The 44,754-nt window shown below is 64.8% G+C and carries 32 protein-coding genes and 1 tRNA gene; 10 read left to right on the forward strand and 23 right to left on the reverse strand.

The window, feature by feature from the left end; translation table 11 throughout:
• Window positions 1-227: 227 nt before the first annotated feature.
• Together F6S87_RS08330 and F6S87_RS08335 are read right to left on the reverse strand one after the other, a co-directional pair.
• Window positions 228-1,274, reverse strand: coding sequence for an ABC transporter substrate-binding protein (locus F6S87_RS08330; RefSeq protein ID WP_163228207.1), 1,047 nt, complete (start codon window positions 1,272-1,274; stop codon window positions 228-230).
• An 18-nt stretch (window positions 1,275-1,292) separates the two neighbouring features.
• Entirely contained in the window at window positions 1,293-2,039 is a 747-nt protein-coding gene (locus tag F6S87_RS08335; RefSeq protein WP_163228208.1) for an ABC transporter permease, read from the reverse strand.
• A gap of 412 nt (window positions 2,040-2,451) precedes the next feature.
• On the opposite strand from F6S87_RS08335, the gene F6S87_RS08340 reads away from it, so the two are divergent.
• Window positions 2,452-2,916: an RrF2 family transcriptional regulator gene (locus F6S87_RS08340; protein WP_163228209.1), complete on the forward strand. Its 465-nt coding sequence runs from the start codon at window positions 2,452-2,454 to the stop codon at window positions 2,914-2,916.
• Here the strand turns inward: F6S87_RS08340 and F6S87_RS08345 are convergent, their stop codons facing one another.
• The 6 genes from F6S87_RS08345 to F6S87_RS08370 form a co-directional block, all read right to left on the reverse strand.
• Window positions 2,917-3,708: an isoprenyl transferase gene (locus tag F6S87_RS08345; protein WP_163228210.1), complete on the reverse strand. Its 792-nt coding sequence runs from the start codon at window positions 3,706-3,708 to the stop codon at window positions 2,917-2,919. It lies immediately after the preceding gene.
• 436 nt (window positions 3,709-4,144) lie between these two features.
• Window positions 4,145-4,993, reverse strand: a complete 849-nt coding sequence (recO, locus tag F6S87_RS08350; protein WP_163228211.1) for a DNA repair protein RecO — start codon at window positions 4,991-4,993, stop codon at window positions 4,145-4,147.
• 207 nt (window positions 4,994-5,200) lie between these two features.
• Window positions 5,201-6,826 (reverse strand): alpha/beta hydrolase family protein, encoded by a 1,626-nt coding sequence (locus F6S87_RS08355; RefSeq protein WP_163228231.1) that lies wholly within the window; start codon window positions 6,824-6,826, stop codon window positions 5,201-5,203.
• Between the two features lie 193 nt (window positions 6,827-7,019).
• Window positions 7,020-8,213, reverse strand: coding sequence for a flavodoxin-dependent (E)-4-hydroxy-3-methylbut-2-enyl-diphosphate synthase (ispG, locus tag F6S87_RS08360; protein WP_163228212.1), 1,194 nt, complete (start codon window positions 8,211-8,213; stop codon window positions 7,020-7,022).
• A gap of 214 nt (window positions 8,214-8,427) precedes the next feature.
• Window positions 8,428-9,612: a 1-deoxy-D-xylulose-5-phosphate reductoisomerase gene (gene dxr / locus F6S87_RS08365; RefSeq protein WP_331270785.1), complete on the reverse strand. Its 1,185-nt coding sequence runs from the start codon at window positions 9,610-9,612 to the stop codon at window positions 8,428-8,430.
• Window positions 9,609-11,756: a DivIVA domain-containing protein gene (locus F6S87_RS08370; protein ID WP_163228213.1), complete on the reverse strand. Its 2,148-nt coding sequence runs from the start codon at window positions 11,754-11,756 to the stop codon at window positions 9,609-9,611. Before F6S87_RS08370 ends, dxr begins: the two co-directional genes overlap by 4 nt.
• Before the next feature lie 167 nt (window positions 11,757-11,923).
• On the opposite strand from F6S87_RS08370, the gene F6S87_RS08375 reads away from it, so the two are divergent.
• Window positions 11,924-11,997 (forward strand) — tRNA-Val (locus F6S87_RS08375).
• Between the two features lie 83 nt (window positions 11,998-12,080).
• Here F6S87_RS08375 and F6S87_RS08380 read toward each other — a convergent pair.
• Entirely contained in the window at window positions 12,081-12,503 is a 423-nt protein-coding gene (locus F6S87_RS08380; protein ID WP_163228214.1) for a DUF3052 domain-containing protein, read from the reverse strand.
• Window positions 12,504-12,645: 142 nt separating this feature from the next.
• Complete coding sequence (locus F6S87_RS08385; RefSeq protein ID WP_163228215.1) at window positions 12,646-14,217, reverse strand: zinc-dependent metalloprotease; 1,572 nt, start codon at window positions 14,215-14,217, stop codon at window positions 12,646-12,648.
• Window positions 14,218-14,281: 64 nt separating this feature from the next.
• Here F6S87_RS08385 and F6S87_RS08390 point away from each other — a divergent pair, with 64 nt between their 5' ends.
• Complete coding sequence (locus F6S87_RS08390) at window positions 14,282-15,208, forward strand: YlbL family protein (protein WP_231129464.1); 927 nt, start codon at window positions 14,282-14,284, stop codon at window positions 15,206-15,208.
• Between the two features lie 221 nt (window positions 15,209-15,429).
• Here the strand turns inward: F6S87_RS08390 and F6S87_RS08395 are convergent, their stop codons facing one another.
• A complete protein-coding gene (locus F6S87_RS08395; protein ID WP_163228216.1) occupies window positions 15,430-19,863 on the reverse strand; it encodes a PA14 domain-containing protein in 4,434 nt (1,477 codons plus the stop codon).
• A 362-nt stretch (window positions 19,864-20,225) separates the two neighbouring features.
• Here F6S87_RS08395 and F6S87_RS08400 point away from each other — a divergent pair, with 362 nt between their 5' ends.
• A complete protein-coding gene (locus F6S87_RS08400; protein ID WP_196779184.1) occupies window positions 20,226-21,119 on the forward strand; it encodes a PHP domain-containing protein in 894 nt (297 codons plus the stop codon).
• Between the two features lie 137 nt (window positions 21,120-21,256).
• Here the strand turns inward: F6S87_RS08400 and F6S87_RS08405 are convergent, their stop codons facing one another.
• From F6S87_RS08405 to F6S87_RS08420, 3 genes are all read right to left on the reverse strand, one after another.
• Window positions 21,257-21,484, reverse strand: coding sequence for a DUF3107 domain-containing protein (locus F6S87_RS08405; protein WP_163228218.1), 228 nt, complete (start codon window positions 21,482-21,484; stop codon window positions 21,257-21,259).
• Window positions 21,485-21,570: 86 nt separating this feature from the next.
• Complete coding sequence (locus F6S87_RS08410) at window positions 21,571-23,958, reverse strand: phosphotransferase (RefSeq protein ID WP_231129468.1); 2,388 nt, start codon at window positions 23,956-23,958, stop codon at window positions 21,571-21,573.
• A 130-nt stretch (window positions 23,959-24,088) separates the two neighbouring features.
• A complete protein-coding gene (locus F6S87_RS08420; RefSeq protein WP_231129465.1) occupies window positions 24,089-25,810 on the reverse strand; it encodes an ATP-dependent helicase in 1,722 nt (573 codons plus the stop codon).
• A gap of 229 nt (window positions 25,811-26,039) precedes the next feature.
• On the opposite strand from F6S87_RS08420, the gene F6S87_RS08425 reads away from it, so the two are divergent.
• Entirely contained in the window at window positions 26,040-26,657 is a 618-nt protein-coding gene (locus tag F6S87_RS08425; protein ID WP_163228234.1) for a vitamin K epoxide reductase family protein, read from the forward strand.
• On the opposite strand, the gene F6S87_RS08430 is transcribed toward F6S87_RS08425, so the two are convergent.
• On the reverse strand, window positions 26,654-27,754 hold the full coding sequence (locus F6S87_RS08430) for a diaminopimelate epimerase (protein ID WP_163228220.1): 1,101 nt from the start codon (window positions 27,752-27,754) through the stop codon (window positions 26,654-26,656). The two genes, F6S87_RS08425 and F6S87_RS08430, sit on opposite strands and share 4 nt — an antisense overlap.
• Window positions 27,755-27,897: 143 nt before the next feature.
• On the opposite strand from F6S87_RS08430, the gene murI reads away from it, so the two are divergent.
• Together murI and F6S87_RS08440 are read left to right on the forward strand one after the other, a co-directional pair.
• On the forward strand, window positions 27,898-28,692 hold the full coding sequence (gene murI, locus F6S87_RS08435; protein ID WP_163228221.1) for a glutamate racemase: 795 nt from the start codon (window positions 27,898-27,900) through the stop codon (window positions 28,690-28,692).
• 213 nt (window positions 28,693-28,905) lie between these two features.
• Window positions 28,906-29,790, forward strand: coding sequence for a patatin-like phospholipase family protein (locus tag F6S87_RS08440; RefSeq protein ID WP_163228222.1), 885 nt, complete (start codon window positions 28,906-28,908; stop codon window positions 29,788-29,790).
• Window positions 29,791-29,933: 143 nt separating this feature from the next.
• Here F6S87_RS08440 and F6S87_RS08445 read toward each other — a convergent pair whose 3' ends face one another.
• From F6S87_RS08445 to F6S87_RS08460, 4 genes are all read right to left on the reverse strand, one after another.
• Window positions 29,934-30,827 carry a cysteine ABC transporter substrate-binding protein gene (locus F6S87_RS08445; protein ID WP_163228223.1) on the reverse strand — a complete coding sequence of 298 codons (894 nt, stop codon included), beginning with the start codon at window positions 30,825-30,827 and terminating at the stop codon, window positions 29,934-29,936.
• 126 nt (window positions 30,828-30,953) lie between these two features.
• Window positions 30,954-31,793, reverse strand: coding sequence for an amino acid ABC transporter ATP-binding protein (locus F6S87_RS08450; RefSeq protein WP_163228224.1), 840 nt, complete (start codon window positions 31,791-31,793; stop codon window positions 30,954-30,956).
• Window positions 31,794-31,819: 26 nt separating this feature from the next.
• On the reverse strand, window positions 31,820-32,494 hold the full coding sequence (locus F6S87_RS08455) for an amino acid ABC transporter permease (RefSeq protein WP_163228225.1): 675 nt from the start codon (window positions 32,492-32,494) through the stop codon (window positions 31,820-31,822).
• Window positions 32,481-33,137, reverse strand: a complete 657-nt coding sequence (locus F6S87_RS08460; RefSeq protein WP_163228235.1) for an amino acid ABC transporter permease — start codon at window positions 33,135-33,137, stop codon at window positions 32,481-32,483. Before F6S87_RS08460 ends, F6S87_RS08455 begins: the two co-directional genes overlap by 14 nt.
• Window positions 33,138-33,827: 690 nt before the next feature.
• Between F6S87_RS08460 and F6S87_RS08465 the strand changes: the two genes are divergently transcribed.
• A complete protein-coding gene (locus F6S87_RS08465; RefSeq protein ID WP_163228226.1) occupies window positions 33,828-35,294 on the forward strand; it encodes an aldehyde dehydrogenase in 1,467 nt (488 codons plus the stop codon).
• A 258-nt stretch (window positions 35,295-35,552) separates the two neighbouring features.
• On the opposite strand, the gene F6S87_RS08470 is transcribed toward F6S87_RS08465, so the two are convergent.
• A complete protein-coding gene (locus F6S87_RS08470; RefSeq protein WP_231129466.1) occupies window positions 35,553-37,358 on the reverse strand; it encodes an APC family permease in 1,806 nt (601 codons plus the stop codon).
• A gap of 329 nt (window positions 37,359-37,687) precedes the next feature.
• Here F6S87_RS08470 and F6S87_RS08475 point away from each other — a divergent pair, with 329 nt between their 5' ends.
• Both F6S87_RS08475 and F6S87_RS08480 read left to right on the forward strand, forming a co-directional pair.
• Complete coding sequence (locus tag F6S87_RS08475) at window positions 37,688-38,338, forward strand: GNAT family N-acetyltransferase (protein WP_231129467.1); 651 nt, start codon at window positions 37,688-37,690, stop codon at window positions 38,336-38,338.
• A 450-nt stretch (window positions 38,339-38,788) separates the two neighbouring features.
• On the forward strand, window positions 38,789-39,376 hold the full coding sequence (locus tag F6S87_RS08480) for a 3'-5' exonuclease (RefSeq protein WP_163228228.1): 588 nt from the start codon (window positions 38,789-38,791) through the stop codon (window positions 39,374-39,376).
• 232 nt (window positions 39,377-39,608) lie between these two features.
• Here the strand turns inward: F6S87_RS08480 and F6S87_RS08485 are convergent, their stop codons facing one another.
• The 3 genes from F6S87_RS08485 to hdcA form a co-directional block, all read right to left on the reverse strand.
• Window positions 39,609-41,249 (reverse strand): basic amino acid/polyamine antiporter, encoded by a 1,641-nt coding sequence (locus F6S87_RS08485; protein ID WP_331270787.1) that lies wholly within the window; start codon window positions 41,247-41,249, stop codon window positions 39,609-39,611.
• A gap of 294 nt (window positions 41,250-41,543) precedes the next feature.
• Entirely contained in the window at window positions 41,544-43,166 is a 1,623-nt protein-coding gene (locus F6S87_RS08490) for a basic amino acid/polyamine antiporter (protein ID WP_163228229.1), read from the reverse strand.
• 93 nt (window positions 43,167-43,259) lie between these two features.
• Complete coding sequence (gene hdcA / locus F6S87_RS08495; protein WP_163228230.1) at window positions 43,260-44,216, reverse strand: histidine decarboxylase, pyruvoyl type; 957 nt, start codon at window positions 44,214-44,216, stop codon at window positions 43,260-43,262.
• Window positions 44,217-44,754: the final 538 nt, after the last annotated feature.

The raw sequence follows: 44,754 nt of genomic DNA on the forward strand, positions 1-44,754 counted from the left end.
CCGGCCCGGCGCCCCCCGCCGCCGGCCCCCCCCGCCCCCCCCGCGCCCCCCCCCCCCCCCCGCCGCGGCCCCCCCCCCCCCCCCCCGGCCGCCCCCCCCCGCCGCCCGCCCCCCCCCCCCCCCCCGCGGGCCCCCCCCCCCCCCCCCCCCCCCCCCCCCCACTCCTGCTTCCGTCGGCGCGGCCGCCAGACCGCGAGTAATTCGCGGGCGGCCGCGAAATACTCGCGCTACTTCACGAACTCGTTCGTGCTCATGTCGGTTGACTGCGGCGCCGTCGTCAGCACGGTGCCGTTGGCGTCTTCGTAGGCGCCGGCGGCGGCGAGGAAGTCGAAGTATTCCTGCGTGCTCTTGGTGTCGACGGTGCCGAGCGTGAACGAGCCGTCCTTGACCGCCGAAACGTCACCCCAGTAGTTGCCGTCGACGATGACCTGCATGCTCTTCTTGACGAGGTCGATGTCGAGGTCGGCTTCCGGCGCGGCCTTGACGAGCAGCTCGGCGGCCTCGTCGGGGTGTTCGTAGGCGTACATGTAGCCTTTCTGCGTCGCCGTCACGAACTTCTGCACGAGTTCGGGGTCGTTCTGCACGGTGGAGTCGGCGGTGATGATGCCGATCGAGTCGGCGTTGCCGGGCACGCCGTAGTCCTGCTCGGCGAAGCAGTTGAGCGTCGGGCCGTAGAGGTCGGCCTCGACGCCTTCCCACGTCGAGTAGAAGCCGCCGAAGTCGGCGCGGCCGCTCGTCAGCGCCTGGAACGTCGACGTGCCGACGGTCACCTTGTCGTAGTCGCCGGTGCCGCCGTCGGTCTGGATCATCTTCTTGACGACGGCGTCGCTTTCGGACGACCCGAACGTCGCGAACGTCTTGCCGTCGAAGTCCTTCGGCCGCGTGATCGACGTGTTCGACGCGAGCGCGCACCAGATCGCGCTCGGCTCCTGCTGGACCTGCATGACCATCTCGAGGTCGCCGCCCTGCGCGTCGAACATGCTGACGTTGGTCAGCGTCGACAGCGCGAAGTCGGCGACGCCGGTGCTGACGGCCTGCTCGCCGCCGGCGGTCGAGACGGCGACGATGTCGACGTCGAGCCCCTCGTCCCGGTAATAGCCAAGCTGGTCGGCAACATAGACGCCGATATGGTTGGTGTCCGGCGTCCAGTAATTCATGAAGGTCACCTTCGTGAGCCCGTCGTCGCTACTACTGGACGATCCGCACGCCGTCAGTCCGAGTCCGAGACCGACTGCCGCGACCGCCGCGACGGCCGTCTTGATGAAACGATTCATGCGAGTATTTCCCTTCTCTCAGAACTGGTCGGCATCCGGATCGTCGTTCTCTCCGGGGCGCCCCAACAGCACCCGCTCGCACAGCTGCACGAGTCCGAGCAGCACGGCCGTCATCAGCACGATCATCACCGTCGCCGCGAAGATCAGCGGCGTGCGGAACGAGTTGTATGCGGCCTGCAGCCAGATGCCCAACCCCTTGCGGGCCCCCAGATATTCCGCCGTCGCGGCCGTCGCGAACACGTACGCCGCGGAGACGCGGATGCCGCCGAAGATCTCGCGACCGGCGACGCGCAATTTCACGTGCCACAGCGTCCACGCCCGGCTTGCGCCGCAGGTCAGAGCGACGTCGGCGTAGTACTGCGGGACAGCCTTGAGTCCACGCACCGTCTGCACGACGATCGGGAAGATCGCGAAGATCGCGACGATGACGACCTTGCCGGCCGGCTCGAAGCCGAACCAGATGAGGAACAGCGGCGCCACGGTGATGAGCGGCAATGTCTGCGCGGCGGCAACCAGCGGGTAGACGGCGGCGTTGGCCGTGCGGGACGAATAGAGCCACACCCCGCACAGCACGCCGAGCACGACGGCGACGAGGAATCCGAAAAAGCCCTCGACCAGCGTCGTCCACGTCGCCGGTCCGAGCGACGGCCACGTGCGCACGATCGCCGCGACGACATCGGTCGGCGACGCCAGTACCGTCGACGGCAGGTGTCCCCACATGACGGCCAGCTGCCAGACCACGAGGATGACGACGACGGTCACCATCGTCGGCCAATGACCGCTCCACCAGGACTGGCGCCTCTTTTGGGTGTCATGAATCCGGTCTGTCGGTTCGGGTTTGCGACATCCAAAAGAAGAGGCCGGGCCGGAAGATGTGCGGGAATCGTCGGAACCGCGGGAATCGTTCGAAACAATCTGTGGAGAGTGGGCGACGCCCGCCATCGCACACCTTACTTTCTGCGCGGACGGCCGCGCCGACGGGCCGTGCGCGAAACCAGCAAGGTGAGGAGTCTGTGCGCCGCGACCAGAAACTGTCTTCAATTACGGAAGGTCATCCTACCCCGACCCGGCAACCGCACAAGAATCCCCCGGAAGGAGATCGGGGAGACAAGCGAAGCGACGTCGACTCGAGAGGTCGACGTCGTCGCCAACCAGCTTGTCGAGGTGATGCGTGCCATTGAAAGCGAACACCAGCATTGAGCAGGCCATCTGCGCCGTCATCATGATCGCGCTGCAGGAGGGCCACCGGCCGGTGTCCGGCACGACTCTCGCCGGCTGGCTCGAAATCTCCGAATCGTACCTGATGAAGACGATGCGCAAGCTCGCCGTCGCCGGGATCGTGGACAGCCATGTCCAGCGCGGCGGCGGCTACACGCTTGCGCGGCCGCTCGACGAGATCGGCGTCGGCGACGTCGTCGCGGCCGTCGGCGGCGAGCCAACCGTCACGACGACCGGCCTGCCGGAGCGGATCTTTCCCGACGGCGAGCATACGGCCAGCGTCGTCGGACTATTGAACGATTCGTTCGCCGCGGCCGGTCGCGACTATCTCGAGGCGCTGAACCGTCTCAGCCTGGCCGACCTGGTCCGCTCCGACGCTGTCGCCGACGGTGCCGTCGACTGGGCGAGCCGGCTGGACACATGACTACTTCTTCACGCCGCCGAATCGCCTGTCGCGGTGAATGTAGTCGTCGATCGCGCGCCACAGGACGTTGCGGCCGCAGTCGGGGAAAAGTTCGGGAACGAAGTCGAGCTCGGCGTAGGCGGCTTCCCACGGCAGGAAGTTGCTGGTGCGCTGTTCGCCGGACGTGCGGATGACGAGGTCGCAGTCGGGGATGTCCGGGTTGTAGAGATGGTCGGCGATCATCTTCTCGGTGACGCGGTCGCCGGAAATCTTGCCGTCGCGCACTTCCTTCGCGATGGCGGCGCAGGCGTCGGCGATCTCGGCGCGGCCGCCGTAGTTGATGCAGAACACGACGTCGATCGTCTTGTTGTGCTTTGTCTTCTCCATCGCGACCTCGAGCTCGTCGATGACCGACTTCCACAGCTTCGGACGGCGACCCGACCAGCGTACGCGCACGCCCCACTCGTTCATCTGGTCCACGCGGCGGTGGATGATGTCGCGGCTGAAGCCCATCAGGAAGCGCACTTCCTGCGGCGAGCGCTTCCAGTTCTCGGTGGAGAATGTGTACAGGCTCAGGTAGCGCACGCCGGCTTCGATCGCGCCGGCGATCGTGTCGAAGACGACCGGTTCGGCGGCCTTGTGTCCCTCGGTGCGGATCAGGCCGCGCTGCTGCGCCCAGCGGCCGTTGCCGTCCATGATGACGCCGACGTGCTTCGGGACGGCGTTCTTCGGAAAGTCGGGAATGATGGACGGGTCGGAAAACGGCGCCGCCGGGACGTCGAGCGACGTCGTATCCACATTGTCAAAAGCCATGATTCCCAATGTATCAGCGGGCTGGAATCTTGGGGACGATTCATCCCGGGAAGAGCAGGCCGCTTCTTCCAGTTTCCCTTTCCAACTGGAAACAAGATCATGTCCCCGGCAACCTTCCCGGCACTTTTCTTCCAGTTCGAGAACGCAACTGGAAGGAACATCACGAAATGAGAACCGAACACGTGACCTTATCTCCAGCTCGGCGGCCCAACTGGAAGAAAGGTCACGTTTCCTGCCCTGCGCGCGACACCTTCCTTCCAGCCCGGTCGGCCAACTGGAAGAAAGGTCACGTTTCCAAACCCGCGAGCGATACCTTCCTTCCAGTTCATACGGCAAATTGGAAGGAGCAACACGTCTTCGGGCCTCTTGACGATACTTTCCTTCCAGTTTCCGCTACGAACTGGAAGCCGAATGCGGGCGAGAAATAATCAAGGGGCTAGCCGAGGACGCGCATGGAGCGCAGGGGACGCTCGAGGACGGCTTCGGCCCAGTCCTCGACGATGGTGACGGTTTGCGGGTCGAGGGTGCTGACGGGAGCGGCAATGCCATTACCGCCGGCTAACTCGGGGCTGGTGGCCGCAGGGCTAGTGGCCGCGGTGGTGATGACCGCGGAGCCGGTCGCCGCGGAAGCGTCGGTGGGAATGGCGGCTCCGCCCAGGCGGTCGAGCAGGTCCCAGTCGCCTTCGAGCAGCGCGCGCAGTTCGCGCAGGACTTCGGCGGAGACGTGGCGAGCATCGGGCGTGTGGTCGGCGAAGCACATCGCGCCGCCGGATCGCGCCGAGAAGAAATCGAGCCGCTCCGCTCCCCCACACACCACGCACCGGTCGATCAGCGGCGTCCAGCCGGCGGCCGCGAGCGCCCGCATGACATAGGACAGCGCGATCGCGCGCGAATCGTGCCGATGTTTCGCCAGCGCGTTGAGCGCGCCGATGACGAGCCGGTACTGTGCCGGCGCGGGTTCCTTTTCCGCGGCGACGAGGTCATTCGCCGTCTCGACGACGGTGCTGGCGGCGGTGAACGCGTCGTAGTCGGCGGTGATCGGGCCGCCGTACTGCGCGATCGTGACGGCCTGGCTGACCGTCTCGAACGTGCGGCCCTCGGCGAGCAGCAGGTCGGCGCGCATGAACGGCTCGAGCCGTCCGCCGAACCGCGACTTCGTGCGCCGCACGCCCTTCGCGACGGCGCGCACCTTGCCGTGGCGTTGCGTGAGGATGGTGACGATTCGGTCCGCCTCGCCGAGCTTGACGGTCTTGAGGACGATTCCCTCGTCGCGATATACAGCCATGCCTGCCAGCGTACTCCGTCGGTTTGCTTGCGTTCCAGCGGGGGACTCCCACCGAGTCGCGGCTACGCCGCTCCTCGACTCCCTCTGAAGAGGGAGTTCGGCTTCCGCCGCTTCGCGCTCGCGCTCAGCGACCCCCTGAAGAGGGAGTTTGGCTTCCACTGCTTCGCGCTCCGCGCTCGGCGACTCCCTCTCGGGAGGGAGTTCGGACTAGTACACGAACAATCCCCAGAAGGCGAAGAAGAGCAGGATCATGAACATCGCGGCGACAGTGATCCAGAAGACGACGCGGCCGAAGCGGCGGGTGGCGAGGACGGGCCGGCGACCGGTGACGATTTCCTCGACGGCGCCCTTGCGCACCGGCCACTGGACGAGGCCGCGCATCGACGCCGCCTCGATCATCCGCGAGAACGTCAGCGACCACGCCCAGACGACGAGGACGCAGGCGACCTGGATGACCGGCCAGCTCCAGTACATGACGCCGGGGCTGTCGGTCGGCGCGTCGCCCCATGCGAGCTTGACGACGCCCATGATGACGTCGCCGAGGCCGGCGCAGAACAGCACGAACGCCGCCATCGTGATGACCGACAGCGTGAACAGCGCCTTGCCGAAGCCGTTCCGGTAGCCGAGTGGCGAGCCGCGGCGGCGGCAGCGGTTGACGATCATCCACACGAGCGCGACCAGCCAGACGACGATCGCGGCGACGAGCGTCAGCACCATCAGCGCGAGGATGACGACGAGGACGACTGTCATCGCCGGGTGCGACGACAGGTCGGTCGGCACGGCGATCGACTGGTAGAGGTTGGTGCCGGCGATCTTCGGGCTTGTCTGCGTCAGTCCCTTCGTCGTGCCGCCGATCCACGAGATGACGTCGTTGACGTAGTCGTCGGCGAACGGCGTGCCTTCGTTCGCCTCGTCGCCGAGGCGCAGCACGTGGTTGGCGACCGGATAGCTGCGGATCGTCACGTCGTAGTTGCCGGCTTCGTGGGCGTTCTTCAGGATTTCCTTGGCGCCCTGCACCTGCGCCGTCATGACGTCCTTGGATCCGTAGGCGACGAGCGTCGGCACCGAGTAGGCGGTCGGGTTGAGCGTGTCGAGGTCGATGTTCGTCAGGCCGAACATCGCCGTGTCGAGCGAGAAGATGCGGCGGACGATCGACTGGTAGCCGTCGTGGGCGCCGACGAGCGCGAAGTCCTGCGCGGCGAGGAAACCGAGCGCCACGCGCGGCGAGAAGACCATCGGGCTCAGCAGCACCTGGAACGCGATGTCGGGATCCTGCTCGAGCAGGTAGGACGCGATCCACGTGCTCTCCGACGTCGCGTAGATGCCGACGTCCGAATCGTCGACGTTGTCCATGTCGCGCAACATGTCGATGACCTCGTCATAGGCGGTCGCCGATCCGGGATAGTCGCGGGTGGCGTCATTCGTCGACCAGACCGGCTTGTCGAGGACGGCGGTGACGAAGCCGGCGGAGGCCATGTCGTAGGCCATGTCGCCGAACGAGTTATCGCACGTGCCGTAGCCGGCGCCGTGCATGAAGACGATGCCGGGCAGGTTGTTGCCGGCGCCGACGGGTTCGCGGATCAGCACGTTGATGTCCTGGACGTCGCCGGTGGACGGCTCGACGGCGTGCAGCACCTCGTAGTGCTGCTCGACCTGGTATTCGCCCTTCGTGCCGAGCTCGTCGCCGCCCGTCGTGTCGAACGTGACGGCGGTATTGGCGGACAGCGTCTCCATCGTCTGGCCGGTCGGCTCGTAGTTCCACGCGGTTCTCGTGTTCGCGGACACCGAGATCAGGATCGCCATCAGGATGATGAAGATCGGCAGCCCGACCATGATCCGCTTGACGCGGCTCCACGGCACCGCCGGCGTCTGCCCGCCCGCCTCGGGGGCTCCCTCGTCATTCTTCTTCCGGCGTAGATTCACGGGAAAATATTGTAACGATTCGCACGAACAAAGGCCTTCCCGATGTCACAAACCCGGGCCGGAAGCCCGGGTTTGTGACATCGGGAAGGCCAACGGGAAGAGGCTACTTGCCTTCCGTCACCGGGATCACGACGGGACCGGTGGCCAGGGCTGTGGCGGACGAATCGTTCGACGTGTCCATCGTGGCGGCGATCTCGTTGGCGTAGCGGAGCAGCGTCTCGACGATCTGGTCTTCCTTCACGGTCTCGACGACCTTGCCCTTGATGAAGATCTGGCCCTTGCCGTTGCCGGAGGCGACGCCGAGGTCGGCTTCGCGCGCCTCGCCCGGGCCGTTGACAATGCAGCCCATGACGGCGACGCGGATCGGCGCCGTAATGCCCTTGAGACCGTCGGTGACGGCGTTGGCAAGCTGGATGACGTCGACCTGCGAGCGGCCACAGCTCGGGCACGAGATGATGTCGAACTTGCGTTCGCGCAGGCCGAGGTACTCGAGGATCTTGCAGCCGACCTTGACTTCCTCGACCGGCGGCGCCGACAGCGAGACGCGGATCGTGTCGCCGATGCCCTCGGCGAGCAGCGCGCCGAACGCGACGCACGACTTGATCGTGCCCTGCCACGCCGGACCGGCCTCGGTGACGCCAAGATGCAGCGGCCAGTCGCCCTTCGACGCGAGCAGCCGGTACGTCTCGACCATCGTGACCGGATCGTGGTGCTTGACCGAGATCTTGAAGTCGCGGAACCCGACGTCCTCGAACATCCTCGCTTCCTTCAGCGCGGAAGCGACGAGGGCTTCCGGCGTCGGGCCGCCGTACTGTTCGTAGAGTTCCTTGTCGAGCGAACCGGCGTTGACGCCGATGCGCAGCGAGATCCCGGCGTCCTCGGCGGCGCGGCAGATCGACGGGCCGACTTCGGAGAACTTGCGGATGTTGCCGGGGTTGACGCGCACGGCCGCACAGCCGGCGTCGATCGCCTGGAAGACGTACTTGCTCTGGAAATGGATGTCGGCGATGACCGGGATCGGCGACTTCGCGACGATCTGCGGCAGCGCGTCGGCGTCCTCCTGGTTCGGCACGGCCACGCGCACGATGTCGCAGCCGGCCGCCGTCAGCTCGGCGATCTGCTGCAGCGTGGCGCCGACGTCGGCCGTCTTCGTGTTCGTCATCGACTGGACGGAAATCGGCGCGCCGCCGCCGACCGGCACCGGCCCGACCATGATGCGTCGCGATACTCGCCGCGGATGCAGCGGCGTCTCGGAAATGGCGGCCTCTCCGGTCTTGCGGAACGGCTTGTCAGTCATGGTAAACGATTCTTCCTTCTCGGTGTCTAATCCAAACAAAAACAATCCCCTCCCTGGAGGGGATCGAAAATGCGCAGCATTTTCGAGGGGAGTTCGCAAGTCGGCTGGCAGGTTCCGTTATCCGTAACAGGTAACGTCCCAGCCCGGTACGGAACTCCCACCGAAAACGCTTCGCGTTTTCGACTCCCTCCAGGGAGGGAGTCTGTAATGACGCTTACTTCTTCGCGATGAGCTCGTCGGCGCGGCGGCGGGCTTCGGTCTCGACGTCGGTCACTTCGGCGACATTCTCGAATTCGGGACGGTCGCGCAGTTCGGCATCCATTTCCTCGAGGACCTCGGCGACGGTGTCGACGATGCCGAGGTACGACAGCTTGCCGTCGAGGAATGCGTGGACGGCCTGCTCGTTGGCCGCGTTGAGGACGGCCGTGTGCTTCTCGGACGCCTTGAGGCACTGGCGCGCGAGGTCGACGGCCGGGAACGCCTCGTTGTCGAGCGGCTCGAACGTCCATTCGGTGGCGTGGCTCCAGTCGCACCCCATCGCGACGTCGGCCATGCGGTCCGGCGAGGACAGGCCGAGCGCGATCGGCAGCCGCATGTCGGGCGGCGACGCCTGGCAGATCGTCGCGCCGTCGCGGAACTCGACCATCGAGTGGACGATCGACTGCGGATGGACGGTGACGACGATGCGGTCCGGCTCGATGTCGAACAGGCGGCTCGCCTCGATGACCTCAAGGCCCTTGTTCATCATCGTCGACGAGTTGATCGTGACGACCGGGCCCATGCTCCACGTCGGATGGTTGAGCGCCTGCTCGGTCGTGATGTCGACAAGTTCGGCGCGCTTGCGACCGCGGAACGGGCCGCCGGACGCCGTGACGACAAGCCGGGAGACTTCGCGGTGGCGGCCGGCGCGCAGCGACTGCCAGATCGCCGAGTGTTCGGAGTCGACGGGGTTGATCTGCGCGTCGCGCACCTGCGCGCTGAACAGCAGGTGGCCGCCGGCGACGACGGACTCCTTGTTGGCGAGGGCCAGCTGGGAGCCGGCCTTCAGCGCGGCGATCGACGGTTCGAGGCCGATCGAGCCGGTGATGCCGTTGAGCACCACCGAGGCGCCCGATGCGGCCAGCGCGCAGACTTCGTCGTGGCCGGCACGGACCTGCGTGTTCGTGGCCCCGGCGGCCTGCAGCGCGGCGCGCAGCGGCTCGACGGCGGACGGATCGTTCACGACGACGACCGGCACGGCGAACCTGGCGGCCTGCCGGGCGAGCAGCTCGACATGCGCGCCGCCGGCGGCAAGGCCGGTGACGGCGAAGCGGCGCGGATGACGGCCGATGACGTCGAGCGCCTGCGTGCCGATCGAGCCGGTGGAACCGAGGATGACGACGGAGGAATGGTTGATCACAACGTCGCCTTTCCGTTCGCGGAGTTCGAGCCGTCCGCGGACTGGTCGTCGTCATCGTCGCCGAACGACGGGAACGAGAGATCGGGAATGTCGACGTCGAGGCGGTGGCTCTTCACCGACGCGAATGACGTCGCCGAGTCGGCGTCGCCGGACTTGACGGCGGCGTGGCGGCCGGTCGTGACGGCCGACGGCGCGTCGGTCATGTCGTCGGTGCGGCGGAACGGCGGCAGGTCGGGAATCGAGACACTGTCGAGCGACGGCAGCGGCGGCAGCTGGTAGTTCGACGTCGTTTCGTAGGCCGACGACGTCGGCGACGGCGTCTTGCCGATCGATTCGGCCATGCTGGCCAGCGCGGCCAAGTGGCTGTTCTGCTGCGACGATCCTTCCGGCTTGGCGGCCGGCGCGAAGCTCGGCGGCACGTCGGACGATCCGGCCGACGAGGCGCTGTCCGAAGCCGGCGACGTGGTCGGCGTCGGGGAAGCCGACGAGGAGGCCGAGGCGGACGGGAACGTCGAGAACGGCGAAACCGACGGGGTTGACGACGATGCCGAGGACGTGAACGTCGGGGACGACGCGGACGTCGATGGCACGGACGACGTGGATGACGCTGACGATGCCGAAGCCGACGGGAACGTCGAGAACGGCGAGACCGACGGCGTCGTGGAGGCCGTCGACAATGTCGAGGCGGTCGACGAAGCCGGCGCGAACGACGGCGCGGGGGCGGCCGAAGACGAGGAGGAAGCGGATGGCGAGGCCGAGTCGGTGTGCGATGCGCCGGTGTGCTGGACGGCGGCGTTCGTCGCGGCCGTGCCGCTCGGATAGATCGTGCGCGGAGCCGGCGTGATGTGCGGAATGTCGGCGATGCCGGGCTTGTGCGGTTCGTCCGGCGACGGCGCGGAGGCGGCGGCCGGGATGCCGTCGACGTCGGCGCCGAGCAGCGAGCTGGCGGACGACGAAGACGTCGCCGGCGAGGACGTCGCCGGGGAGTTCGAAACCGTGGACGACGGGGCGGCGTGCGAGGCGCCGGAGGCCGGCGCGAAGCTCGGCGGCACGTCGGCGCCGAACGGGTTGTAGGCGGCGGTCTGCGCGTCGGGGCCAGCATGGTCCGGTTCGTCGGACACGGCGGAGGCCGCGGTCGTCGCGGCCAGGCCGGCGAGGCCGGCATAGCCGGTTTCGGCCGAATCGCCGGACAGCGCGGCAGCGTCGGCGGTGCCGGTGGCAGTCGTGCCGTAGGCCTGCGTGGCCGGGGTCGCGGACTGGTCGAAGATGGCCTGTTCGGCGCGCGAGACATCGTCGAACGAATCGTTGCCGTTCGCGCCGGCGTAGGCCTGCGTCGCCTGCAGCGACGCCGAATCGTACGAGCTCGGTGAGCCGGCGGCGAGGCCGGACTGGCCGGCGACGACGTTGGCCGCGTCGAACAGCGGCTGCGTGGCCGGCGACTGCGAGACGGCCGGATTCGCGACCATCGGCGCGGCGACGGTCGTCTCGGCGCCTTCGTAGTCGGCGATGCGGTCGTACGATTCGAGGCGGCTCAGCAGCGCCACGCAGGCGTTGAGGAAGTAGTCGACCTGCCGCTCGTCGTAGCCCTTCTTGCCCTTGCGCTGCGTGAAGACGGTGTTTGCGACGGCCGAGCTCGTGACGTCCTCGAGCGCCTCGGCATCGTCCGGATCGACGTCGATGCCGGCGGCGATCTTCAGGTCCAGGCCGGCCTTCTCGATGATGTTGTCGACGACGGTGTCCACCTGCTTGCGGTCGTACGACGGCGCCTTGCCCTCCCCCGGGGCGAAGCGCTCGCGTTCGGCGCGGTTGGCGTGCGCGGCGAGCTCGCGGTAGAGCTGGTCGGCCTGCGCCTTCCATGCCACGCGGCCGGAACGCTGGATGTCGCGGGCCGTCTGCTTGTCGACGACGGCGCGCTCGAGCCGCTCGAGCGTGGCGTCGACCTGGGAGATGACGTAGCCGCCCTTGCGCAGGTCGAACGAGACGTTCTGGATGACGCCCTGCGTGAGGTCCGGATCGTCGTTGTCGTAGCGGGCGTGCGTCTGCTCGAGGAACTCGTCCACCTGCCTGGGATCATAGCCCCACTTGCGCTTCTTCTCCCGCGCAATGCGGGATGCGCCGTTGTCGGATTGCTGACCCTGCGCCATAAGCTACCATCCTCCCTAAGGCTTCGCGTATACGCTCCAGATTACGTGATTCATACGACTCTGGGAAATCATTTGAGTACCGACACGCATGATAACGCCGATTTTTTGGCGACGGCACAAGAGCGCCCCGAAAACGTCCAACAATCATGTAAAGTGGTGCGGTGCACGGGCGATTAGCTCAGTTGGTTAGAGCGCCACCTTTACACGGTGGATGTCAGGGGTTCGAGTCCCTTATCGCCCACCCTACTTGTTCATGACATGACAAGGGAAGACAAAACGCCCCGGCAATGGTCATTGCCGGGGCGAATCGTTTCAAGAATCCAATCAGTCGGCGCGACCCTTGCCAAAGGCGCGCAGGTGGATGCCGTTCCAGTCAGCGCTCACGGTGAACGGCGTCGAGGCGTTCATGCCGGCCGTCTTCGCGGCGGACTGGATCGTCGTCGAGCTGGCGGCCCCCTCGCGGCCCGGCTTCGGCGTCAGCACCCAAAGCGGTCCGTCCTGGCCGAGCACGGCATACGCGTCGACGATCGTGTCGGACAGGCCGTCTTCGTCGTCGCCGTCGCGCCACCAGATGATGACGCCGTCGACGGCGCCGTCATAGTCTTCGTCGACGAGCTCTTCGCCCGTCAGGTTCTCGATCTTCTCCCGGATAGAATCGTCCACGTCGTCGTCCCACAGCCACTCCTGGACAATGTCGCCTGCGTGGAAGCCGAACTCTTCGGCCTTGTTAGATGCTGTCTGATTCACAATTCCCGAATATACCAAGAAACCTAAACAGGGACAGTCCGGTTTCGAATTTCGTCAATTCATCTCAGAAAAGCCCGATGTCACGAACCCGGGCTCCCGGCCCGGGTTCGTGACATCCGAAAACAGCGGGGAGAAAAACGGGCTAGGCCTCGTCGGCGGAACCATCGGTGCCGCCATCGCCAGCCTGTTCGGACGAGTCGTCGCCGTCCGCGGCATCGCCGCCGTCGGACGAATCGTCATCATCGAACGAATCGTCGCCGGTTTCACCGGCGAGCAGCTTGCTGAACTCGTCGTCCCAGTCGATCGTCGTGGACGATTCGTCCGTCCCGGCCGCCGCGTCCGCAGCCGAGCCGGTACCCTCGCCGTCCGCAGCCGCGCCGTCAGCCGCCGGCAGGGCCTCGCCTTCCGGCAGGACCGGCAACATGTCCGGGTGGCCCCACATCGCGTCGCGCGCGACGGTGCCATCGTCCAGCGTGATCCTCTCCCACAGCGCGGCCGCCTCGCGCATCCGCTTCGGCCGCAGCTCGAGGCCCATCAGCGCCTCGAACGTGCGCTCGGCCGGACCGCCGACGGCGCGCTCGCGGCGCGTCATCTCGCGCAGCTGCTCGATGTGCGGGATGTGCGCCATGCCGGCGCGCCAGACCACGCAGTCCACCCAGCCCTCGACGAGCGCGAGCAGCGTCTCGATCGAGCGCATCGCCTCCTTCTGCTCCGGCGTGTCCGCAATGCCGACGTTCGTCAGGTTGACGGCGCCGGACAGCGCCTCCGGATCGAGCGCGCCGGCCTCGCGCAGCTGTTCCTCCATCGCGTCGAGGTCGATCGTGATGCCGCGCGCGTACTTGCCGATCAGCGCCTCGAAGCGCGGCATCAGCCACGGCACCGCCGCATACAGCCTCGCGTAGGCGGCCTCGTGCAGCGCGAGGAACTCGGTGACCTCGGCGACGTCGATGTCGAGCGACTTCGCGTACTCCTCGACGTTCTGCATGATCAGGCCGCCGGCCGGATTCTTCAGCAACGCCAGGCCCTGGTCGTAGCTGCCGCGCACCTCGTGACTCAGCGCGCCGGCCGCCTGGCCGAGCTGCATCGCATACGACGTCGTCGCGAACAGCTTCATCAGCTGCTTCGGGTCCTTCATGCCCTCGGGAATCTGGATCGGCACCGGGCCGGCGAACATGCCGGTGATCTCGCCGTCGATGTCGCCCAGGCGGTCGGCGATGACGGCCGTCAGCGCGTCGTTCATCGACTTCGCGACCGGCGCGGCAATGTCGGCCCACTTGTCGATCGTCCCCTCCACCCAGTTCGCGCGCGTCAACGCATCGGCCTCGCCGGCGACCGGGTCGAACTCGCAGGCCGTGTCCAGCCACAGGTTGACCTCGCTCATCGCGCGGCGTTCCATCATGCCGTCGGCGGCGGAGACAATCCGCTCGCTGCCGGCACCGCTCGCCTGCTGCAGCGCCAGCGACTTCGCGAGCTTGACGTTGATCGGCCCGTCGTCGACGGCTTCCTGCATGCCGCCGAACGTGCCGAGGCCACCGGCCGACATCGCCGTCATCATCGCCTGCATCTGTGCCGGATCCGGCAGCTCGGACGGATCCTGGCTGAGCAGCTGCTCGCGGATCTGCGGGGGCAGCTGCTGGATCTGGCTCCATGCCATCTCGCCCTGGACGGGACCGAAGCACTTGATGAGCCACTCGTGAATTGCATTGTCGTCCATCGGGACCCCCTGTTTAGAAACCTACTCGCATCCTAACGTCTGTCACCGCCATATTATTGGAATCATGTCGAATATGCACTCAAAACGCGCACAGGACTCGTCCAAGGCGCAGGAGACGGAATTTTTGCACGATTCTTCCGTCACCGACGGCCCCGATGTCCGGACATCCGACAGGCAGCACGGGCGAATCGTCCGCTATTTCCAGGGCCGTCCGAAGCGGTACTTCGTCGGCCTGTTCGCCGTCGTGCTCGCCGTCATCATCCTCGTGTGCCCGAGTGCCTATGTCATGGAGATGCCCGGCCCGACCGAGAACGTCCTCGGCAAGGACGGCGACACCGAGATCATCCAGGTGACCGGCGTCAAGACGTACGACGATCCGGGCCAGCTGCGCCTCGTCACCGTCAACGCGTCGGGCGTGCCCGGCTATCCGGTCACGAATGCCCAGATTCTCTACGCGTGGCTGAACAAGGAAATGATGGTGCTGCCGCGCGAGGCCGTCTTCGACACCACGCAGACGGCCGAGCAGTACGAGGCGCAATCGAGCAAGCAGATGAGCGATTCGCAGGACTCGGCGATCACCGCCGGCCTGGACTTCGCGAAGTCGCTGGGCATCGACGTGTCCGACGCGAAGGTGACGATGCACGTCGACGACATCGGCGGCCCGTCCGCCGGCATGATGTACGCGCTCGGCCTCGTCGACATGCTCACGCCGGCCGAGGAGACCGGCGGGCTGACGATCGCCGGCACCGGCACGATCGACGACGACGGCAACGTCGGCTCGATCGGCGGCATCGCGCTCAAGATGATCGGCGCGAAGCGCGACGGCGCCACGTGGTTCCTCGCGCCGGCCGCCAACTGCAGCTCCGTCGTCGGCAACGTGCCGGACGGCCTCAACGTCGTCAAGGTGAGCACGCTGTCCGAAGCCTACGCCGCCCTCGTCAAGATCGGCGAAGGCGAAGGCTCGACCCTCGCCACCTGCTCGGCCAGCTAGGAAAAGAGCGCCCTGGAAGGGAGCTGTCGGCGAAGCCGACTGAGGGTCGACCGCACGTCGTCGCGAAGCGACGCGTGCGCGCTGGAACGCAAGAAGTCCCGTAGGACACAAGTTCTACGGGACTTCCCAACTTCCAGCGCGCTCTCGCCGCCTTCGGCGGCATCGGCGGTCGACCCTCAGCCTCGCTACGCTCGGCAGCTCCCTTCCAGGGAGCTTCTCCCCTAGATCCGGCGCATCAGCGTCAGCGAGGAACCGACGAGGAGGAGACCGAAGGCGGTGACGAACCAGACGAGCCAGCCGGCCACGCCCGCGCCGCCGGTGCTCGGCAGCTCGTAGTACGGCACCGGCGTGTTGTAGTAGACAACGAACGTCGAGTTCGAGAACAGGCTCGTCAGGTCGAGCGGCGTGATCGAGGACGCCGCACTGCCGGAGGAGTCGCTACCGGTTTCATCCGCGACGGCGGCGGCTTCGTCGGCAATGGTCACCAGCTTCGTGTAGTTCGTGCTGCCGTCCCTTGACGACTGCGCGTAGCCGTAGATGTAGTCCTGGTACAGCACGAGCGAGCCCCAGCCCTCGTCAGTGTACAGGCGCATCATCTTCTCGCCCGCCTGCGAGAGGATCACGGTCCCGTCATCCGACACGCGCGCATCCTGATCGTCGTTCGGCTTGTAGTCGAAGATCGAGTCGCCTGATGCCGGGTCGTATTCGAGGTACGTGATCATGGCCTTGGTCACGTCGTCGGTCTGGGCGTTCGAGATGCCCGGCTCGCCCCGCTGGCCATCATCGACCTCGAACGAATACATGCCGTAGTGGCCGAGCTCGCCGCTCTTGATGTCGTCCTCGAACCCGGCGAACGTCTTCGAGTAGTTGACGCGCAGCAGCGACGCGATCCACGACAGCGACTCGTCGATGATGCCCATCGACGCGAACACGTCAAGCGACTTGACGACGTAGCCCGCGCCGTTGCCGACGATGACGCCGTTGCGATCGCCGCCGGCGTTCGCGTAGATCGCCGTCGAATGGACCTCGACGAGCGTTGCCTCGGGATTGATCTCGTACTGCACGCACTTCTCGCCGCCGGTCGCGCTCGCGTCGGCCGTGCAGACCACGGGTGCCGTCGTCTGCCGCAACACGTACCGTCCCTGAAGCAGTCGCCGGAAGTAGTTCGTGCCGTCCTCGCCGACATAATTGTCCGGATTGTTCTCGTCGAGCGTCGGCTTGACTTGGCTGTCGCCCTTGGCGTTCTTCGCCGGCGAGATCGTGTAGTTTTCGCCGCCGATCGTCACGGCGATCTGGCCGGCATTCGGGTAGGCATCGCGGTCGGTCAGCTGGTTGATTTCGTACGATCCGTACGCGGAAATGCGATCTCCGCTCTTGACATTGTTCTCGGGATCATCCTCGGGAGCGATGACCCACGCCACGCCCTTCGCGACGGTCGGGTTCGGCTCGACCGGATCCTCGAGCACGATGGTCGTCTCGTCGTCGGCGATGTAGTAGATCTGCGAAATGTCGTAGCCGTTCTCGTCCGTATCCTCGTTGAGCACCTCGTCGACACTGTACAGCGCGAAGCCGGAGCCGTCGTAGGTCGCCGAGTCGTCCTGGCCGTCGGTCTTGACCGGCTCCTCGTAGTACGTCTCGTCCCGGAAGATCAGGCGGTTCTCGACGTTTGGCACCTCGATCGTCGCCGACCACTGCATCGAGAAGCCGTCGTAGCCGTCGACAATGCCCTTGTGCGAGCGCACGCGGTGCGTGTTATTCTCATCCGCCGTCGCGAGCGAGTCTTCCGACGTGTAGTAGAACGCGATGAAGTACTGGATATCCTCCAGGAGCGCGTACCCCTTGGGGTCCGACTCCGGATCGTCCAGCACTGCCTGTACTTTCGCGGCAGAGCCCTCGAAGTAGGTCTGCTCGACGTAGGCGTAGTACTGCGAGGCATAGCCCGGCAGGCCCTCGACGAACACCTGCATGCCGGAGGCGCTGTAGGTGAACACCGAATTGCCGTAGCCATTGGCTTCCTGCTGCCGTGCGGCCTCAATCGCGCCGGCAAGGCCACGATCCTCCGTCTTGGAGTAGCCGACCTCGTCGTTGCCGTAGATACGGTCCCAGTCCGCCATCTTGTCGAGGCTGAAGTCGGCGCCGTTGCGCTTGAGGACGACGGCGAACAACGTGCCGTTGGTTGTCATGTCGCCGGGCGAATAGTAGTTGACGGTACCTCCTGTCGCGCCAGTCGTCTGGTCAACGAGGTACAGCGTGTTCGTCGCCGTCACCAGCGCGTTCGGACTGGCCCAGACGCCAGTCGAGTACGGGCTTACCGACTGCAGCAGGTCGCCGTCGAAGCGCAGCAACGCCTCGTTGGAGACAGCGTGGTAGCCTTCCGGCACGAGAATTTCGCGCAGGATGAACTGTTCGCCAAGCATGGTCTTCAATTCGGCGACCGAATACGGCGAGCCATATGGATCATCGAAAATCATCTGTCCGGAGTAGTCGGTCACGCCGGTGTATGTCGGCTTGAACAACAGATCCTTGCCCCGATACACATAACCGGCATCGCTGGCGGTCAGGTCGGTAATGACCGTCACATCCTCCGTCGGCCAGCCGGCGTAGCCGCTGCCGTCGGCGAGCAGGTACTGGTACGAGTTGGTCGTGCTGTCCCACTCGCCGTTGGTCTGGTACGTTGCGAAGACGGCTCCGGCGAGCGCCTCGCCGTACTGGTCGATCTTCATCAGTGACGTCGTCGGAATCTCGGTGAGGTTCGACTTGAACCACATGTTCGAGTCGCTGTTGCCGCGCTCGAGGTAGTAGAACTTCAGCGTATGCGTCGTGTTGTCGGCGAACGTGTCAGGGGCGGTGGTGCTCCATTCGCGCTCTTTCTCGAGACCAGCCGCTGCAAACTGCGCGCGGATTGTCGTCGTCTTGTCGACAACGGTGCCGTTGTTCCTCGTAATGGAGACGGAACCATCGACGAAGTTGATCTTGACGCCGACCGGATCATGAATACCACCGAGGTCGGCGACGAGCACGTCATCGATGTAGATCCAGACGTCGTCGTCGCCGGTGAACTCGAACGTCGTCTCCTGCTTGCTGTTAATGTCGGCGTAGCCGCCATCCTTCTGGATGAAGCGGGTGACGATGTTGAGACCGAAGTAGTGGTTGAGCACATCGGCATAGCAGCCTTGTCGGTCGTCGACCTCGCCGATCGTGTTGAACGGGAAGAATTCGCCGGTCACGCTCGACTTGCAACTCGCCGGCTCGTTGTAGACAGTGAACGAATTGGTTTCTTCGTCGAAGGACGCGAAGCCATCCTTGCTGTTGTATTCGAAGTAGCCCTCGTCGTTGATGCTGAGCAGCCCCTGCACGTCGGTGAACACGAGCTTGCCGTCCTGCTGCTCGCTTTCCGGCGTCGTCGCCAGCGAATTGCCGGCGGCGTCGGTTGCCGGATTGAACAGGTAGTCCAGCGATTCCTGCGTATCCAGCTTGTCACTGTCCGGGAACACGCCAAAGTTGCCAATGTCGCCGCCGGACAGGCGCGGATAGCTTTCGCCGGCCGTAATCGAGTTGGCCAGGATGCCGTAGCGGGGGCCGTTGCCCGATTCGGTCCACTTGTTGTAGTCACCATAGGACCAGCCGGAATCCGTGAGCGTGTCGTTGCCGCTGTGGAACTTCAACGCATGCTGGTAGTTGATGCCCCGGTTGATGCCATACCAGTTGCTGTTCGTCGTGCCATCGGGATCCGAGCGATTCTCGCCAGTCCAGTAGTCGAACAGGTTGATGACGACGCTGGCCGGATTGACAGTGCTGGTGTTGATGGTCGGTTCGACGTACAGGCGCAGCTTGCTGCCGCCACCGGTTTCGTTCCAGCCAGCCCATAGCGACATGCTATCCACGTCGCCGCTGTATGTATTGATGTAGTACGAACCATACTGCAGGTAGAAGGTGTTGTCGTCGTTGATCGTGACCGTCACCTTCGTCGCCTGGGCCTTGTTCGTCACGAGTGTCAGGTTCTTGGCATTGCCGTTGAAGTACTCTTCGCCCGAACGGGTCTTCAAATAGTAAACGTTGTCACCGTCGCCGGTCTTCTCGAACTGCCAGTAGGCGGAGCTCGCGTCCATCGTGCCGGGCTGGTCGGTGTCGAATCCCTGTGCCGATCCGGTCTTGGTGATGTCCGTCATCACGTTCTTGCCGGCGCTGCCGGCAATGATGACGTCGTCGTAGTCAGCCAGCGTCTCCGCCGAGTAGGTCCGGACATAGGTGTTGACCGACGACTCCTCATCCGCGAGGGCTTCAATTCCCTCGTCGTCGGATTCGTCCTCGTCATGCGCGTCGGCGTCGGCATCACCGGTAGCTTCGTCGGCGTCGGGAGTGGCGGCGGCATCCGTCGTCTCCAGGTCGTCGGAGTCCGCCTCACCCCCTCCTGAAACGGCGGTGGAGCCGTCGCCGGCATCCTCCGCCACATCTTGATCGGCAACGGCCGAATCGGAAGGATCGTTCAGATTGGAGGATTCTTCCGTCGCGGACGAATCGTCCTCGCTGACGACGGCCGACGAGCCGTCCGACGGCGCGGCCGTTTCGTCGGCTACCGCCGGCGTGACCGCCGTCGCCAGCACGAGTGCAATGATGGCGAGCACCGACAGCGTCGTCGCCGTCAGTTCGCCCACGAGATGAAAATTCCTGCGGCGCATGGTTCTCCCCCGTTATCTCTACTTCCCTGGTTCGATCGGCCCGAATCCCCATCGTCTCGCCGATAAACCGTGCGTCTGCCTGTCAATGCAGTTTTATTCTTCAGTGTAGGATAACCAGACAATCCCGCTCAATTGCCCCATTGTTTCTCTACCACTCCTTGACAAGACCCGTCAGGTTCGGCTTGCCTGACGGCTCGCCAACTCCCACCGCTTCGCGGCTTCGCCGCTCAGCGACTCCCTCTGAAGAGGGAGTCTGTCCCCCGCTTTCCGGATGTCATGACCCGGACTGGCGGCCCGGGTTGGTGACACCCGAAACAAAACAGGACGAATCGTCTACGATGGAAACCATGAGCGACTATACGATTCCCGAGGTGCCGCCGACGGTCGGCTGGGACCTCCATTGCCATACGGCGTTTTCCGACGGCACCGAGAGTCCGGCGACGCTGGTGGAGGACGCGAAGGAACTCGGGCTGCACGGCGTCGCCATCACCGACCATGACACGACGGCCGGATGGCCGGCGGCGCAGGAGGCCGCTTCCCGACTCGACTATCCGCTCGTCCGCGGCACCGAAATCACCGCCGTCGACGACCACGTCTCCGTCCACATGCTCGCCTACCAGTACAACCCGAAGAGCCGGCATATCTGCGAACTGTTCGCGAAGACGCGGCAGTCGCGGCTCGAACGCACGAAGAAGATGGTCGAGAAGATGTCGAAGGACTATCCGATCACGTGGGACGACGTGCTCGCGCAGGTGCGCGAGGGCGAGCAGACGACGATCGGGCGCCCGCACATCGCCGACGCGCTCGTCACCGCCGGCGTCTATCCGACGCGCTCGGACGCGTTCGCCGGCATCGTCGCCACGAGCAGCCCCTACTACATCCCGACGCCGTCACCGACGGCCGCCGAGGTCGTCGCGGCTGTCGGCGAGGCCGGCGGCGTCTCGGTCATTGCCCACGTCGCCGACCCGGGCCGCAACGTGCATGTCCTGAGCGACGACCAGATTGCGCGACTCGTCGACGCCGGCCTCGACGGACTCGAGGTGTGGCACCGCGGCAACCCGGTCGCCGCGCGCCCGCGGCTGCTCGCGCTGGCGAGGAAGTACCACCTGCTCGTCACCGGCGGCTCCGACTGGCACGGCGCCGGCAAGCCGAACCGTCTCGGCGAATTCCTGACCGACGACGCCACCGTCGCCGAAATCGTCTCTCGCGGCGCCATTCCGCTGTGGGTGTGAATAGGTAACCGTGGAGGAGAGCCCCCCACAATATGCAAAAATCCCCTGGAAGGGGATCGATGAGCGCGATAGCGCGAATCGAGGGGTCGACTTGCTTCGTTCGCCGATCCCCCTCCAGGGGATTCGAAGTAGAAGACTTACTCCAGGTTGTTGAAGCCGACGGCGTGGCGGGTTTCGCTGCCGACGATCGCGTAGGCGAGCGCGCTGGCCGGAACGATGAAGTTGCGGCCCTTGTTGTCGGTCAGCTCGATCGGCTCGCCGCTCGCGAGCGCGCGCTCGATCGTCTCGGAGACTTCCTGCGCCGTCGCGTCCGTCGCGAACGTCACGGCGCGCGCCACGTTCTGGATGCCCAGTTCGATGTCCATGTCTGTCAACCTTTCCTTCGTGGCGACTGTCGGTCGCCGTCGTGAATGATTCGTGTTGTAGTCGGTTCTACCAGACCAGTCCCGTGTCAGCGGTCGGCGTGACCGTCGCCGGCCTGGTCGCCGTCGTGGTTGCCGTCGCGGTCGCCGTCGATCAGGCCGCGGGCGTCGCGCATCGCGCGTTCCTCGCGCTCGAGCAGCGGAATCAGGACGGTCTCGGGGCCGGGGGCCTCGTTGTGCGCACGCACGTGCGAGTCGCCGGTCATGTCGGTCTCTCCGGTGACGTCGGTCTCGCCGGTCAGGTCTGTTTCGCCAGTCAGGTCTGTTTCGCCGGTCAGATCGGTTTCGCCGGTCTCGTCGGCGAAATCGTCGTCGGACATCCACGCGGCAGCCTCGGTCCGCGACACGTCGACATATCCGGTGTGCTCGCTCAGGTCGGAGATGACGTGCGGCAGCGCCGAGCTTGCCGTCATGTCGGAAGCGCCTTCGCCGTTGCCGTCGGCGGTTTCGGCTGTGCTCTCGTCGGCGGTCCGGTCAGTGCGCTCGGTCGCGGTTTCGCCCGTGGCTTCGTCGTCGCGATCGTGCCGACGCGCGGCGGCGAGCACGCCGGAGTACGTGAGCATGCCACCAAGCTCGAAATCGCCCGAATCGTCGACGGCTTCGCCTGCCTGCGACGATTCGCCCGTCTCGTCGGCATCTGCCTCTTCGACGATTTCTCCGGACGATTCGTCCGTCGCTGACCCGGCCCCGGCGACATCCGCATCCCCGGCTGCCACGTAGGTTTCCTCGACGGCGACGATGGTCGCCTCGCCGGTGCCGTCCATGGTGCCATCGGCGACGTCTTCGACGATGTCCCCCTCACGATTGTCGGCCGCGGCACCGTTGGCCGCGCCTCCGACGACGAGGTGCAGTCCCGCGTCGGCGTGCTCGCCGGTGGCGGCGATGTCGGTCTCGCCGGTCAGGTCGGCGACGGCGGCCGCGATCGATTCGCCGGTCTCGTCGGCGAGGAGCTCGACTTCGGTGCGCTCGACCTCGACCTGCACGGCGCGGCGCGAGAACGATCCGGTCGGCGGAACCGCGAGCAGCGCGTCGGCCGTCGCGTCGACCGAGGCGCCGTTGACGTTGAGCGGACGGACTTCCGGGCCGGTCCACGACATCGACGCGAGCGCGGCGGCGCGGCTGACGGCCGGCTCGACGATCGTCGGCGCGTCGGCCGACACATCGTAACCGTCGCCGGCGTTGCCGGTGCCGTCGTCGCGAATATCGTCGCCGCGGCGGCGCGACGATTCGAACGTGGCGTCGCTCGTGTGGTCAATTTCCACATCCTGACGCGAGGCCGGCGCGGGGCGCACCGGTCCGCGGCGATCGGCTCCGGAGTCGGGCGCCGCCGTGGCGGACGAATCGTTCCCCCTCGAGGCGGACGCTGCCGTGGCGTCGTCGGCCGGGCCGACGCCGTCGCGCAGCAGCGTGTTGACGGTGACGGTGCTCGGGTTGCCCGCTGAGCGGGCGCGCACGCCGGGACCGCCATGGCCGCTGGCCTCGTTACGGTGCCGCGTGACGTTGATCTCGTGGGCGAGCTTGTCGACCATCGCCTTGAACTGCATGATTTTCGCGTTGTCGCCGCGGTTGAGCGCCTGGACGAAGTCGCCGACCTGCTCCATCTGCACCCACAGGTTGGCGCGCAGCATGATCAGGTCGTCAAGCCGGTTGCCGAGGATCCGCCCGTATGCGGCGAGGACGGCGTTGCGGTGCGTCTCGTCGAGCTTCGAGAAGATCCACGCGAGGTCGCGTGCCGGGTCGTTGAGCTGCGTTTCCTGCCAGTTCGTGACCGTCGTGATCGTCGAGCCGGAGAAGATGAAGTCGCCGTCCGAGAAGCCGCCGTGCACCGGACAGGTGGTAAATGACCACAAGCCGTCCGTCTCGAGGATCGACGACCAGCTGTCGGTGATTTCCGACGGCACGTGACCGGCCGACTGCAGCCGGCGGATCCATGCCGTGAGCTGCGCGAGAATCTGGCCGGTCGTGTAGCGCGGATAGCCGGCGTCGACGATGAAGTTCGGCCGCATGCGATGGATCGTGCCGATCGCCGTGCCGACGGCGGCGCAGTCGTCGAGCGTGAGCAGGTCGAGCGAGCGCGAGACGCCTTCGGGATGGATCGTCATCAGGATGCTGGAATCGCCGTCGATGGCTTCGTCGTCATCGTCGGCCTTGAACGCGACGGCATGGTCGACGCCGAAGCCGAGCCCCGCGAACTCGTTCGACTTCGCGATCGCCTTCGCCGACTTCCAGCGGCCACGCAGCCGCTTCTTGCCGGACTTGCGGTCGGCGACGTACACGTTGTACAGCGTGCCGCGCACGTCCTGCACGACGGCCTGCTGGATGCCGTGCTCGCGGTCGGTGTCGTTGTCCTGCTCGCTGTCGCGCACGCCCGCGACGCCGATGGTCGGGAGGGCCGCCGAGGCCATCGCCGCCATCATAAGGTTGCTTCGTCGTTCACTCACGCCTTCCAATGTAGTACAACTCGTGCGCAAGACGTGCCTCTGCACGGTTCTTTTGATGTCGCGGACCCGGGCTGCCGGCTCGGGTTTGCGACACGGCAGGAACAAGCTACCGCAAGAACCGGCTCGGGTGACGCAGGGCGCCGCGACCGGATTGCTTGCGACGAGCGTAGCTGACGTGCAGCTTGTCCTCGGCGCGCGTGACGCCGACGTACATGAGCCGCCGCTCTTCCTCGAGCGCGTCGCTGTCCTCCGGCGGCGAACCGTACGGCAGCAGCCCCTCGGAGGCGCCGACGAGGAACACCTGCCTGAACTCGAGGCCCTTCGACGCGTGGATCGTCGAGATTGTCACGCAGGTCACGTCGCGCATCCGCTGCACTTCGTCGGCGGCGGTCATCGGCGCCGGATCGGCGCCCACGCCGTTGTCCGGAGCGCCAGTCGGGTCGCTGCTCCCCCGCGCTTCGCCGCCAGCCGCTGTCGCACCCGCGCCGGCTTCCACCGCGCCCGCGTCGCCGTCGACATTGTCGTACGGCTGCGGCTGCGCATCCGGCTGCGTGTGGATGTCCGGCTGCGCCTGGGCGTCCGGCTGCGCCCCGGCCGGCACGTCGGCGAGCGCCGATTCCTGCCAGCCGTTGTCCCGGCGCAGCTGATAGCGCAGGCCGACTTCCTCGAGCGCCTTCGCGAAGACGCGCTGCTGCGCATTGAGGCGGGTGAGCACGGCGCAGTCGGCGGCGCGGCCCTCACCGCGGTCGACGTAGGCGCGAATCTGCGCCGCGACGGCGCGCGCCTCGTCCTCGTCGCTCTCGTACATGAGCCGCGAGACGCGCGGCGACCCGGTGCGTACCGCATGCAGCTTCAGGTACCGGTCACGAACGGGAGAATCGTTCAGGATGCCGTTGGCGCAGCGAATGATCGGCGGATTCGAGCGGTAGTCGGCGTCCAGCCGCACGTCGGCCGTCAGCGGCTCGAACTCGGCGCCGAAGTTCGTCAGGTAGTGGCTGGTCGCGCCGGCGTAGCCGTAGATCGTCTGCGCCGGGTCGCCGACGACGCAGACGTTGCGGTTGTCGCCGAGCCACAGTCGCATCAGCCGGTGCTGCAGCGGCGAGACGTCCTGGTATTCGTCGACGGTCAGGAAGCCGATGTGCCGGCGAATTGTCGCGGCGGCCTCGGGAAACTGCTCGAGGACATGGCAGGCGACGAGCAGGATGTCGTGAAAGTCGATTTCGGCGCGGCTCGTCTTCACCGTCTCGTAGGTCTCGTAGACGTCGACGAACTGTTCTGGCGTCAGCGCGCACGGCGGCTGCCGGTGCGTCGCCGAGCAGACGCGCGGGTAATCCTCCGGCGCGACGAGCTGGACCTTGCACCAGTTGATCTCGGCGTGGACGTCGCGCACCATCATCGGGTTGAGGTTGGCGATGTTCGTGATCCTCGTGATCGCCTGCGAGACGTTGCGCTCCTGATGCTCGCTGATGTGCGGAAACGGCCCGTCGACGATGTCTTCCCAGACGCCGGGCCGGTCGCCGTCGCCCACGAGCTGCCGCAGGGCGGCGGAATGGAACGTCGCCGCCGTCACGCCGTCGACGCCAAGCCGGTCGAGCCGGCTCTTCATTTCGCGGGCGGCCTTGACGGAGAACGTCACGGCGAGCACCTTGTTCGGGTTCCAGTCGCCGGACTCGACGGCGTACGCGATCCTGCGCGTAATCGTCCGCGTCTTGCCGGCACCTGCGCCGGCGATGATCCGCACCGGCCCGTCGACCGCCGTCGCCGCCTCGCGCTGGGCATCGTCGAGGTCGGTCAGCAGGGCCTGGGCAGTCGAAATCATGCCAATCATTGTGCACGATTCATCCGTCTGCTTCAAGTCCCCGTCTCCCTCCTCCTCACCTACTTAATCCCCTGGAAGGGAATTGGTACCTGCGCCCGCAAAGAAGACGGACGAATCGTTGCTAAGATCGGAACCACTGTGCGACGAAAGTCCGATGAACAATGGAGCGGCGATGACCAGGACGCATGACGAACACAACGATCCCGACGGACGCGGCGCCCGCGACGGCGGCCGGCCGATGCCGCGGGGCTGGCGGCACGGCTCGACGTGGCTGTATCTCGTCATGCTCGCGGCGAGCGGCGTGGCGCTGATCGTCTCGTTCATCCTGTCGGCCGACACGCTCAAGCTCGCCCGCAATCCCGACCAGCTGCTCGGCTGCGACGTCAACGGCATCATTTCCTGCTCCGACGTCGCGAAGTCGTGGCAGGCGGAAATCGTCCAGTTCGCCGGACTGAGCTACCCTAACGCGTTCTTCGGCATCGCCGCCGAGTCGGTGTTCGTGACGATCGCCGTCATCGGCCTCGCCCGCGTGAAGGTGCCGCGCTGGTTCGCGCTGTGCACGTGGCTTGGCTCGCTCGCCGCGTTCTGCTATGCCTACTGGCTGACGAGCCAGTCGCTGTTCGTCATCCAGGCGCTGTGCCCGTGGTGCATGCTGCTGATGGCGTCGACGACGATCCAGTTCATGGCCGTCAGTCACGCGACCGTCACCGTCCAGCGCCTGCCGGGTCGACGCAGCCCGTTCTACACCTATTACCGGCTCAACTACGACCTGATGGCCGACATCCTGTGGATTGTCGTCGTCATCGCCATCATCCTGGTCAAGGACGGCGACCAGATCTTCGCCGGCCTGTTCTAGCGCAGCGTGGCCTCGTAGACGATTTCGGCGTCGCCGGTCAGCAGGATGTCGTCGTCGGTGACGTCGAGGCGCAGCGTGCCGCCGCGGACGGTGATCAGCCAGTGGTTGACGCCGGTCTTCGCGCGCAGCACGATCGCCGTCGCGCACAGGCCGGTGCCGCAGGACAGCGTCTCGCCACATCCGCGCTCGAAGACGCGCATCGTCGCCTCGCCGAGATCCTCGTCGGCCGAGATCTCGTCAACGCGGACGAACTCGACGTTCTGGCCGTGCTCGAGCGCGGCGGCCCGCGTGGCCGCGAGCGCCTCGGCGCGGGCCGGATCATCGGAAATCGTCGGCTCCTTCGTCGCCGGCACGACGACCGGCGCGACGGTCAGGTTCAGGTCGCCAAGCACCGGCAGCGACGAGTAGGCGTCCTCGATGACGGCGACGACGTGCGGATTGCCCATGTCGACGAACGTGCCGAGCGCCTCGCCGTCGGCGGTGTTGCCGGTCGGCGCGCCGGTGCCGCCAGCCGGTCCTGCCGCGCCCATCGTGACGACGTATTCGTCGGTCTTGCCGTCGCCGGCCGCGCCCATCGACCAGTCGCCCATGTCGACGCGGAAGACGTGCCTGCCGAGGCCGTCGACCTCGCCGAGCGACGTCAGCACCTTGACGCCGGCCCGCGTGCCGAGCCGGAACTGCACGTCGTCGTGCGCATCGTTGTTCTTGCCACCGTCGGACGCCCCGGTCTCGCCGGAGCCGCGCGAATCGTCGCCGAAGTCGTCGAAATCGACGACGCCGGCAACGTCGGCGGCAAACCTCGCCGTCGCCCGCGTGCCGTTGCCGCACATCTCGGCGAGCGAGCCGTCGGCGTTGCGATAGTCCATGAACCATTCGGCGCCGTCGGCGCGCAGCCTGTCGACGGTTTCGGCGGACAGGTCGGCGACGTGCTCCGGCCTCGTCAGACGGATCAGCCCGTCGGCCCCGACGCCGAAGTGCCGGTCACACAGCCGGACGACCTCCTCTTCGGAAGGATCGTACTGGCCGTCCGGATCGGCGTACAGCACGAAGTCGTTGCCGGTCGCCTGCCCCTTGAACACTGTTGCTGGAATACTCATGGCTCCACTGTACGCGGCCGGCACCCCCGTCGCCGCGCTTGTTCTCTTCATGTCGCAAAGCCGGACAACAGGCCCGGCTTTGCGACATGAAAAATTCTCTCCCTCGCCGTACGATGGCCGCAAACGCAACGAAAGGACGAACCATGGCTTCCAGCGCACCGATCGGCGTGTTCGATTCGGGACTCGGTGGCATCTCGGTCGCGCGGCAGATCCACGACGACCTGCCGGCCGAGGACATTCTCTACTTCGGCGACTCGGCGAACGCGCCGTACGGCACGAAGTCGATCGAGCAGGTGCGCGCGCTGTCGTTCGATATTGTCGAACGATTCGTCCGCCAGGGCGTCAAGGCCGTCGTCATCGCCTGCAACACGGCGACGAGCGCGGCCGTCGACGGCCTACGCGACCGCTACGACATCCCGATCATCGGCATGGAGCCGGCACTCAAGGTCGCCGCCGACGCCGGCCACGGCGAGCGGCAGGACATCATCGTCGCCGCCACTCCGCTGACGCTGCGCGAGAAGAAGTTCGCAGACCTGATGGCCCGCTTCGACGACGACCACACGATCCACCGGCAGCCGTGCCCGGCGCTCGTCGAGATCGTCGAGGACGGCAAGCTCGACGACCACGACCTCGTCATGTCGACGCTGGAAGGCTACTTTGGCGACTACGACCTCGACCATACCGACGCCGTCGTCCTCGGTTGCACGCATTTCGTCTTCTACCGCGACTATTTCCGCGAACTGCTGCCGCCCGGCACCGCCATCATCGACGGCAACGCGGGCACGTCGCACCACCTGCGCGTCGTCCTCGAGTCCCTCGGCCAGCTCGCTCCCGAAACGAACCCCGACGGCACCGCGCATGTCGGCCATGTCACCCTCGCCAACAGCGATCCGTCCGACCGCCTCCTGCGGCTCTCCGAAGACCTGCTGAACCGCTGACTTTCCTGAACCCGGCTCCCTGGAAGGGAACTGTCGAGCGAAGCGAGACTGAGGGTCGACGCGTTCGGCCCAGCCGAACGCCGGTTTCCAAGTGGAGGCCGTAGACCTCCGCGAGGAAACCGTGTGGGCCGCCAACCTACCCGAGCGTAACCAGACAGCGTAGGGGGCGCGCTGATATAGTAGTCGACCTGAACGGCATGGAAGGGAGAGCCCATGGTTGACCACACGCAGGCGACGGACGCGCAGCGCCGCCACAGGACCGCGATCATCGACGTCGGCGGCGGATTCCGCGCGATCTACGGCTGCGGCGTCGAGGACCGGTGCCTCGAGGACGACATCATGTTCGACCACTGCTACGGCATCTCTGCCGGCAGCGCGAACCTGACGAGCTACATCGCCCGCCAGCACGGTCGCAACCACACGTTCTATACCGAATACGCGTTCCGCAAGGAGTACGCGAGCTTCGATTCGTTCGTCCGCAACCACAACTACGCCAACCTCGAGTACGTGTACTCGACACTGAGCAATCACGACGGCGAATATCCGGTCGACTACGAGGCGTTCGCCGCCAACCCGGCGCAGTTCACCGTCGTCGCCTGCAACGCCGACGACGGCACGGCGCACTATTTCGACAAGTCCCGCGTCCGGTTCGACGACTTCGACATCATGAAGGCGTCGTCGGCCGTGCCGGTCGCCTGCCAGCCGTACGTCGTCGACGGCGTCCCCTACTACGACGGCGGCATCGCCGACCCGATTCCGGTCCAGAAGGCGTTCGACGACGGCTGCGACCGCGTCGTCGTCGTGCTGAGCCGTCCGAAGGACTTCCACCGCGACCCGAAGAAGGACGTGCCGGCCGCCAAGTTGCTGCATCATTCGCACCCGGCAGCCGCCGAGCGCATGCTCGCCCGCGCGCAGACGTACAACGACGAGCTCGACTTCGCGAACCGCTGCGAGGCCGAGGACGGCACCGTGCTCGTGCTGGCGCCGGACGACCTGTGCGGCCTGTCGACGCTGTCGAAGACGTTCGAGGGCATGGAACGCATGTACCGCAAGGGCTACGCCGCCGCCGGGCAGATCGCCGACTTCCTGAATTCGTAGGCGGAAAACAACAAGAATAAGAAGATGTCACAACCCCGAGCCGCCAGCTCGGGGTTGTGACATCTCATGGACTATTCGTGGATGCTGAAGCGTCCGGGAGGATCAGGCGCCGGGAAGCGGCACGGGATTTCCCGCGCGAATCGTCACACTTCCCCGCCCTCGACGACGATGTCGTTCGGGTCGACTTCGTCGCCGTAGACCGGCTTGAGCGTCTGGTTGTAGTCGTCGAGGAAGAAGTTCTCCTTGCCCAGCGTCACGATTTCGTCGTTGATGTAGTCGAGCAGTTCGGTGTTGCCCTTCTGCACGGCCGCCGCGATCGTCTCGGTGTCGCCGATCTCGGTGACGCCGACGGCGTACCCCTTGTTCGACTTCGCCCACGCGAGCACCTCGGTGTTGTCGGTCGACATCGCGTCGCCGCGACCGTCGAGCAGCGCGTTATACGCGTCGGCGTACTGGTCGTACTTGAGCAGGTTGATGTTGGGATAGTTCTGCTCGAAGTACGTCTCGGCCGTCGTGCCCTTCGCGACGATCAGCGTCTTGCCGTCGAGCTGGCTGACGTCGGTGATCTCGGCGTCCTCCGGCGAGACGATGCCGAGCGCGACCTTCATATACGGCTTCGAGAAATCGACCTTCTCGGCGCGCTCGTCGGTGACGGTGAAGTTCGCGAGCGTGATGTCGACCTTGTTCGACGTGAGCACGTCGACGCGCGCCGACGGGTCGACCGACGTGTAGACCGGCTCGACGCCGAGATCCTTCGCCAGCCGTTCGGCGAAGACGATGTCGTAGCCCTGGTAGTCGCCGTTCTGGTCGACATAGCCGAACGGCGCCTTGTCGGAGAAGACGGCGACCTTGAGCTGGCCGGAGGACTTGATCTCGTCGAGCGTGCGGGCCGTCGCCGTCGTCGATCCGGCGGCCGCCGTCCCCTCCTCGCTCGGCGTGCCGGCGGTCGGTCCGCACGCCGCCACGGCTGCCAGCACGGAAACGGCAGCGGTGACAGTCGCGGCGATCTTGACAACTCGTGACTTGAACGTGGTCATGGTGTTCTCTTTCTCTACTTTTTATTTGTTGTGTACGATTCGCCCGCTCTGTCCTGCGGACGAAAGTTCTTCTCGAATTTCCTGGAGAGTATCGTCGGGCGGCGTAGCCGCGAAGCGTTCGCTCTCCTAGTCGACGTCCTCGAACTCGCGGATCGGCTCGCCGTCCTCGTGCTTGCGGCGACGCTCGAATTCGAACGTGTGGAGGAATTCCCGGGCACGCTCGGTCTTCGGATGGGCGAAGAATTCGTCGGGATCGGTCGACCGCTCGACGATCCTGCCGTCCTCGATCATGACGATCCGGTCGGCGACGGCCCTCGCGAACTGCATCTCGTGCGTGACGATCAGCATCGTCTGGCCGTCGTCGGCGAGGTCGAGGACGACGTCGAGGACCTCGCGGACCATCTCCGGGTCGAGCGCGGCCGTGATCTCGTCAAGCAGCAGCACTTCCGGATGGAGGATCAGCGCGCGGCAGATCGCGACGCGCTGGCGCTGGCCGCCCGACAGCTCGTGCGGCTTCGCGTCGGCGCGGTCGGCGAGCCCGACGCGCTCGAGCAGCGCCATCGCCTCGGCCTCGACGTCGGCCTTCTTGCGCTTCTGGACGAGGACGGGAGCCATCGTGATGTTGCCGAGCACCGTCTTGTTCGGGAACAGGTCGTAGCTCTGGAACACCATGCCGATCCGCGTGCGCAACGCCGACGGACGCTTCGAGCGACCGGCCTTCTCGGTGCCCGGCTTGCCGGTCTCGAGCACGTCGCCGTCAAGCGCGATCGTGCCGCCCTGGATCGGCTCGAGCCCGGCGACGGTCCGCAGCAGCGTCGACTTGCCGGAGCCCGACGGCCCGACGATGACGAGCACCTGCCCTTTCGGCACGTCGAACGAGATGCCGTCGAACACGTTCCTTTCCGCCTTCGGATACTTCTTGACGAGATCCCTCACTTCGAGTCCGCGGAACTGCTGTTCAGTCATTTTTTCGCCTTCACTTCCATAAAAATTCACGCCGTCGCCCACTCTTTTTCGAGGTATCTCGCCACCACCGACAGCGGCCAGCAGACGATGAAATACATCAGGAAAATAACGCCGTAAATCCACAACGTGCCGCTCGGATATTGGAACCTGTTGGCGTCGATTATTTGCTGGCCGACCTTGATCAATTCGACGACGCCGAGCAGCACGGCTAGCGATGTCGTCTTGACGATTCTCGTGGCCAGGTTGACCGACGCCGGCAGCAGCCGGCGGATCGCCTGCGGCAGCACGACCCTCGCGAACGTCTGCGGTCCGGTCAGGCCAAGCACGTAGGCCGATTCGGTCTGGATGGCCGGGATCGACTGGATGGCGCCGCGCACCAGGTCGCCGAGTTCCGCGCCGCCCCACAGCACGAACACGAGCACGCAGGCGCCGGTCGCGTCGAGATTCCAGTTCCACAGCCGCGCCAGGCCGTAGAACGCGATGAACAGCAACGCGAGCTGCGGCATGATCCTGATGAAGTCGAGGTAGACGCGCATGATCGCTCGAATCGTCCGGCTCTTCGCCGTCATCAGCCATCCGGTGACCAGGCCGACCGGAATGCTCAGCAGCACCGAGACGCCGGCAATCCAGACCGTCACCCACAGTCCGTTGAGAAGGCGCGGGAAGACGCCCGGCTCGAGCAGGATGTTAAAGTCGCTCATAGTTGAACTTCCTTTCGAGCCACGAGCCGACGATCGAGATCGGCAGCAGGATGATCAGGTAGGTCACGATCAGCAGGAACAGCGATTCGTAGGTGCTGTAGTACATGCCGATCAGGTCCTTCGTCATGTACATGACGTCGGCGAGCGCGATGGCCGAGACGACCGACGATTCCTTGATCAGGAAGATGACGTTCGCGACGATGCCCGGCAGCGCTGTCGAGGCGGCCTGCGGCACGACGACGTGGACGACGGTCTGCAGCCGCGAAAAGCCCAGCATGACGGCGTTTTCGCGCTGCACCACCGGCACCGCCTCGACGCCGGCGCGCATCGCCTCGGCCATGTACGAGCCGCCGAGGAACGCCAGGCCGATGATCGCGCAGGCTTCGGCCGACCAGACGAATCCAAGCTTCGGCAGGCCGAAGTACAGGAAATACAGCTGGACGAGCAGCGGCGTGTTGCGGCTGATCTCGACGTAGACGCGGACGATCTGCCGCAGCACCGGGATCCTCGCCGTCTCGATCGCCGCGCAGACGGCGCCGACGACGATGGCCAGCGCGATGCCGAACACCGAAATCGTCAGCGTCATCAGCGCGCCGGTCACGAAGAACGGCGCATAGTGACCGATGAAACTCCAGTCCACGATGGTTCTCCCCACGTTTTGGATGGATGACGGATGATGTTTTCAGGAAAGTCCGTGCAGACGAGTGCACGGAACGCCGCCTGCGGGGACGGCAGGCAAGCAAGACAATGAAGACGACGCCGGGGCCGGCAGGTTGTCGCCTGCACGGGGCCACTTGCGGCGAAGATCGATCGGAAGTTCAAAAAATCCGGCCACGCTGAGTCACCGCCGGGAGGTCACCCGGCACCGTGCGTTGGTCGGATTGATCAGAAGACTGCTGGAATTCCGCTCAATCAACGACAACGGCGACAACAGTCGCCCAGACACATCGCGCAGGGCATGCCGGCGGAAGCGGCGGCCAGTGCGCGTGCGTTGTCGTTGAGGAATTCAGTCATGGTTGTCATTTCTAGCGCACCTGTCCGACAAATGCAAATCATGATGCCATATGTAAAAATCTCCGGCGTGTCACTCACCGCTGACTAATTTTCGTCACAAATAATCACCGAATATTTCATTAATATTGAACGATCCATCCGAAAATAAAATCATCGCTCGTCATAAAATATTTTTCTACCGTTCGTCGCAAAGACTCCCCTTCCGGGGAGCTTTTCACCCGGCTTTTCCTTCGGCTCACTGCGGGCAAACTTCCTAGAATCGGAAAGTATTCCTATATATAGGACCTTCACACGGGTCCCTCTCGGTTGGGAGATGATCATGACGAATACTTCGCCGGCGACGGAAGAATCGTCGCCAACTACTGCGCAGGCGGACGCCGGCGCAACCGTGTTCGATTCGCTCGGGAAAGTGCAGGCGCAGGCCGCGACGATGCGCCGGTATTTCGAGACCGGCGCCACGCTGGACCCGAAGTTCCGCGGCGAACAGCTGAAGAACATGAAGAAATGGCTCAAGTCCCACGAAAAGGACGTGCTGTACGCCGTCTATCAGGACCTCGGCAAGGCCGCCTACGAAACGTACATCACCGAACTCGGCCTCGTGTACGAGGAGATCGACTGCTGCATCAAGAACGTGCACAGCTGGTCGGCGCCGCAGCACGTGAGCACGCCGATCACGATGTTCCCGTCGAGCTCGGTCATCTATCCGTATCCGTACGGCGTGACGCTGGTGCTGTCGCCGTGGAACTATCCGATCCAGCTCGCCCTGATCCCGATGGTCGACGCGATCGCCGCCGGCAACTGCGTGGCGTTCAAGCCGGCCCGCGAGTCGGCGCACACGTCCGCCATCCTCATCCGGATGGCACAGGAGGTCTTCGACCCGCAATATGTGTGCGGCATCCCCGGCTCCGCGCACATGAACGACTGGATCATGCAGACGCAGTGGGACTACATCATGTTCACCGGTTCGCCGAAGGTCGGCAAGATCATCATGTCGGCCGCCGCGAACTTCCTGACGCCGGTCACGCTGGAACTCGGCGGCAAGAGCCCGTGCATCGTCCACGACGACGCCGACATCAAGATCGCGGCCGAGCGCATTGCCTGGGGCAAGGGCCTCAACTGCGGACAGACCTGCGTGGCACCGGACTACCTGCTGGTCCAGGAAGACGTCGCCGACGAACTGGTCAGGGGCATTGCCGACGAATGGACGAAGTTCTACGGCGACAACGCCCTCGACTCCGACATCTGGCCGCACATGATCTCCGAGAAGCACTACAACCGCGTCATGGGGCTGATCGACAACCATAACCCGAATGCGAAGATCGTCTGCGGCGGCACCGGCGACCCGGCGACGTGGAAGATCCAGCCGACGATCATGACCGGCGTCACGCTTGACGATCCGGTCATGGGCGAGGAGATCTTCGGCCCGGTCCTGCCTGTATTTACCTATAAGACGCTCGACGAGGCCTTCGACTTCGTCAAGCATTTCGAGCATCCGCTCGCCTGCTACATCTTCTCCGAGTCGAAGAAGGTCCAGCAGCAGGTCATTTACACGCTGCAGTTCGGCGGCATGTCGATCAACGACTGCTGCGTCCACCTGACCAACGACAAGATGGGCTTCGGCGGCGTTGGCAACTCCGGCATGGGCGCCTACCACGGCAAGGTCGGCTTCGACACGTTCACCCACTACAAGTCGACGATGGCCCACAGCACGAAGATCGACACCGACGTCCGCTTCCCGCCGTTCACCGCGGACAAGAAGAAGCTCGCCCGCAAGCTGATGGGCTGAAAGCCCCACTCCCTCTTCAGAGGGAGTCGAAAAGAAAAAGTCCCCGGACTGCCCTGCAAATCGGCCCCCACTCCCTCTTCAGAGGGAGTCGAAAACGCGTAGCGTTTTCGGTGGGAGTTCGCACGACGTCGCGCAGCGACGAGTGCGCGCCGGAACGCGGGAGGGCCCGTAGAACTCGAGTTCTACGGGCCCTCCCGCGTTCCGGCGTATCTGCCAAAAGAGAGCGGGCACGATTCGTCCGCGCGAATCGTGCCAAATTCAGCTGACCGTGCTCAACAGGTCGATCTTGTGCTTCTTCGCCTTCGTCCACCACAGATAATAGGCGATGCCGAGCACCAGCCACGTCGTGCCGACGATCCATACCTCCACGCCAAGCGAGACGAAAATGACGAACGTGACGACGGCGCCGATGGCCGGGAACAGGATAGTGCGCACCCACTTGCCGTGGTCGACGATCTTGCCGTGGATGCCAAGTCCCCACAGCACGCAGATGTTGAGCATGAAGTACGTCGACAGCGCGCCGTAGTTCGAGACCTTCGCACCCTGGTCCATGCCAATCGTCCACAGCACGACGAACACGAGCACGAGCGTGACGATGGCGACGAATAGCGTGGCGAAGATCGGCACGCCGGTCTTCCTGTCGACCTTCTGGAACTGCTTCGGGAAGGCATTGTCACGACCCATGACGTAGAGCAGTCGCGAGACGGCGGTCATGCCCGACAGCGACGTGAACAGGCCAAGCGCGAGTGCGTTGGCGACGGCCGTCAGCACGCCAAGCCACTTGCCGGCGAGCGCGGCGATCGTGTAGAAGCCGTTCGTCGGGTCGGCCGCCATGATCTTGCCGGACGGATCCATGCAGGAGGCGATGAAGCTCATCGCCATGTACAGGAAGCCGAGCACGAGGACGATCCAGATCATCGCCTTCGGCGGCGCCTTGCGCGGCTGGATGCATTCGCCGTCGAGCGTGACGATCGAGCCGAAGCCGACGAAGCTCAGCGCGCACAGCGAGACGGCGCTCATGACGGAGCCGAAGTTGAATTTCGACGCGTCGAACAGCGACGTGCCGGAGAAATGCGCGGTGTCCGGATGCCTGACAATGTAGATGAAGCCGAACACGAAGAACAGCAGCAGCACAATGAGCTCGGCGCACAGGGCAAGCTTGTCGACGAGAACGGTGGCACCCATGCCGCGCAATGCGACGACGGTGATGAACGCGAGGAAGATCAGGCACCAGACCCAGACGGGTACGCCGGGAATGTAGGCGCGCAGCGCTTCGCCGGCCATGATCAGCATGACGGCCGGAGTGATCAGGTATTGCAGGATCATCAGCCAGCCGACGACGAAGCCGATCGGCCCGTTGAGTTCGTGCGACGCATAGATGTAGATCGAGCCGCTTGACGGGTAGCGCGGCACCATCAGGCCGAACGACAGCGCCGTGAACAGCATCGCGATCATGCCGATCAGGTAGGCCAGCGCCGGCATGCCGTTCGACGTGTCGTAGACGGAGGCGAGGATCGAGAACGGCGCGATCGGCACCATGAAGATCATGCCGAAGATGACAAGGTCCATCGTTGTCAATGTGCGCTTGAGACCGCCGGACTGGGCGGTGGCGGTGCCTTTGGCGGTGTTAGCGGTGCCCTGTTTCGAAGTTCCGGCAGCCTGCTTGCCGCCGTTCGGCGTCTGTTTCGCCGTGGCGGCCGACTGTTGCACGATTCCCGCGTTGCCGGCGCTATTCGGTTCGCCAATGACGTCCTTCACTGGCGATGTCGCGGCCGCGTCCGCCGCTGCGCCCGGCGCGGTGGCGTTGACATCGAGCGCGCACGGCGTGCCGGCCTTGACGGCGGCCGTCTTGGCGGATGCGGCCCGGCCCTCGGCCTTGGCGGCGTTGACGTGATCGTTGATATAGTCGCGTTCGGCCTGGGACTTGGGGACAATGACATTGACATTCCTGTCCCGGATGCCCGGTTTTGCCTCGTCCAGTACTACATGGGAAGACGAGGTGGCGGCTTGTCCGACGGGCGATCGACCGGTCGCGCCCGTTGGGGAAATGGTGGGATCACCCATGTCTGACTCTCCTTATGAGCATGTAGTCCCAGACTATTCCGGCGCTCCGTTCGGCCGTTTCGATTTCACTGGAAACTAAAGCTCCACGCCACCGGCTACTGATCCCCCATCGACGGATGAAAAGAGAAGGAAACACCACATGTTCCTCCGTGACACGCCGGGGATTCCCCGGTAGGTGTCTGCATATGCGTCTAGTGTTGCTTGGCTGGAATGAATTACTGGCATGCGTGAAATGCGAGCGCGCCTGCGACAAGAAGAGACACACAGCATAGCGTGTAGCAACGTACGGCTAAGAGAGATTTTGCACAATGCTCATTCGACATGCGACCATGGACGACCTTGACGCCCTCGCAACCATGGAGGCAGCCTGCTTCCCGCCGGCCGAGGCGGCCGACATCGAGACGCTGGCCTCCCGCATCGAACAGTATCCGGAGCACTTCTGGCTGCTCATCAACACCGACGCCGGCAAGCACGACCCTTCCTTCCCGGCCCACGTGGAAGAGGGATCGCTGATCAGCTTCGTCAACGGCCTGACGACCGACGAAGCCGACCTGCTCGACACCATGTACGACGACGCGAGCCTGCACGACGAGGACGGCGACTGGCAGATGATCCTCGGCCTCGACACCGCGCCGATCTACCAGCATCACGGTTGCGCCGGCTACCTGCTGCGCCGCGTCATCCTCGACTCGGCGCTGAGCGGTCGCCGCGGCATCGTGCTCGCCTGCAAGGAACGACTCGTCGATTTCTACGCCAGCTTCGGGTTCGTCGACGAGAACCTCTCCTCCTCCACGCACGGCAATGCGGCGTGGCACCAGATGCGCCTGCTGCTCACGCCGCAGGTCGACGAGGAGCCGGTCGACCGCGAGCGCGCCGAACGTACCGACGAGACGATTCGCCGTGCCATGCGCGAGACCACGCGCTATATCGACTCCGACGAATCGATTACCCAGCAATTCCCCGCCGTCGTCCGTCACTAGCGGAAAAGTTCACTGGAAAGCAGCCGGCGAGGAGTAGCCGGGCCGGGTGGCCGACCGCCGGGCGCGGCGAAGAAGGCGAACCGGAACGCGAGCTCCTTGCCACCGGTCTGTTGTTCGCGATTGTCAAGCCGGATGAATCGTTCTTCACTGTCAACGTAACAAATTCCCGGCGTTTGCGAATACCTTGCGAAAGCATTGCCACAAACCGTTTTCCAATGGCCGGATTCATATACACTCGTGTGAGGCCGCGACGCCGGCCGGACGCCCGCTTCGGCGCGGCGACGGCGGCAGGTTCGCCGAGCCACCCGGTTCCGCAGGACCCGGATCTCTCGGCGACGGGGCCGCGAGAAGAATCACCGTCAGTCACTGTGAGCCCAGTCACTGCAACCCGGCACCGGTCCCCAGCTGGCCGGACCGCCGGACAGACATCGCGAAAGGAACGCATTACGAATGGCCGTCCATAGCAACTCGACGTTCCGGCTTCCCCATGACTACGTGGCGCTGGACATCGAAACGACCGGCTTCAGTCCGCGCACCGAGGCGATCACCGAAATCGGCGCCGTCAGGATCCGCGACGGCAAGATCGTCGGCACGTTCACGCAGCTGGTCGACCCCGGCAAGCCCATTCCTTCCCGCATCACGCACCTGACCGGCATCGGCGACGCGATGGTCGCCGGCCAGCCGCCCATCGATATCGTCATGCCGACGTTCATCGACTGGCTCGCCTCCGACATCATCGTCGGCCACAATGTCCGCTTCGACCTGTCGTTCCTGACCGAGGCGGCGCTGCGCACCGTCGGCCATCCGGCCGGTTTCCACGCGCCGTCGCTGGACACGATGACGATCGACAAGCGCCTGTTCCCGTCCGAACGGCACCGCCTCGCCGACCTGATCGTGCGCTACGGCATCGCCGACACCGAAGAGCACCGCGCGCTGTCGGACGCGACGCAGACGTACCAGTGCCTCGAGTGGCAGCGGCGCTACATCGGGGCCAACGATTCGGTCACGACGTCGGTCAATACCCGGTTCAGGGTGTGAGTACTGGCGGCACTTCGCACTTCCCGAAGGGGCATTTGGAAAGTGCGAAGTTTTTCCTGCCATCCAGCCTGACCACATGTGCCATTTTCCAATGTTTTCAATGCCTGAGGGGAGACCATGACATTCATGGTCTCCCCTCAGGCATTGAAAAATTCGCACTTTCCAAATGCCCTGTTGGAAAGTGCGAAGTCTGAGTTAGGTATTCCCCCGCCCGACGGCGAAAATACGGAACTCAGGCCCCAAATACCCCGCTATGGCAGGTGTAAATGATGCCAATCACGCCGGCGATGAGGACGATGATGGCCAAGATGAATTCCTTGTGCGTGAACAGGTTCGTCCAGCCGCCATGGCGACCGGCGACGTCGGCGCGGTCGCCGGCGCCCACGCCGAGCGACGGCTGCTCGGCCTGCCGCCGGCCAACGAAGAACAGCGGAATGCCGACAGCATAGACCACGCAGGCGATCATCAGGTAGTTCAGGCCGGCCGAATACACCAGGTACAGCGCGAAGACGGTACCGATGATGCCGGTGGCGATGCCGTACCGGCGCGAGTACCGGATGCCGTCGGGCCAGCCGTCCGGCGTGCCGGCGACCGACTTGCGCGAGATCTTCCACAGGAACAGGCAGCACAGCAGGTAGCACGGCATCGCCATGACCGACGTGATCGAGATCATCGTGTCCCAGGCGTCGCCGGAGACGAAATGGCAGATCAGGATCAGCACCTCGACGATGGCCGCCGACGCGACGAGCGACGCGGTCGGCGCGCCCTTCGCGTTCGTCTTCGTGAACACCTTCGGGAAGATGCCGTCGCGGGCGCCGAACAGCGGCATCTGCGAGATCATCATCATCCAGACCAGCCACGCCGCCAGCACGGACACGACAACGCCGATGTTGACGAGCACGCCACCCCACGTGCCGAACTGGTCGCGCATGATCGTCGCCATCGACGGGTTGCTCATCTGGCCAATGTCGGTGTACGAGTACACGCCGAGCGGCAGCAGTGACACGAGAATGTAGACGACGAGCACCGACAAGTAGCCGAGCGTTGTAGCACGTGAAACATCACGCTGGCTCTTCGCATTGGAGGACACGACGACGGCGCCCTCGATGCCGATGAACAGCCACAGCGTGACGAGCATCGTGCCGGAGACCTGGTCCATGACGCCGGAGAACGAGAACGACAGCTGCACGCCGGACGAGCTCAGGCCCCAGAAACCGTGCAGGAACGTGCCAAGCTCGAAGACGGTCAGCATGGCGATGATGAACACGAGCACCGGGACGATCTTGCAGATCGTGCCGATGACGTTGATCGCCGCGCCGGACTTCGCGCCGCGCAGCGTCAGCAGGAACATCAGCCACGTGATGACGGAGGCACCGAGCACCGACCACCAGTTGTTGCCGCCGTCGAACGTGCCGGGGAAGAAGAAATTGAGCGTCGACATGACAAGGACGCCGTAGGCGCACAGCGAGAAGCAGTTGCAGATCCAGTAGCCGTAGGAAATCAGGAAGCCGACAAACCTGCCGAAACCGGTGTACGCGTAGGTGTACAGGCCGTTCTTGAGCTCCGGTCGCGCGGCGGCGAGGATGCGGAACGTGTTCGCGATGAACCACATGCCGACGCCGGTGATCGCCCACGCGATGATCTGGCCGCCGGCCGATGCCGATTCGGCCATGTTCTGGGGCAGCGAGTAGATGCCGCCGCCGACCATCGCCGAGATGACGATGCCGATCAGCCCGACCAGGCCGACCTTCCTGCGATTGTTGCTGACGACGGACGCCTCGGGGGCCCTGTCGTCGCTCGTGTCGGTGACGACGACGCCGTCGGCGCCTGCCGTCACTTCAGCGGAACCTTGCGTTTCGTCGGTGTTGGGCACGATTCTCTCCACTACTCTCGGTCGCCGTCGATAGGCCCTGCCGTCATTCGCTGTCGCAGCGCACGGTTGCCCGGCGAAGTCAACTGTTCCAGATTACTCGGCAAGGAGGAATAGAGTGCCCAGAGGTCCACGATGTCATGTCTCGACATGGCGTCACCGACAAAAAGCATGTCACGGTCCCGGGAGGGATTCCCGGGACCGTGACATGCTGTGTGACATGCTGTGTGACATGCTGTGTGGCATGCCACGCGGCATGCCATATGTCGGGTCGGCTTCCGCGTATGGCCACGCCGCTCAGGACGTGAAGACGCCGCTGCCGATCGTGTAGATAATGCCGACGATGCCGGCGACGACGATGATCACGAACAGGACCTTTTCCCACTTCGTGAACAGGTTCCACCAGCTCGTGCCGTCATGGCCGACGGCCTGGCGACGACCGACGATGAACAGCGGGATGCCGACGGCGTACAGCACGCAGGCGATCATCAGGTAGTTCAGGCCGGCCGAATACACCAGATAGAGCGCGAAGATCGTGCCGATGACGCCGGTCGCGATCGCGTTCTTCCGCGAGAATCGTATCCCCTTTGGCCATGGATCCTTGACGGCGATCTTCCACAGGAACAGGCAGCACAGCAGGTAGCATGGCATCGCCATGACCGACGTGATCGAGATCATCGTGTTCCAGGCGTTGCCGGAGACGAACTTGCACAGGATGAACAGCGCCTGGCAGATGATGGCCGTCCACAGCAGCGACGTCGTCGGGGCGTTCTTGGAGTTCGTCTTCTTGAACGTCTTCGGGAAGATGCCGTCGCGCGAGGCGAACAGCGGCATCTGGCCGAGCATCAGCATCCAGACCAGCCAGCTCGACAGCACCGAGATGATGACGCCGACGTTGACGATGTCGCTGCCCCACGAGCCGTAGAGCTGCTGCATGATCGTCGCCATCGACGGGTCGGCCATCTTGCCGATGTCGGTGTAGCTGTAGACGCCGAGCGGCAGCAGCGAGACGAGGACGTACAGCACGAGGATGACGAGGTAGCCGATTGTCGTCGCCTTCGAGACGTCGCTCTGGCTCTTCGCCTCGCCGGAGATGACGACGGCGCCCTCGATGCCGATGAATAGCCACAGCGTGACGAGCATCGTGCCGGAGACCTGGCTCATGACGTTGCCGAAGTTGAAGCCGAGCTGCACGCCGGAGCTCGTCAGTCCCCAGAAGCCGTGCAGGAACGTACCGAACTGGAAGACGGTGATCATCAGGACGATGAACATCAGGACCGGCAGGATCTTGCCGATCGTGCCGATGATGTTGAGGAACGCGCCGGACTTCGCGCCGCGCAGCGCCAGCCACAGCATGATCCAGCTGATCACCGAGGCGCCGATGATGGACCACCAGTTGTTGCCGCCGGTGAAGACGCCGGGGAAGAAGAAGTCCATCGTCGACATGATCAGGACACCGTAGGCGACCAGCGCGAAGCAGTTGCAGATCCAGTAGCCGTAGCTGATCAGGAAGCCGACGAACTTGCCGAATCCCTTGTACGCGTAGGTGTACAGGCCGTTCTTGAGTTCCGGCCGCGCCTGCGCGAGGATGCGGAACGTGTTCGCGATGAACCACATGCCGACGCCGGTGATCACCCAGGCGATGATCTGTCCGCCGGCGGACGCGGAGGCGGCCATGTTCTGCGGCAGGTCGTAGATGCCGCCGCCGACCATCGCGGAAATCACGACGGCGATGAGGCCGATCAGGCCGACCTTCTTGCCGCCGGAATCGTTCTTCTTGTCGGAATTGTTGGACGATGCTCCCGTTGTGGTCGTCGCTGCCGCCGACGACGTCTTGGCGACGGTGCCGCCCGCCGGCGTTCCGGCAGCCGTGCCGGAAGCCGGCCCGGAGGAAGTAGCCGAAGCAGTGCTGTTCGACATCGCTCTCCCCTTTCACGAAAAATAAGAATAAAAAGCCGGCTCCCGCCAGCGAGAGCGCGGGAGCCAGCGGAACATTGCGGAAAACCGCCGGATTTACTTGAGGCCGGTCAGCGACTCGAAGCCCTGCTGGTCAAGCCAGTCGTTGATCGTCATGTCGTTGAGGGAACCGAAGCCGGAATCGGGGACGGCGTTGCGGGCGAGCGTGACGTACGGACCGACGGTGATGGCGTTGCCGATCTGGTTCGGCTTCATCATCGAGTAGGCGTAACCGACATATGTCCTGTCGAACAGCACGCCGGAGTCCTTGCCGCACTCGACGACCGACCAGACGATTTCCTTGCGGTGCTCGTCGAGGAAGGCGACCATGTCTTCCTCGGAGTCGTTTTCGGTCCACACGCCGGCGTCCTCGATGAACAGGTCGGCGCAGTAGTCGCGGTCGTTCGACAGCGAGATCGCGATGAAGCTCCAGACGCCGTAGCCCTCGCCGTTTTCCGGATCCGGAGTCTGGCCCTCCGGCGGACGGTAGGCGGTAACGCCCTTGTTCGCGCAGATGACGTGGCCGCCGGGCACCGGATGGTAGCGACGGTCGGTGTCGGTGCCGAACAGCTCGACGCCGCAATCCAGCAGCGGCTTGGCGTCGTAGACCGGCAGGTCCTGGTTGTTGAACTGCTTCATCGTGAACAGCGGCGTGATCGTGTTGTTCTTGATGTCCGGGTGGGCGGCGAGATCGTGGCCCCAGATCTGGCCCTGAATGCCGCAGAATGACGACGCGGTCAGCATGTTGATCTGGCCGACGTAGGCGTCGGCGCATTCGGCCTTGTCATACGTCACGATGCCGTCGATCAGCGCGTCGTTCGTCTTGTCGACGACGCCGGTCGAGACCTTGAGGATGTTGACGTAGCCGTTGCCGTACGCGCCCGGCATGCCGTAGCCGTCGCAGTAGCAGTCGTACGGCGAGATGGCCGTCTTGTCGATGTGCGGATGGCGCATCGTTTCGTGGCGGTTGATCGCCTTGGCAATAGTGCGATTGTCGCGGACTTCAAGTGACATCGTTGGCCTCACCTTTCATGTCAATGGATGGGCCGGGTCGTGTACGCGCAATGATCGCGGTCGCCTCCCCCTAGGTTGTTGGTCGATCGGTATCTGGACGCCACATTTCCCCGGCGATTTGATTTCCAGCGTATGTGAACGAATCTTCACAAACTCCGCATTTCGCGTTGAAGAGAATAAACAAGCTTCTAGAGAAATCCTGTTGTCAGAACGATTCTTTCGTGACGATCTTTCGTCTCTTGTGATCTCTTGCTGATGTCACAAACCCGAGCCGCCAGCTTGGGTTCGTGACATCAACAATGATCCGGAAGAGCAGCGACGGACCAAGCTGCACCTGGATACGGGAAGACCCCGGGAGCGTATGCCCGCCGGGGTCCCGGCGTTTTCGCCGCGCAACAGGCGCGTGCGGATACGAGAAGACCCCGGGAGCCGTCAGGCTCGACCGGGGTCTCCATTCACGTGTGATTGCGGCGGCGTGCTACTCTCCCACACCCTGTCGGGTGCAGTACCATCGCCGTGCCAGGCCTTAGCTTCCGGG

Source organism: Bifidobacterium choloepi (genome assembly GCF_010667615.1).
Lineage (GTDB): Bacteria > Actinomycetota > Actinomycetes > Actinomycetales > Bifidobacteriaceae > Bifidobacterium > Bifidobacterium choloepi.

Coding starts and splice junctions, on each gene's coding strand:
- F6S87_RS08490 (WP_163228229.1), bottom strand. CDS start 43,166: ATGTCGAACAGCACTGCTTCGGCTACTTCCTCCGGGCCGGCTTCCGGC.
- murI (WP_163228221.1), top strand. CDS start 27,898: ATGGCTTCCAGCGCACCGATCGGCGTGTTCGATTCGGGACTCGGTGGC.
- F6S87_RS08385 (WP_163228215.1), bottom strand. CDS start 14,217: ATGGACGACAATGCAATTCACGAGTGGCTCATCAAGTGCTTCGGTCCC.
- F6S87_RS08475 (WP_231129467.1), top strand. CDS start 37,688: ATGGACGACCTTGACGCCCTCGCAACCATGGAGGCAGCCTGCTTCCCG.
- F6S87_RS08450 (WP_163228224.1), bottom strand. CDS start 31,793: ATGACTGAACAGCAGTTCCGCGGACTCGAAGTGAGGGATCTCGTCAAG.
- F6S87_RS08370 (WP_163228213.1), bottom strand. CDS start 11,756: ATGGCGCAGGGTCAGCAATCCGACAACGGCGCATCCCGCATTGCGCGG.
- ispG (WP_163228212.1), bottom strand. CDS start 8,213: ATGACTGACAAGCCGTTCCGCAAGACCGGAGAGGCCGCCATTTCCGAG.
- F6S87_RS08425 (WP_163228234.1), top strand. CDS start 26,040: ATGCCGCGGGGCTGGCGGCACGGCTCGACGTGGCTGTATCTCGTCATG.
- F6S87_RS08470 (WP_231129466.1), bottom strand. CDS start 37,358: ATGGGTGATCCCACCATTTCCCCAACGGGCGCGACCGGTCGATCGCCC.
- hdcA (WP_163228230.1), bottom strand. CDS start 44,216: ATGTCACTTGAAGTCCGCGACAATCGCACTATTGCCAAGGCGATCAAC.
- F6S87_RS08355 (WP_163228231.1), bottom strand. CDS start 6,826: ATGGTCGGGCTGCCGATCTTCATCATCCTGATGGCGATCCTGATCTCG.
- F6S87_RS08330 (WP_163228207.1), bottom strand. CDS start 1,274: ATGAATCGTTTCATCAAGACGGCCGTCGCGGCGGTCGCGGCAGTCGGT.
- F6S87_RS08335 (WP_163228208.1), bottom strand. CDS start 2,039: ATGGTGACCGTCGTCGTCATCCTCGTGGTCTGGCAGCTGGCCGTCATG.
- F6S87_RS08455 (WP_163228225.1), bottom strand. CDS start 32,494: ATGAGCGACTTTAACATCCTGCTCGAGCCGGGCGTCTTCCCGCGCCTT.
- F6S87_RS08410 (WP_231129468.1), bottom strand. CDS start 23,958: ATGATGGCGGCGATGGCCTCGGCGGCCCTCCCGACCATCGGCGTCGCG.
- F6S87_RS08430 (WP_163228220.1), bottom strand. CDS start 27,754: ATGAGTATTCCAGCAACAGTGTTCAAGGGGCAGGCGACCGGCAACGAC.
- F6S87_RS08440 (WP_163228222.1), top strand. CDS start 28,906: ATGGTTGACCACACGCAGGCGACGGACGCGCAGCGCCGCCACAGGACC.
- F6S87_RS08480 (WP_163228228.1), top strand. CDS start 38,789: ATGGCCGTCCATAGCAACTCGACGTTCCGGCTTCCCCATGACTACGTG.
- F6S87_RS08420 (WP_231129465.1), bottom strand. CDS start 25,810: ATGATTGGCATGATTTCGACTGCCCAGGCCCTGCTGACCGACCTCGAC.
- F6S87_RS08465 (WP_163228226.1), top strand. CDS start 33,828: ATGACGAATACTTCGCCGGCGACGGAAGAATCGTCGCCAACTACTGCG.
- F6S87_RS08405 (WP_163228218.1), bottom strand. CDS start 21,484: ATGGACATCGAACTGGGCATCCAGAACGTGGCGCGCGCCGTGACGTTC.
- recO (WP_163228211.1), bottom strand. CDS start 4,993: ATGGCTGTATATCGCGACGAGGGAATCGTCCTCAAGACCGTCAAGCTC.
- F6S87_RS08390 (WP_231129464.1), top strand. CDS start 14,282: ATGTCGAATATGCACTCAAAACGCGCACAGGACTCGTCCAAGGCGCAG.
- F6S87_RS08345 (WP_163228210.1), bottom strand. CDS start 3,708: ATGGCTTTTGACAATGTGGATACGACGTCGCTCGACGTCCCGGCGGCG.
- F6S87_RS08445 (WP_163228223.1), bottom strand. CDS start 30,827: ATGACCACGTTCAAGTCACGAGTTGTCAAGATCGCCGCGACTGTCACC.
- F6S87_RS08400 (WP_196779184.1), top strand. CDS start 20,226: ATGGAAACCATGAGCGACTATACGATTCCCGAGGTGCCGCCGACGGTC.